Origin of the sequence: Embleya sp. NPDC050493 (assembly GCF_044458105.1) — a bacterium.
Taxonomy (GTDB): domain Bacteria; phylum Actinomycetota; class Actinomycetes; order Streptomycetales; family Streptomycetaceae; genus Embleya.
Window position 1 is genome coordinate 57,672 of record NZ_JBITHP010000006.1, and the last position, 56,128, is coordinate 113,799.

A 56,128-nucleotide genomic window follows, 5' to 3' on the forward strand; every position below is an offset into this window, starting at 1 on the left:
CGGAGCCTGGGTGTGCCGGTACTGGAGATCGAGGCCCAGTGCGCCGCCCTGGCGGCCTACGCGCCCGATGCCGAACTGCCGCCGGGCGCCGCCGACGAGGACGACCCCGCACTGATCCTGTACACCTCCGGCACCACCGGCCGGCCCAAGGGCGCCGTGCTCACCCACCGCAACGTGGTCGCGATGCAGAACCTCCAGGCGCTGCTCGCCGCCCGGGCGACCGCACACCTGCCCGCCGAGGTGCTCGCCCAGGCGCCGCCCGGGCGGTGGCTGGTGAACAGCCCGTTCTTCCACGTCTCGGGACTGCTCGCGGGCGCGGTGGCCGCGCTGGCCGGCGGACAGACCATGGTGCTCTACAGCGGCCGGTTCGAGGTGCCCCGACTGCTCGACCTGATCGAGCGCGAGCGCTGCACCACGTGGTCGCTGGTGCCCACGCTGGGCTGGCGGGTCGCCAACCACCCGGACACCCCGACGTACGACCTGTCCTCGATCACTCGGCTGGGCGGCGGCAGCGCGGCCTTCTCCCCCGAACTGGTGCGCCGGCTCCAGGAGGTGTTCCCGAACGCGAAGGGTGCGCTCGGCGTCGGATACGGGCTGACCGAGTCCGGCGGGGTGGCCACCACCGCGGGCGCCGCGCAACTCCAGGAGGAGCCGGGCGCGATCGGGGCGGCCGTGCCGACCGTGGAGGTGACCGTCCACGACCAGGACGGTCGGCCGCAGCCGGAGGGCGTGGAGGGCGAGCTGTGGATCCGCAGCCCGCTGGTGATGCTCGGCTACTGGGGCAACGACGAGGCCACCGCCAAGGCGCTCACGCCGGACCGCCGGCTGCGCACCGGCGACCTCGGCTACACCCGGAACGGCCGGTTCCACCTGGCCACCCGGCGCAGCGACCTGATCCTGCGCGGCGGGGAGAACGTCTACCCGGCGGAGATCGAACACTGCCTGGACGCGCACCCCGACGTGGCCGAGTCGGTGGTGGTCGGCGTGCCGCATCCGGAGTGGGGCGAGGAGGTCAAGGCGATCGTGGTGCCCGCGCCCGGCGCGGCGCTCACCGCCGAGCTGCTCGGCGCGTACGTCGCGGAACGCCTGGCGCACTTCAAGGTGCCCGCGCACTGGGAACTGCGCACCGACCCGCTGCCGCGCACGCCCACCGGCAAGGTGATCCGCGCCGTGGCCACCGGTGCCAAGCCGGCCGACCTGGTCGAGGAGTGAGCCGAGGAGTGGGCGGCTCCCGCCCCGATCGGGGAGTGGGCACCCGGGCAGCCCCGGACCCGACCGGGGAGTGAGCAACCCCGGGCGGGGCGGCGGAGATTCCGCCGGCCCGCCCGGGAGCGGGTCAGTCGTTCTTGTGCAGTTCCTCGTTCAGCGCGCCCCACGACTTGGTCCGGGCGATCGCCTCGATCGTGCCGGTGACCGAGTTGCGGCGGAAGAGCAGGCCGTCCCGGCCGGAGAGCTCGGCGGCCTTGACCACCTTGCCGTCCGGGGTGGTCACCCGGGTGCCGGCGGTGATGTAGCAGCCCGCCTCGACCACACAGTCGTCGCCGAGCGAGATGCCGATGCCCGCGTTGGCGCCCAGCAGGCAGCGCTCGCCGACCGAGATGGTCTCCTTGCCGCCGCCGGAGAGCGTGCCCATGATCGACGAGCCGCCGCCGATGTCGCTGTGGTCGCCCACCACGACGCCCGCGCTGATCCGGCCCTCGACCATCGACGCGCCCAGGGTGCCCGCGTTGAAGTTGCAGAAGCCCTCGTGCATCACGGTGGTGCCGGGCGCCAGGTGCGCGCCCAGGCGGACCCGGGTGGTGTCGGCGATGCGCACGCCACTGGGCACCACGAACTCGGTCATCCGGGGGAACTTGTCCACGCCGGCCACCTCGAACGGCACCCGCGCGGCCCGGGCCCGCAGCCGGGCGGCGTCCACGCCGTCGACCGGGACCGCGCCCAGGTTGGTCCACGCGACGTTCGGGAGCACGCCGAACAGTCCGTCCAGGCTCTGCCCGTGCGGGCGGACCAGGCGGTGGCTGAGCAGATGCAGACGCAGGTACGCGTCGTGGGTGTCCACCGGGCCGACGGCCAGGGACGCGATCACCGTACGCACGGCGACGACCTCGACCCCGCGCACCGCGTCGGTGCCCAGGCCGGCCGCGGCGTCGGCGCCGAGCGCCTCGATCGCCTCGTCGGCGGACAGGCGAACGGTCTCGGCCTTGCCGTCGACGTCGCCCGAGGTCAGCTCGGGTGCGGGGTACCAGGTGTCCAGGACGGTGCCGTCTGCGGCGATCGTCGCGAGACCAGCGGCGACGGCACCAACGGGGGAGGAAGCAGCAGTGTCGATCACCCCGCTACCGTACCGGGACCGCGCGCCGCCGCCGATCGCCGGTGCGTTCGCGTCCCGATCCGGTTTCCCCATCGCCGGTGCGCGGCCGGGTCCGGCGCGCGGCTACTCCGGCTCCGGCCGACGGGTCGGGCCCTCGCGGAACGGCCAGGTCTCGGAACGATCGCCGTCCGCGTCGGGGCGGGCCTCGTCGCGATGCGGGATTCCGAACGGGCTGTATCCGCCGGTGTACTCGTCCACCCACTCGTCCGCATCCGCGCGCTCGTGGTCGACCGGCGGCAGCGCGGTGGCACCGACCAGGGCCTCCACCATCGCCGCGGCCCGGGTCTGCACCGGGATCGCGCCACAGGCCATCGCGGTGTCCCGGGCCCGCTCCAACTCGCCGATGGCGTCCGGCTTGTGGCCGTCCTTGCGCAGCCGGTCGCCGTAGGCGAGCAGCGCCTTGGCGTATTCGTAGTTGGCGCCGACGCCCTCCAGGGCGACCGCCGCGTCCCACAGCGCCTGTTGGGCGTTGACGTTGTCCTCGATCATCCCGGCCACCCGTTTGGCCTGGCCGGCGGCCACCGGGGCGTAGAACGTGTCCGCCCGGGCGACGGCCTGCTTGGCCACCTCGCGGGCCAGCTTCTTGTTCTGCTGTGGTCCCTCGGCGTTCAACGCCTCGGCCAACAGCAGGCCCCACGGACACCACGCCGGGTTGTCCATGCCGCGGGCGCGCAGCCGGGCGCCGAGCTCGGTCAGCGGCCGGATCACCTCGTCGTGCCTGCCCTGGGCGATCCGCAGTTCGGCGAGCACGATGGCCGGGACCGGCAGGACGCGGGTGGCCTGTTCGGCCTTCGCCGGATCGTCGAAGCCGATCCGGTGCGCGATCTTCTCGGCCTCGTCGAGATCGCCCAGCGCGATCAGGGTCTGGATCAGCACACCGGCCGCGTACCACTGCGACGGCGTGCCCTCGCCCAGTTTGAGAGCCATGTCCAAGCCGGTCTCGGCCTGTTTGCGGGCCTCCTTGAGCTTGCCCTGTCGGTAGGACAACATCGCCCGAAAGGCGTGGCCGTAGGACAGGTGTGCGCGTTGGCGACCGTTGTCCCGGAGTTCGGCCATGCCACTCTCCAGGAGTTCGTGCGCCTCCTTGAACAGGTCGCAGTAGATGAACGTCAGGGTGAGCACCATCGGGATCTCGAAGCCCCAGCCGTCCTCGACCCAACTGAATCCGGGGCGCTCCTTGTTCGCCGCCTCCGGTCCCAGTGCCGCGCGGGCGAACTTGGTGGTCGTCTGCAACCGCCGTCCCGTGAGCACTCCGTACCAGGCGACCAGAGCGAACAGCGAGTAGTTCGTCCGGGTCGTGGCGCCCTCGGTGTTCAGGCGTACGGTCAAGCGCTGCAGGTTGTGCGCGCGTGAGGCGAAACCGGCGTCGTCCTCCCAGAACGCGGCCCACATGAACAGGTCGGCGTACAGCCTGGGTCGTTTCCCGACCGGGGTGATCTGGATCTCTCGCTCCAAGAGCGCGATGCTCTTGGGCAGTTGTCCGCTGAACGCGTACGAGCGGCCGAGTTCGACGACGATGTGGGTGCGCAACTCCGTGCCCGGTTCGTCGGCCTCCTGGAGCGCCTTGGTCAGCGGTTCGATGCTGGCGGTGGGGTCGTTGACGAAGAGCGCGCGGCCCATGTTGTAGTAGAGCCAGGCGCGCATGTGCGTCGGCGCGAGCTCCGCCAACGCGTGTTCGAGGTAGGTCACGCCGGCCTTCGGGACACCGGAGGCCAGACACTCGCGAGCCGCGTCCACCATCACGTTCGCGGCCCACTCGTCCCGGACGCCGAGCACCTTCAGCGCGTGTGTCGCCGCGGTCTGCGCGGAGAAGCGGTCCGCGCGCAACAGTCGGGCCGCCTCGTGGTGCATCGCACTGCGCTCGTTCGCCTCGAAGCAATGGCGGTAGACCGCGAGTCGGACCAGCGGGTGGGTGAAACCCCAGTTCGAGCGCGGGTCGTCGACCGACGTGAGAATCTCCTGCCGGTACAGGTCCTCGGCGGCGGCGATGATCGCTTCCGGGGTCAACCCGGTGAGCCGGGAAGCGCGATCGACCGTCACGTGCGGCGTCAGGATCGCGGCGGCCAGCGCCAGCCTGCGGGAGTCCGGCGCGAGCCGGGAGAATCGCTTCTTGAAGTGCTTGTCGACGTACGCGAGGGCCGCGTGCTGCTCCATCGCGACGCCGTGCCGCGGCAACGAGGACGCGAGCGGCTCGATCCGGGACGCCTCGACGAACCGCAGCAGTTCCCGCAAGATCTGCGGCTCTCCGCCGCAGCAGTGATGGCAGTGCTCGGCGAACGCGTCGTCGACCGGCCGGTCGGGGAAACGATGCCGGACCACCGCCGCGGTGCTCTCGAGGCCCAACGCCGTCAATTTGGTCGCCGTTCGACCGGCGACGTGGTCGAGCGTGCGCAGCGATGGCTCCAGAGCGGGGACGTACTCGTCCGGGCGGTAGGACACCACGATCAGGATCGGGAAATCGCGCACTTTGATGGCGAATTGGGCAAGCCACTCCATCGACGGGAGGTCGCCCCAATGCGCGTCGTCGATGACCATGATCAGCGGCGCACGCTCCCGCACGTAGCCGCGGACGACGGCGTCGAGGGCGGAGAGCACGTCCTCGGTGTCCGGTGCCTCCCCGGGTTGGCGCGGACCGCCGAAGATCGGCCCGAGGATGCCGTGCCACTCGCCGAGCCGTTCCTTCCGGGCCTCGGGGGCGAGCGCGGACAGGTCCTTGAACAGCCGCTTCACCAGGCCGTAGACCCGGACCTTCTCCAGGTCGTAGCCGATCACGTGGAGCGTGGTGAAGCCCTCGGACTCGGCTGTGTGCCGGGCCCATTCGAGTACGGCGGACTTGCCCATGCCCGCCTGGCCGGTGACCACCGCGACCCGGCCCTCGCGGGTGTCGCGGACCGCGGCCAGATGCTCGCGCAGTTCGCGTTGGATGAAATCGCGCTCGACGAGAGGCATGGGCTCCGTCCGGACAACGGGGTCGGGTGTGTTCTCGCGCCCCAGGTCACCCGGGCGCGGTGCCATGCGTGGTGCCCTCATCGCGCAACCTCTCTGCCGTGCGTCCCCACCCCGAGCCCGCGCGGAACGATTACGCGCCGTGGCGGATCACTTGCGCTACCCATCCTGCGCCAATCACGCAAGCCCTGTCCCCGACTTGGCCGAGAAGTCCTGTCGACGTCCTCCCCACGGGGGGTGCGATCGGCGAACGGGAACCGCGACGCGGCCGATTCGGCAACCGCGTGCTTGGTGCGCGAGCATGCAGCGACGCTCGTTTCGAACATCGACGGGCCGGAGCAAGTACGACCGAACGGAAAGGCCATGACACCCGTGTTGGGACCGCAGATCGGTGTACCCGTGACCCCCGCCGCCTCGATGCGGGTGCCCCCGGAATCGGGGGAGTTGCGCTATCAGCGCTGCAACGCGTGCGAGACGGCGAACTTCGCCCCCACCGAGATGTGCCGCGGCTGCTCGTCGCGCGCGTTGCAGTGGGCCACCAGCGCCGGGCGCGGCAGCGTGTACAGCTGGACCGTGGTGCGCCGGCCCGCCGCGCGCGAAGTCGGCGACCCGTACGCGGTGGCGATCGTGGACCTGGACGAGGGCTATCGCATGCTCACCAATCTGGTCGAGGTGGAACCGACCGAGATCCATTCGGGCATGCGGGTGCGGGTGGACCTGCGGCCGACCGGCGAGGAGCGGGTGTTGCCGTTCTTCACGCCCGATCGGAGCTGACACCGCGATCGCAGCCCGACCGTCGATCGCGGCCGAACCGCCGGCCGGGGTCGGAATCCCCGGCCGAGATCGAACTCCCGCCCGGATGCGAACACTTGGTCGGGGCCCGCCGCGGTGCGGCGGCCGGCCCACGGCGGCCGGCCGTTGTCGCCGGAGGCGATGCCGCCCGGAGCGGACCGCGCGGCCGCTTCCCGCTTTCGACGCGACCGTCACGGCGACATCACGCAGGGTGGCGGGGGCAGGTGCGGCGGCAGCGCTCGACGGCGAGCGTCACCCGAACGGTCGCGGCGCCCAGGCGCCTGAGCAGATCCAGCCGGGCGAGGCCCCCGCAGGGGGGTGCGGTAGGTGTCACGTCGCAGATCGTATACCCGGTGGGGGTAGGTGCCGGTTAGGATTCGATTCCGGTGGGATTGCGGCTTCGACGCGATCACCTGGGGTAATCGGTCGGACAGGGCCCGTCCGGGGTCGCAGGCAGCAGGACGAGGAGGCGCGATGACCACCACCGCTATCGCCGCATTGGTCACGCTGTGCGTCGGTCTGGTCGGTTGCCTGTGGCTGCTCACCCGGGGGCGCCGCGCCGAGCGGATGACCGCCGCGGTGCTGATGTGCATGTTCGCGGCGCTGTCGCTGGTGTTCTACTCGATCGGCCAGGGGGGCATGGGCGCGCTCGACGCGGCCCTGATGCTCGGCGTCGCGGCCCCGGCGGGCACGTTGATGGTCGCGGCACGCGGGCGCGGGCTCAGCCGGGTGACCGGCAGCCGCAACCACCGGGCCCGCCGACCGGCGCCGTGATCGGGGCCCGCGTCGAACGATGTGCGGTCAGGTCTTGCCGCCGCGTCGCAACAGGAAGGTCACGCACAGCCAGACCAGCGTGGTGGTGCAGCCCATGATGATCAGCGCGAACGCGATCACCAGCAGGTAGACGCCGGACGTGGTGGCCAGGGCCGCGAAGACCGCCGCGAACAGCACCACCACCAACAGCACGTGCCACGTGCCGGAGAGCGTCGGTCGACGCAGCCTGCGGCGGGCCCGCTTCGAGGCCGGCATCGAGCCCGCGCCCGGAACGACACGGCCGCGCGCGCCGGTCCGTCGGCGGTTGCGGGAGGGGCGCATGGTACGCAGCGCGAGATCCAGTTCCTGGTCCTTGCGCAGTTCGTACTCGATCTCCTCCAGCATCCGCCGCTCGCTCGGCGTCAGACGCACTTCCTCCATCATGTCGCTCGCCCCCTACTGCAGCCCCGGCCGCATCCCCTTGAGCACCGCCGAACGGTCGTTGCGCCGGGGCAGGGACAGCCGACGGCGCGGACCGTACTCAGAGGGTCCCCCGCAGGTGGCGATGTGACACCTGGCAGAACGAGAGATGACAGGTGGTGATATTTCCTCCGATCACGCGATGAGGCGACGACGGCGAGCGCCTCGGGGATCTCGCCCCCGGCTCCGGAACGCCGTCCGTTCACCGGTGTGACGTCGCCGGGTAGGGTCACCCGTTATGGCCAACGGAACCACTGACGAAACGTCGGGCGAGGCGCCCGGCAAGCCCGCCGAGCTGCTCGACCTGCGGGACAGCATCGACAACATCGACGCCGCCCTGATCCATTTGCTGGCCGAACGGTTCAAGTGCACCAAGCGGGTGGGCGTGCTCAAGGCCGAGCACAAGCTGCCGCCGGCCGATCCGGCCCGCGAGGCGGTGCAGATCCGCCGCCTGCGCGCACTGGCCGAGAGCGCCAAGCTGGACCCCGATTTCGCGGAGAAGTTCCTCAACTTCCTGGTCGCCGAGGTGATTCACCATCACGAGGCAATCGCCCGCGCGTGATCGAGTGACATCCGACTCGTTGAGCAGATTGCGTGCAGTGCCCGGATTCCCCCGTCGGTAGCGCGGTCTGACGTCTCGTCACGCGCGGGTTGCTACTTACGGGGGAAGTCCGCGCGCCCCCCGTCACCGGTCCGCCCCCTCGGGCGTTGGACGTCCCGGAACTTCGGTTCCACCGTCTATCGATCGATGGGAATAACTACCAGTGAACAAGCTCACCAAGGGTGCGGTCGTCACCGCCGCCATTCTCGGCGGTTCGGTTGCGATGGGGGGCCAGGCGTTCGCGTCGGCCGAGGCGGACGGCGCCGCCGTGGACTCGCCCGGCGTGCTCTCCGGCAACAACATCCAGGTGCCGGTGCACATTCCGGTCAACGTGTGCGGCAACAGCGTCAACATCATCGCGGCGCTGAACCCGACCTTCGGCAACACCTGCATCAACGCCGAGGGTAGCGACCACGTCACCCCGATGCCCACCGGGCACCCGGGCAACCACACGCCGCCGCACCACGCTCCCCCGGTCGACGACTGCCCGCCGCCGGCCCCGCCGGTCGACGACTGTCCGCCCGAGCTCCCGCCGCCGCCGCACCACGCGCCGAGCGACGACTGCGGCCCGGAGCAGCAGTCGCACCACGCCCGGGGCGGCGACTCCGCGGCGCCCGACTTCCTCGCCGGTGCGGCGAACATGGCCGGTGCGATGATGGGCTGAACGCCCACCACCGTTCGTGCCTCGGCCCCGGAACACCTCCCACGTGTTCCGGGGCCGAGGCCTGTCCGGGACCCGGGCCGGGCTGTGGGACCGGCATCCGGGCCGACCCCGGGAGCCGGGCGCCGGGCGGGTCAGGCGTGTACGCGATCGCGCAGCCTGCGCGGCGCGGGCTTGGGCTTGGGCGGCTTGCCGAAGGCCTCGAACACACCCACCACCGAGATCGCCAGGGAGATCGCGGTGATCGCGCCGAGTGCGCCGAAGAATCCGGTCAGCGCCTCGGTCCGCTCGGCGTCCCCGGTGATCAGGATCAGCAGGCCCAGCAGCGCACCGGCGATCGCCATCGCGCCCAGCGTGCGGGCGAACTCGATCGCCTCGTAGCGGACCCGGTCCATGCCGCGCCTCGGCGGCCGCCACGGCAGCGGTCCGCCGAGGAAGTGATAGCCCACCCGCTGGTCCACCCACCGGATCGCCCGGTGGCCGAACATCACGGTGGTCCCGATGTACAACGCGGCGATCCCGTGCCGCGCTCCGGCGGTGGCGCCGCCGCGCAGGTCCACCACGGCGACCACGAGCAGGATCACCTCCAGCAGCGGCGTGCCGTACAGGAACACGTTGCTCAGCCGGCGGCGACGCAGTGCGTAGCGGCTCAGCAGGCCCAGGGCGATCAACACCCAAAAGCCCACCTCGCAGGCCACGATCATGGCGACGACCACGGCGATCTCCTCCTCGGGAGTGGGAGCGGGAGTGGATGCCCGGCCGGTCGCCGCGGTGGGACGAGGGCGCCGGCGGGCGGACTCCACCAGCCTGTCCCGCGCGGGCCGCCGGGGGATCGTCGGCAGGTGGGATTCCGCCGTACAGACAACGATGTAGTGGGCCGGACAACGATGGGGCGGGCGTCGGCGCGGTATCGCGGACCCGTGACTCGCCCGCCGGATACTGTGCAGGCAATGCCGAACAGCAGGGAGAGCACATGGCGCAGGAGCAGCCGGACGGTCGGGTCATGGTCGAGTTGGTGGACCCACAAGGGAACACGATCGGCCTCGCGGAGAAACTGGAGGCTCATCAGCCGCCGGGCCAACTGCACCGCGCGTTCTCGGTCTTCCTCCTCGACGACGAGGGCCGGGTGTTGATGCAGCGTCGGGCGCTGACGAAGTATCACTCGCCGGGCCGATGGTCCAACACGTGTTGCAGCCACCCCTTCCCGGGCGAGGAGCCCAAGGAGGCGGTGCTGCGCAGACTGACCGAGGAGCTGGGCGTCAAGCCCACCGTGCTCGAATCGGCCGGCCTGGTGACCTACGACGTCACCGACGAGGTCTCCGGCCTGGTCGAGAAGGAGTTCAACCACCTCTTCGTCGGCCTGGCCGGTGACGACCTCGGGCTCAACCCGGAGGAGGTCGACGACGTCGCGTACGTGCCGCTGGCCGAGCTGGACGCGTGGCTGGCCGCGCACGAACACACCGCGTGGCTGAGCGCGGTGCTCGACCCGGTGCGGGAACCGCTCGCGGCGCTCGCCGCACGCTGAGCACACCGCGAAGGGCGGGTCCGGACCCCGGACCCGCCCTTCGCGCGTCGTGCCCGGCGCTCAGACCTGCGGCGGCTTCGTGCCCTGCTCCGGCCAACTCGGAGCGGGCACCGGGACCAGCGCGCTGCGATCCGGCCTGGGCGCCGGCGCACTGAAGAGGTACTCCGTGCGCAGATGCCGAACCGCGCCGGTGGCCACGCCCTTGTCCACCACGGTCGTGCTCACCTCCGAATACGCGGGCAGGTGCGTGGCCGGGTCGAGCCAGAACACCGCGCGCACCGGCGAACCGCTCTGTTGGCCGAAGTTCTCGATCCGGTAGGGCCCCTTGGTGAAGTCGGCGACGGTGGCGCGGAACGCCTTGAGGAGCAGATCGGTGTTCACACTCGAACCGGAGCCGCTCGGCTGCGGCTTGAGGTCCACGGTCAGCCGCAGGTAGGACTTGCCGTTCTGTTGCGCCGGTTCCACCGCCGAGGGAGTCAACCAGCCCGGCGTGGCGTCGAGTTGGCCGGCGAAGGTCTTGGCCTGCTCGGCGGTCAGCCCGGTCGGCAGGATGCCGTCACCGACGTACTTGCCCTCGCGGGCCATGTCCACGACGCACGGCCGCTTGGTGTCCGTCCACTGCTTGAGCGCGTTGTTGTAGCTCCACTCCCGGCCCGCCTCGCACGAGGCGCGCTTGACCGGCGCGTCCGCGGCGACCTGGTACGCGCGGTCGGTGAACGCCGCCTTGCCGGCGGCGTCGTACCAGGACCACAGGTCCTCGCGGACCGTCTGCTCCTTGGCGGTGTCACCGGTCGAGGTCCGCACGCCGCGGTACTCGACCACCTGCTGCGTGGTGGTCGCGGCCAGCAGCGCGGCCCAGACCGCCTTCGGGTCCTGGTCGCCCTTCCCGCCGGGCGCCGCGGCGCCGCCGGTCGGCGCCCCCGTGCCGCCCGCCTTCTTGTCGTCGCCCTTGTCGTTCTTGTCGCCCGAGTCGGACGAGCACCCCGTCAGGACGACGGCGACGGTCAGGCCCGCCGCCGCCCGGGTGCTCCACCGTCGTCCCATGCCCCCGTGACGCATGCACAGCTCCTCGAATCGTCGGACGCTCCGTCAGCAGGCATACCGTACGCGTGAGCGAGCCGGGGTGTGCCGGGCGGCCGCCGGCCCCCGGGTCGGCGGCCGGCGGCGGTTCGGTCGGGCGGGGGTCGGGCGGCGCTTCGGTCGGGTGAGGGTGCGGTCAGGCGAGCGAGAGCGCGGCCAGCGCCGCGTTGACGATCGAACCGGGCAGCAGGTCGTGCAGTTCGTACAGGTCCTCGATCCGGCCGGTCTGGCCGAACTGGTCCACGCCCAGCGGCACGCTCGGCACGCCGAGCGCCGAACCGAGCCAGGCGAGCGTGTGCGAGGACGAGTCGTGCACGGTGACCACCGGCGCCCGATGCGGGAACGCGGTGCGCAGCGCCCCCGGCGCGGACGGCGTGGTCGCGGTGCGCACCCCCTGACGCAGGGTGCGCTGCCAGGCGCCGTAGAGCCGGTCGGCCGAGGTGATGTCCACCACGTGCGCGGCGATGCCCTCGTCGCGCAGCTCGTGCGCGGCGGTCAGCACCTCGGGCAACACCGCGCCGGAGGCGGCCAGATACACGCTCGGCGCGCCCGGCAGGTCGGGCGCCTCCAGAAGCCGATACGCCCCCGCGAGCACCTGCCGGCGCAGCAGCGCGTCGCCGAGGCGGGTCCGGGCGGCCTCGAACGGCGCCTGGTCGATCGGCCGGGTGGTGAGCCGGAAGTAGTAGGCGCCGTTGTCCGGTTCGACGCCGTGGTCCGGGCCGCCGGCGATCCGGCCCACCGCGTCGCAGAGCAGCCAGTCCAGCGCGGTTCCGTACGCGGGCTCGATCAGCGTGGTGCCGGGCAGTTCGAGCCCGATCGACGCGGTGATCGTGGACTGGTGCGCGCCGCCCTCGGGGGCGAGCGTGACGCCGGAGGGGGTGCCGGCCACGATGAACCGCGAGCCGGAGTAGACGGCGTGGATGAACGCGTCCAGGCCGCGGCACACGAACGGGTCGTAGACCGTGCCGATCGGGATCAGCGGCTGCCCGGACAAGTCGCCCGCCAGGCCGAGCTGTTCGAGCAGCAGGAACAGGTTCATCTCGGAGATGCCCAGTTCGATGTGCTGCCCGCTCGGGCCCTCGATCCACTTCAGCGCGCCCTCGCCGGACCACGCGCGGCGATCGGTGGGCGCGAAGACGCCGGTGCGGTTGATGAAGCCGGCCAGGTTCGTGGAGGTGGCCACGTCGGGTGCGGTGGTCACCAGGTAGGGCGCCAACGCCGGGTCGCGGGAGAGGTCGACCAGGACCCGGCCGAAGGTCTCCTGGGTGGAGACCGGCTTGGTCATCCGCTGACCGGTGGCGGCGGCGACCGGGACGCCGAGCGGGCCCGGCTTGGGCGCGCGGGCCAGGTGTTCGCGGCGCTGTCCGGCCAGGATGCCCTCGGGGGTGGCGGCGTCGAAGCGGTCCCACTCGGTGCGCTCGGTCAGCCCGAACCCGGCGCGCAGCGTGGCGACCTGATCGGTGCTCAGCAGCGCCGAGTGGTTGCGCGGGTTGCCCGCGATCGGCAGGCCCCAGCCCTTGACGGTGTAGGCGAAGACCACGCTGGGCCGGTCGGTGACCTCGTCGCAGCGCCGGTAGGCGTCCAGCAGCGCGGCGATGTCGTGCCCGCCGAGGTCGGTGACCAGCGCGTGCAGTTCGGCGTCGGGCACGTCCGCGACGGTGTCCGCGACGTCGGCCGGGGCGCCGTCCAGGAAGTGTGCGCGCACGTCCTTGTCGGCGAGGCCGAACAGGGCCTGGTACTGCTCGTTGGGCATCGCGTCGATCCACGCCTTGAGCGCCGCGCCGCCGGGCCGCTCGAACGCGGCCTGGAGCCGGCGGCCGTACTTGACCTCGATCACGTGCCAGCCGGCCGCCTCGAACTGGCCGCGCCACTGGTCGATCCGTACCCCGGGCACCACCCGGTCCAGCGACTGCCGGTTGAAGTCGACCAGCCACATCACGTTGCCCAGGCCCTGGGTGGCCGGGTCCGCGATGGCCTCCCAGATGTTGCCCTCGTCCAGCTCGGCATCGCCGAGGAGGGCGACGAAGCGGGACGCGGGGCGGGCTCCGAAGTGCGCGTCCACGTAGCGTCGGGTGGCCGCGCCGAACAGCGGGGCCGCCGCGCCCAGGCCGACCGAGCCGGTGGAGAAGTCCACCCATTCGCGGTCCGGGTCCTTGGTCCGGGAGGGGTACGACTGGAGCCCGCCCTTGGCGCGCAGCGTGGTCAGGTAGGACCGGTCCAGATTGCCGAGCAGGTACTGGATCGCGTGGAAGACCGGCGACGCGTGCGGCTTGACGCTGATCCGGTCCGGGCCGTCGAGGTGCGCGAACCACAGCGCGGTCATCGCGGACACCAGCGACGCGGAGGACGCCTGGTGGCCGCCGACCTTGATGCCGTCCGCGTTCGGCCGGTCGTGGTTGGCGGAGTCGACGATGCGCGTGGCGAGCCACAGGATCCGGCGCTGGACCGCCTCCAGGACGGGCAGGTCGATGCCGAGCGCGGCCGCGGCGTGGTCCGTGTCGCTGCGATGCATGGTTACCTCAAGATCGGTTCGGGGTGGCCGAAGCATACGGCGATCGTCTCACCATGCGATACGAGCGGCCGATCGAGGTCGCTGTCGGTGGCGGTCCATTGACAGTGCGTCCGCGTGCTGTTGGTCTGTCCCGAGCGCCGGCAGCACGTACCCGATGGACCGCCACGACGCCTGCGGAGGCATGCCATGGCCCACTCGATCGCGATACCCGGCGGACCGCCGCCGTTCGCGACGCTCAAGTCGTACGTCACCGACCACCGATCCGACACGGTCACCGTCCTGGACGTGGTCACCGGCACGGCACTCGCGACCATCGACGTGCCCGGCGCACACGGGGTGGCCGCGGTCCCGGGCGGATCCGTGTACGTCACCTCCCCGGAGCACGGCGTGATCACCGTGATCGACACCGAGATGCCGGTGGTGCTGGGCCGGATCGCCGCGGATCGCCCGCACCTGCCGGTCGCGGCACCGGACGGGAGTGCCGTCTACTTCGTGTCCCGTCGGGCCGTCGACGACGAGGGCTCCGGGTCGAACACGGTCGAGCTGCTCAGTCCCACGTTGAACACGGTGGTGCGCAGTTATCCGTTGCCCGCTTCGGTGGTTCCCTCGGCTGCGTTGGCCCCGGTGGCTTGGGTGACGTCGGTGGCGGTGGCTCCCGGTGGGGGCAGGCTCTATCTGGGCATGTGCGACACGGATTCGATTGCCGGGCTGGATCTCGATACCGGCGCCATGGTCGTGGGCACGACCAAGGCGCCTCGGGGCGTGGCGTGCTCGCCGGACGGCGCGGCCGTGTACGTCGCCGGCGCCGCCGGTGTGCACATCCTGGACGCGGCCACGCTGGGCTCCCTCGGCACGATCGCGATCGACGGCGGCGCCACCGACGTCGCGGTCGCACCGGACGGCTCCCGGCTGTACGTGGTGCCCGGCGGTGCCCGCGACCTGCGGATCGTGGACCCGGTCGCGCGCGCGGTGATCGGCAGCGTGGACACGCCGAACGCCGGTGCGGTCGAGGTCACTTCGGGGGGAACCCGGGCGGTGGTGATCGGCACGGCGGCGGGGGATGGTGTGGTCGTGTCGATCGTCGATTCGGCGGGCGGGATGGCCGGTGATGTGGGCGGCGACATGACTGCGGATGCGGCCGGTGACATGACTGGGGATGCGGCCGGCGGCGGGGTCGTCGATGCCGCCGACGTTACGGCCGGCGACGGGACCGGGGTTGCGGCCGGTGGTGGGGCGGGCGACGCGGTTCCGTCCGTGGTGGCGCTCGGGCGGGGTGCGTTTCGGCAGGCGTTCGTCGGGTCGGCGGGGGCGCTGCCGGTGGCCCGGGCGGCGAGTTGGGCCGCGCCGACCGATCTCGGCGGCACGATCGTGGGGCTTCCCGGCATTGCGATCGATCGACACGGGCGGGCCTCGGTCTTCGTGCACGACGCCGGTGGGCACCACGTGTGGTCGCGCACCGAGCAGCCGGACGGGGAGTGGACGCCGTGGGTCGACCTGGGGGAGCCGATCGACGGCGCTCCGATCGCGGCCCGTTCCCTCGACGGACGGATCATGGTGTTCTTCCGCGCCGAGGAACACACGCTGCGCCTGCTGCGCCGGGCCGCCGACGACGTGACCTGGCTCGCGGGCCGGACCCTCGCGGACAATCTGGTCGGCGATCCGATCGTCGGTTTCGGTGCGTCGGGTCGGCCGGAGGTCTTCTACGAGGGCACCGACGGCGCGTTGTGGCACGTGTGGTCGGACACCGCCGACCCGGAAGGCCGCTGGTCCGGTGCCGAACGCCTCGGTGGCGGCTCGATCGCCGGGATGGCCGGCGTCCGGGACGGCGAGGGGCGGCAGGTGGTCGTGCACGTGACCACGTCGGGCCGGGTGTGGTCGATCCGGCAACACGGGCCGGACGGCTACTGGGAGGACTTCGAGCACGCCTTCGGCGGCGCGATGGGGGACCGCGCGCCGACCCTCGCGGTGCGTGCGGACGGGCGCGTGCAGGTCGTGGTCCTCGGCAACGACGGAGCGCTGTGGGCCTCGACTCGGGGCAAGGACGGCTGGAGCGAGCCCGAGCCGCTGCCCGGCGGGGTCGGTGGGACCGATGGGGACGTCGGCGGCGTCGGCGGGGTGCGGGCGATCGGCGCGGGTGACGGTCGGGTCGTGGTCGTCGTCGGCGGCGCGGACGGCCGGTTGTGGGTCAGGGATCAGACCGGGCCGGACGGCGACGAGTGGAACGAGTTCGTCTCGCTCGCCGCGGACTCGGCGAGCGGCCCGGTGCGGGTGCCGGTGCCGGTGCCGGTGCCGGTGCTCGACGAAAGCGGATGCCTGCGGATCGCCTGGCGTGCGGCGGACGAGGGGGTGCGGGTGGTGGGCCAGGCTCGGATGTGACGCCTGCTCGGGCGCTCCCCACTTTCGGGTCGGGGCGCCCGAGGGGGTCGTCCCGGGCGGGTTCGGGCGGGCCCGGGCGCCGGGGCCGCCGGGAATCACCGGGGCGGGACGAGGCAGGGCGGGACGAGGCAGGGCGGGACGAGGCGGGGCGGGGCGGAGCAAGGCGGGGTGGGACGGGCCTGGTCCGAGGGACCCCGGTGGGCCGGCCGGGACCAGGGCGGGAGCTGCCGGGAGCTGCGTCGGCCGGAGCGGGGTCGCATCCGCCGGGAGGCGGGCCCGCCGGGACGGGCCCGCCATCCACCGGGACATGGGCCCGTCCGGACTTGCCGGACGTGGACCCGCCGGGATGCGCCGGGGCAGGCCCTACGCGAAGCGCTCCTGCAGGGCGGTCAGGCCCGCGCCGTAGGTGCCGTCGGCGAACACCGCGTCGATGGTCTCCACCAGGTCGTCGCCGGCCTCGTAGGTGGCCGACCAGATCACTTCGCTGCCGTCCGGGTGCGGGTGCACCACCAGGGAGCCGACGTAGTCGCTCACCGCCAACGGCGCCTGGATCAGGCGATATGTCATCCGGTGCGCATCCGCGTCGTGGCTGAGCAGCTCCTCGCGCGAGACCACGTCACCGTCGATTGCGAACGCCCGCACCGCGCCCGGGGTGTTGGCGTCGCCGCCGCCCTCGATCGTGCTGGGCGGCACCACCGGGTGCCAGTCGCCCAGGGCGCCGAAGTCGCCGATTACCGCCCAGACCTTGTCCGGTGTGGCAGCGATCACAGCAGAACGTGAGATCTCGTGCATGAAGGCACTCCCAAGGGTTCGAAATTACGCGCGTGGAGATGGGACGATGCAATTCGATTCGGTTTCCACACCGATTCGATCCGGGTTCGCATCGGGTCCGCAATACCACCGGGTGGTTGGTATCCGCCGAATAAATCACCCGCCCGATGTGGCCTGTCTCCTGGACGCGGAAACCACTTGGCGCCTAGAACCGTTGCAGGGCCGAACGGGCACGGCGGTGACGAGGCCAGAAAGGGGCGGCGAGGACGTGTTGTACGGACTTGTGCTGACGGCTTTCGCGGCGGCCATCCTGGTGACCGCCCCTCGCGTCCTGCGCCGGGCCGAACGCAGCGGCTTCAGCCCGCGCCACGTGCAACGCGCCTGGCGGGCCGCCGCCGGCGGCGTACTCGCCTCGTTCGCGCTGGCCGTGCCGGTCTACACGCCCGACCTGTGGACCGCTCCGATGCGGGCGGCCGGCTTCGACCCGCGCATCGGCATGCCGCACGTGCCGCTGGTCGTGCAGATCGTGGTCGCCGTGCTGGCGCTGGTGGTCCTCGCGCTCGGCTGGCGCCGGGGGGCGGGCGCCACCCGCGACTACCGACGGGCGCTGCGCGTGCAGTTGGACCGGCTGGAGAACTGCGCACCGCTCCTGGACGAGGAGGCCGGCGGTCGACCGCGTCTGGTGATCGTCGAGGACGAGGCGCCGCGCCTGGTGCTGCTGCCGTCCCGACCGCCGCGCGTGGAGGCCACCACGCGGGCCTTGGACCTGCTTCGCCCGGAGGAGCTGAACGCGGTGCTCACCCACATGGCGGGGCACCTGCGCCGGCGCGACGCACAGTGGATGGTCTGTGCCGAGACGCTGGCCGACGCCTACCCGACACTGCGGTTCTTCGGCGAGTGGGCCGACCACGCGGCGGAACTGTCGGAGAAGGCGGCGGACGCGGACGTGCGCGGCTCGATCGCCCGGGTCAATCTGCGCCGGGCGATCGTCAAGCTGTCCGGGCCCGGGCAGGCGGGCGGGCCGTTCTGTCCGTGCTTCGCGTGGCCGAAACAGCGCCAGGAGGAGCTCACGGTGCATCAGGTGCAGGCGACCGCACACCCCGAGGTGGCCGTCGCCGGCGTCCGGGTGGGCGCACCGGTTGCCTCCGCCGGGCTGCGGCTGCTGACCGCGGCGGCGCTTCTGGTGCCTTCGGCGATCGTGGTTTCGCCGCATTTTCTGTACTTGTGAGACCTGTGCGGCCTGCGGGCCTGCGGGCCTGCGGGCCTGTGAGACCTGCGCAGCCTGTGTGACTTGTGCGACCTACCCGATGTGTGTGATCCATGAGGCCTGTGAGGCCCGTGCGACTATCCGTCTCGGCCAGGGAAACCGTGAGCGGTCGAACCGGTGTGCGCGTCGGACCGATGCGCGGGTTGGTGCGCGGGTCGGGGTGCGGGCCGGGCCCGGGCCCGGTGTCGGTGCTCTGTCGGGTCGCGACCGTTCCTGATAGGTATTCGGGACGGGCGGGGCGAGGAGGGCACGACGGTGACACATACGAGCCTCTGGGCGGCCATCGAGGCGCGGGCGGCCCGGTCGCCCGACGGTGAGCTGCTGGTCGACGAGCGCGGCCGACGGTTGACCCACCGCGAGTTCCGCGACGCGGCCGAGGCCACCGCGGCGTTCCTGCACACCCAGGGCCTCGGCGCGGGCGACACGGTCACCTGGCAGTTGCCCACCCGGCTCGAATCCGTCGTCCTGGTCGGAGCGCTGTCCCGGCTCGGCGTGATCCAGAACCCGGTGATGCCCGTCCAGCGCGAACGCGAACTCGTCTTCGTCACCCGGCAGACCGGCGCCTCGATGCTGATCGTGCCGCCGGTGTGGCGCGGCTACGACTACCCGGAACTGGCCCGTCGGGTGCGCGACCGGGTCCCGGGCCTGGAACTGCTGGTCCTGGACGAACCGCTGCCCACCGGCGACCCGGCCGTACTGCCGCCTCCGCCGGCCGTGCCCGGCACGCCCGAGGACGCCCCGGTGCGCTGGTACTTCTACACGTCCGGAACCACCGCCGACCCCAAGGGCGCCCGGCACACCGACGCGACGATCATGGCAGCGGGCGTCGGCATGGCGGACCGGATCGGCGCGAACGAGCGGGACCGGGTCGCCCTGGTCTTCCCGTTCGCGCACATCGGCGGTTGTACGACGTGGCTGACCGCGGCGCTCACCCACGGCGTCACGATGATCCTGACCGAGGCATTCCACCCCGAGGAAACGCCCGAACTGCTGCGCCGCGAGCGGGTCACGCTGGCCGGCGCGGGCACCGTCTTCCACCAGGCCTGGCTGGCCGCGCAGCGCCGTCGGCCGGCCGGCGACCCGCTGTTTCCGGAACTGCGCAGTTGCCCGGGCGGCGGCGCGCCCAAGCCGCCGGGGCTGCACCACGAGATCAAGAACGAACTGGGCGGCGTGGGCATCCTGGCCGGATGGGGGATGACCGAGGCGCCGATCCTGACCATGGCGGGCCCGGACGACCCGGACGACGCGCTGGCCCGGGCCGAGGGCCGGCCCACCCGGGGGGTGGAGGTCACCGTGGTCGGACCGGACGGCGCGGCGGTGCCGGTGGGCGCGGAGGGCGAGTTGCGGGTGCGCGGGCCGCAGGTGATGCGCGGCTATGTGAACAAGAGGCTGGACGCCGAGGCGTTCGACGAGGTCGGGCGGGTGCGCACGGGCGACCTGGGCCGGGTGGACGAGCAGGGCAACGTGTACATCACCGGGCGGCTCAAGGACGTCATCCTGCGCAAGGGCGAGACGATCAGCGCCAAGGAGGTCGAGGACCTGCTCGACGCACACCCGGCCATTGCGGAGGTCACCGTGATCGGCCTGCCCGACGCGGAACGGGGTGAATTGGTGTGCGCGGTGATCGTGCCGACGGATCCGGCGATTTTGCCGGATGTGGGTACGGTGCGGGATTTCCTGGACACCCGGGAAGTGATGCGGCAGAAGTTTCCGGAGCGTATCGAGATCGTCTCCGAGCTGCCGCGGAATCCGTCCGGAAAGGTGCTCAAGAAGCAGCTTCGGGAACGCTACGCGTAATCTGCGACCATGATCGACGGCGAAGTGTGGTTGCGTTCCGAGGGTGCCGAGGCGCGGATTCTGCCGGACGCCGGGTGCCGGCTCGGCTCGCTGCGGGTGCATGGGCTGGAACTGTTGCGGACCGAGGGCGAGCGGCCGGCCGAGTGGGGCAGTTACCCGATGGTGCCGTGGGTGGGGCGGATGGGTGGCGCCCGGTTCGAATTCGACGGCACGGTCCACGAGTTCCCGGCCGACGCGGCGCCGCACGCGCTGCACGGGCTCGGCTATCGGGGGTCCTGGAAGCAGGTGGACGGGGACGCGACTTCGGCGGCTTTCGAGTTCGTGCTGACCGACCCGTGGCCGTTCGCGGGGCGAGTCGAGCAGACCTTCACCTTGATACCCGACGGGCTGATCACGGTGTTGCGGATCGAGTCGGAGGACGCGACCTTTCCCGCGCAGGCCGGGTGGCACCCGTGGTTCCGGCGGCAGTTGGCGGTCGGTGGTGAGCTGGAGCTGTCCTTCACACCCGCGTGGCAGGAGGAGCGCGGCGCCGACTACCTGCCGACGGGACGCCGGATACCTCCGCTGCCGGGGCCTCGGGACGACTGCTACGGGACCCCCGGCGGGGTGGACGCGACGCTGGTGTGGCCGGGTGCGTTGCGGCTGCGGATGACCTCGGACTGCGACTACACGGTGGTATACGACCTGCCCCCCGAGCACGTGTGCGTGGAGCCACAAACCGGCCCACCGAACGGCCTCGTCGGCCCGACGCAGCAACTGGTGCGGCCGGGGGATCCGTTGGTGGCGACGACGAGGTGGACGTGGGTGGGAGCGGGGACAGGGACGGAGACGGCGTAGGTCGCCGGGGAAGGGCGGGTTTCGTTCGCGGTCTGGCTTCCGGCCTCCGGTATCTGCCGTCTGGCAACTGCGACTGCCCGCGACCCGCGCGCATCACCTGCCCCTGCCCGATTGGCAAACTGCCTGCTCAGGGCGCACCAGCCCGGCAGGCCACCCGTGCAAGGGCCGCCCGTCCGGCGTTGGCCCGCCCGGCGTTGATTCACCCTCAGCCCTGCCCCGGGCGTTGACCCGTCCGGCAGTCCACCCGGCCGGGCGCTGACTCGACAGACCCGCCCGTCCCGGGTGCTCACCCGCTCACCGGCCGGCCCGTCCGTCCGGGCGTGCATCCGCTCGGCAGCCCGCCCGCCTGCCCGGACGGACGCCGACCTGCGGGATTTCCCGGGTTTCGCTCGGGAGCATCAGGGGGGCGTCAACAACGGGGTGCGGATGGTCAAGGGCGCGGTAGGGGCGGGGGCGCCCGGTATGGGGCGTCGTAGCGTCTGAAGTGGGGCTCGCGGTTGGCTGCGGAGCCGGACTTCGGAGGCTGTCGTGTCGGATGTGTTGATGACCGATGAGGAACCCGCCACTACGACCACCGCCCGGCGCGTGTTGATCGTGCCGGTGCGGTCGGTGGACGGGGCTCGGGTGGTCCGGCTGTGCCGGGATCCCCTGGGCGCCCGGGTCGTGGTCGCGTTCACGTCGGTGGCGCGGTTGCGCGCGGTGCTCGGCGTCGAGCAGGAGTGGATCCGACTCGGGGCGGGCGCGGTGCGCACGCTCGTGGACGAGGTGGGCGGCGAACGCATGCTGGTCGACCCGGGGCTCTCGGCGCCGCCGGTGCGGCGGGAGGCGTCGGTGGGTGCGGTGTGCGGGGCCGCTGTGCCGGGGGGATCGGGTGCGTCGGATGTGCCGGGGGTAGCGGTGGTATCGGTGGTCTCGGTCGCGGTCGGAGGCACGCTCGCCGAGGCCGCGCGGCCGGCGGCCCGTCTCGGGGCGGTGCGTTCGCCGGCGGATGTGCCTGCGGACGCCTCTGCGGGTGCGCATCGAGGGGGTACGGACGGTGCCGGCGGTGACACCGGCGGCCTTGTGGCGAGTGCCGGGGCTTCCGGGGATTGCCGGGTTGCCGGGGTGCTCGGTGCCTCCGCGGCTTCCGGGCCTTCCAGGGCGTTCGACCTGCCCCGGGCAGCCGAGTCGCCCGGGGCGCCCGGGTCCTCGAGGGACCCGCACTTGCTCGGCGCGTTGCGGATCGCCGCCGGAGTTGCGGTGCTTCTCGTGGTGCTGTTCCTTTTCGGCTGATCTGTCGTCACCCATGCTCATGCACAAGGGAGTTGCCATGTTCGTCACGTTTGCCGAGCCGGTTGTGGACGTGGCCGTCTGGCCGCGTTCGACCCGGGCGCACGGCGCCGATCTTGCAGTCGGTGGCCTGCCCATGGCCGAACTCGCAGAGCGGTTCGGGACGCCGCTCTACGTACTGGACGAACAGCACGTAAGGGACACCTGTCGGGCCTACCGCCGCGCGCTGCCTGGCGTCGAAATCGCCTACGCCGCAAAGGCGTTCCTGTGTCGCGGCCTGGTCGGCCCGCTGCGCGAGGAGGGCTTCGGGCTCGATGTGTGCTCGGCCGGCGAATTGGCGCTCGCCGCGCTTGCCGGGATGCCCGGCGAGCGGATCATCCTGCACGGCAACGCCAAGTCGCCGGACGAACTGCGCGCGGCGCTGCGCCTGGGTGTGGGCCGGATCGTGCTGGACAACCCGGCCGAGGTCGCCCGATTGGCCGCGTTGGTGGCGCCGAGGGAGCGGCAGCGGGTGATGGTGCGGGTGGTGCCCGGGATCGAGGCCGGCGCGCACCACGCGATCCGTACCGGCGGCGAGGACCAGAAGTTCGGCCTCTCCATCGCCCGGGGCGACGCGGAGGACGCGGTGCTGCGCACCGTCGCCCAGCCGCACCTGGAACTGACCGGTCTGCACTGCCACTTGGGCTCGCAGATCGGCTCGGTGCGGCCGTGGTCGGCGGCGATCGCCACGCTTGTGAGATTCCTGGCCGGGCTGCGCGACCGGCACGGGATGGTGCTGCCCGAACTGAACCTGGGCGGCGGTCACGGGATTGCCTACCGGACCGGCGAGCACGCTTTGGACATCGAGTCGTTCGGGATCGACGTGCGCCGGCAACTGGCCCGCCAGTGTGCGCTGTACCGACTGCCCGTGCCGCGCCTGATCATCGAGCCGGGCCGGGCGATCACCGGTCCCGCCGGCGTGGCGCTGTACCGGGTACTCGTGGTCAAGCGCACCGCACGCCGGGTGTTCGTGGCGGTGGACGGCGGCATGGCGGACAACCCGAGGCCGGCCCTGTACGGCGCGCGTACCACCGTGCGCCTGGTCGGCCGACGGGGAGCGGCGCGCACCCGGCGGGTCACCGTCGTGGGCCGCTACTGCGAGTCCGGCGACGTACTGGCCGCCGACGTCGACCTACCCGAGGACATCCACCCCGGCGACCTCGTCGCGATGCCTGCCGCCGGCGCCTACCAGCAGTCGATGGCCTCCACGTACAACCTGGTCGGCCGCCCCCCGGTGGTGGCGGTACGGGACGGCGGTACGCGCGTTCTGCTCCGCCGCGAGACCTTCGAGGACCTGCTCGCAAGGGACCGGGGCGCGGAGGGCTGACGGAGGGCGCCGGCGCGGCGGGTTTCGGCTGGGTGGGTCGCGAGCGCGGCGAGTCGCATTGCCTGAGGAGCGAGTGCGGGGGAGAGGAAAAAGCGGCCCCTCGCTCGTGACTTGGTGGCCCGGAGCGAAGCGCAGGGACACGAAGTCCTGGTTTTGCGGCTCCGCCGCTCTCCGCGGGTCGATCACTGTGGGCGGCGCGGGTCGGGGGCGCTGACGCGCCGGGGTGGGGCGGGGTGGTGGTGTCAGGGGTTGCGGATTGTTTCGATGGTGGCGGTGAAGCCGTTGGTTCCGTGGCCTCGGGCGATGGTGCGGGTGGTGAGGTGTCGGACCGCTTCCAGGACGCCGACGTCGAGGCCGCGGGTCTTGGCGGCGGTGAGGATGTGGTCGATGCCCGCGGCTTCCATGGTCAGGTTGCCCTGGTCGCCGGGGTGGGTGCCGGCGTCGATGGCGGCGGCCATGCCGGTCGTGATGTTCGGCAGGATGCCGAAGATGATGTCGGCGAACGGCAGGAACTCGCGTGCGGATACACCGTCCGCGCCGACCAGGCCGAATGCGTGGGTCAGGCCCGCCATCGCGGTGTAGAAGAAGTCCAGCATGCCGAGGTCGTAGACCGCGGCCAGGCCGTGATCCTCGCCCAGGAACGGCGTGTTGGGGCCGAACGCGCGCAGCGTCGCCTCGTGCGCCTCGAATGCGGCGCGGGAACCGCTGTAGAGCACAAGGCCGTTGGTGGTGCCCACGAGCGAAGTGGGCACCATGACCGCGCCGTCGAGGTAGGCGATGTCCCGCTTCGCGGCCCAGGCGGCGGCCTCCCGGGCGCGCTCGGGGGTGTCCGAGGTGAGGTTGACCAGGGTGCGGCCCGCCCACCGGTCGGCGTCGCCGGTGGTGCTCGCGGCGGTCAGGATCGTGTTCGCGATGTCGTAGTCGGTGACGCATACGATCACCAGCGCACTCGCGGCGACCGCCCGGGCAGCCGAGTCGGCACGTACGGCGCCGCGCGCGACCAGGTCGTCCGCGCGGGCCGGGGATCGGTTCCAGACCGTGACGGGATGGCCGGCGGAAAGGAGCGCGTCGGCCAGTGCGGTACCCATCGCACCCAGGCCGAGGACGGTCACGGAGGTGTCGGGCCGGTGAGAGGAAGCAGGCATGTCGAACTCGTTCCGTGGCAGGGGTGGGAGCGCGAGCCGGGCACGTTCGGGCCTCGCCGGGATGGTCCGGAACGCGGACGCGCCGCGATGCGACGTGCTGCGACGCGATGTGGCCACGGTGTGGCACGACACGAGACGACGCGACATGACGCGACGCGTGCGGTGTATCCGGACACCGGGAGCCTGGGGGTGCCTAGGCCCGGAGGGGGCCTCGGCGGGTGATCGGCTCGCGGTATCGATGCTGCTCCAACGCTGCATTCCGCTCAAGTACCTACCTGGAATTCAGGTACCGGAACAATGGTGAGTATCCAGGTCACAGCCTGGTCATCGGCAGAGGGAACTCGCGTACGCCGTCCATGTCGCACTCGACCCGGTACGCCTGCGCCTCGGCCCGCTCGGCGACGAAGCCGTGTACCTCGCCGTCGACGAGGTGGATCGCGGCGCCGTCGTCCAGCGCGTAGCCGGGCGGCAGAATGCCTGCCGCGAGGGCCGCGTGATACGCCGGGCGGCGACCCGCCTCGCCGTCGTAGTGCGGACAAACGCTGCCCGCGGCCCAGCCCAGGCCGTCCGCGAGCGGGCGTAGGTCCGGGCCGAACGAGTCGGTGATGCCGCCCTCGAACCAGCACAGCGCACCCGCGCTCAGGCCGCAGACCACCAGGTCGCCAGCGGCGGCCCGGGCCGCGAGCGCGACGTCGAGACCGTGCAGGCGCCAGAGCGCGAGCAGGTTCGCGGTGGAGCCGCCGCCCACGTAGATCACGTCCTGATCGGCGAGCGCGTCCGCGAGATCGACGCCGGTGCGCTGAAACAGGCTCAATTCGCCCGCCGTACAGTCGAGTTCGCCCAACGAGCGGAGGAAGCGGTCCACGTAGGCGGCCGAGTCGCCGGAGGCGGTGGGTATGAAGCACACACGGGGGTGGGCCCGACCGGCGAGGCCGAGCACGTATCGGTCGAGGGCGGAGGGGCCCTCGTTCATCGAGAAACCGCCGCCGCCCATGGCCACCAGATGAGTCGTCATCGGCACATCCTGCCCTGCCGCCCACTCCGGCCGGCGCGGATCAACCGGCCGCCCGCAACCGGTCCGCGTCGGCGGCGGGGAGCCGGCGGACCGCCTCGCGGAAGGTCACCCCGGACATCCGGGCCCGATGTGCGGTGGTCCAGGCGATCACGTAGGCCGGGTCGCGCCTGGAGATCTCCCGGAGCAGCCAGCCGATCGCCTTGCGGATGAAGAACTCCCGTTCGTCCAGCATCGCGTCCGCGTAGCGGTCGAACCGGACCAGGTCGGGATCGCCCGCCCGGATGCCCGGGAGCAGGCTGAGCAGGGCCGCACGGCGGACCCAGAAGTCCCGGTCGCCGGCCCATGCGTCGGCGGTGCCGAAGTCCGCGGGCGTCCGGCGCATGAGTATCCCGGCGATCTTCTCCGCGAGGGTGTCCACGTACACCCAGCCGGCCGCGTCCCGAATCAGCCGCTCGACGAGCGGCAGGTCCGCGCGGGTGAGCACGCGCACGTGGATCCGCATCAACTCGATCGCGGCGAACCGGCTCTCGTGTACCGGTCGGGACCACAACGCGTCGATCCAGGCGAGCAGTTCGACCCGGGACGGCTCCGGACGGGCGCGGGCCGCCGAGGTCACCGCCTTGCGCAGCACCGGCACGGTGACGCCGAGGAAGGTCAGGTCGCTCTTCAGGTACGCCTTCTCCGCCTCGGCGCGCTCAGGTGTGCCCAGTGCGGTGAGCGCGGCGACGAGTGTGGCGGCGGCTTCCTCGGCATCGAACATTGGTCCACGGTACGGCGGTGCGGCGGTGCGGCGGTGCGGCGGTGCGGCGGTATGGCGAGCCGGCGGTACGGGGCCGGGTGGGGCCGGAGCCGTACGGGGCCTTGGCGGGAGATGGTTCGAGTCGACGTGGCCGGCGTGGGGCCGGTTGGTCGGCGTGTTGCCGGGCGGGATGCTTGACATCAAGTGGGCTTGAGGTTTGAGACTGTTCGCATGTGACGAGGCGGGGGTAGGGGCGCGGGGCGGGATGGGGTGCGGGCGGGGCGGGGGCTCGGCTTGCGGGTTCGATCGGAGGGTGCGGTGGCGGTCCTTCGCTCGTGCCGCCGTTCCCTCGTTCGCCCCGTTTCCGGCTTTTTGTTTCGTTTGTTCTTCCACTCTCTCGCCCTTGTCGTGTTCCTTCGTTCTCCCGTTGTTCTGTGACCAAGTCCCGGAGTGTTTCGATGCGCGCGATTCGTTTGAACGAGTTCGGTCCGGCCGAGAACCTGCGATACGAGGAGGTGGCAACCCCGCAACCCGGGCCCGGAGAGGTGCGGATCGCGGTGGCCGCGGCGGGAGTTCACCTTGTCGACGTGATGTTGCGCTCGGGTGAGGTGATGGGCCCCTTCCCACAGCCGGACTTGCCCGCGACGCTCGGCCGTGAGGTGGCCGGGACCGTGGACGCGGTCGGCGCCGGCGTGGATCCGACCCTGGTCGGCCGGCGGGTGGTGGCACATCTGGGCAACGGGAACGGCGGGTACGCGGAGTTCGCGATCATCGACGACCAGGCGTTGCTGGAGCTGCCGCACGCCCTTTCCGCGGAGGTCGCGGTGGCGATGGTGGGCACCGGGCGGACCGCGCTCGGCATCCTGGAAGTGGCCGCGATCACCGCCGAGGACATCGTGCTGATCACCGCCGCGGCGGGCGGCCTGGGCACGCTGTTGGTCCAGGCGGCCCGGCGGGTCGGCGCGGTGGTGGTGGGGGCGGCCGGCGGCGCGGCCAAGGTCGAGGCGGTGCGTGGGTCGGGCGCCGACCTCGCGGTGGACTACACCGCCGCCGACTGGGCCGGACGGGTCCGCGAGGAACTCGCCGGACGGTCGGTCACGGTGGTCCTGGAGAGCGTCGGCGGCGAGATCGGCCGGGACGCGCTGGACCTGCTCGGCCGGGGTGGGCGGTTGGTCACGTTCGGCTGGTCCTCGGGCACGCCCATCGCCGACCTCGCGGAGGTCGCGGCCGCCGCCGACGTGACCGTGGAGAACCCGCTGGGCCCGCGGATGACGAACCGGCCGGGCGGCATCAAGGCCCTCGCCGAAACCGCACTCGCCGCTGCCGCGGCGGGGGAACTCCGCCCGGCCGTGACGACGTTCGCCCTGTCCGACGCAGCCGACGCCCACACGGCCCTGACCGCCCGGAAGACGGTGGGAAAGGTCGTTTTGTTGCCGTGACGGGTGGTGGGCGGCCGGTGGGATGATTTGCCGGTTTGTCCGGTGGGCACCGGGGCGGGTTCGGCTGTGGTGGCCGGTGCCGAAGTCAGGGGGTGGTTGTCGAGTAGGACGCTCGGTTGTTCAGGGAGTTCGCGTCCGTGTCGGGCGTGGGGGATGGGGTCGTCGTTGCCGGGCGCCGGACTTCCTCGTAGTGGGCGAGGGCGTCGAGGGGGTCGGGGTGGGTGGCCAGAGCGTGGGCCAGGACGCGGGCGTCCAGGATGGCTCGGGAGGCGCCTTCGGTGCCGGTCGGGAAGGTGGCGTGGGCGGCGTCGCCGAGGAGGGTCACGCGGCCGTCGGACCAGCTCGGCAGGGGGGCGCGGTGGACCACCGGGTACTCGTACGCGACGTCGGCGTTTGCGATCAGCGCCGGGACGTCCAGCCAGTCGAACTCCCAGTCGGCGAAGTGGGCCAGGATCGTGTCGAGTTCGGCCGGTCGTTGCCAGTCGCGGGGTTCGGTGGGCGGGCCCGGGTGGGGGCGTTCGGCGAGCCAGTTCAGGAGCGCGGGGCGTTCGCCCTCGGCTGCTCGCAGGGGGTGGGCGACGAACGTCTGGTCGCCGTCTCCCGCCACGATCCTGGTGTGGCCGGTGAGCAGGGCCGGTGCGGGCGACACGCCGCGCCACAGGACTCGGGCGTGCGGGGTGGGCGGGCCCTCGCTCGGGTACATCAGGGCGCGGCCCGCCGAGTCGATGCCGTCGGCGGCGATCAGTACGTCGGCCTCGTCGGTGACGGTGTTGCCCGCAGGGTCGGTGAACTCGACGGTGACTCCGTCGGCGGTCTGCGCGTATCCGCTCAGCCGCAGGCCCGTGCGCAGCGACTCGGCGCCCAGCCAGGCCAGTTGGGCGCGCAGGAGAAGCATTTGCAACTCGCCCCGATGCACCGAGAATTGCGGCCACGCGTAGCCGGCGGCCAGCCCGCGTGGTTCGGACCGCACGCGTTTGCCGAAGCGGTCGTGGTGGACCGACTCGGTCGTCGCCACCGAGATCTCGGCGACGTCGTCGTACAGGCCCAGTTCGGTCAGTTCGCGTACCGCGTACGGCAGCAGGTCGATGCCGACGCCGAGCGGGCGGATTTCCTCGACCGCCTCGTACACGGTCACGTCGGTGATACCCGCCGCGTGCAGACTCAGGGCTGTGGCCAGCCCGCCGATGCCGGCTCCACCGACGACAATGCGCACGAGGGCCCCTGTACAGGTGGTTGGGATGTTGTCGCACGCAGGGTACGCGCCGGCTGCGCTCACCCGTTCGGGGGGTGGTAGGCAATCGCCCGGGCCGGCTCGGACGGCGGAGCAAAACGGGGCGGATGGGGTCTCGGGAGGGGAGAATCGGCGCATGGGCATCCCTTCGAGCAATCGGGCGCGGGCCGCCGAGCCGGCCGAGCCGCCTGCGCTTCCCGAACTCCCTTACGACGCGTGGGTGGACACTCTCGACACGCTGCACCTGTTCGCGCAGATCGTCGGCAAGGTCAAGCTCGCCGCGAGTCATCCGCAGAACCACTGGTGGAACATCACCTTCACGGTGGACGCCCGAGGCTTCACCACACGTCGGATGGCCGTGGCGGGCGTCGCGTTCGACATCGCGTTCGACTTCCTCGACCACCGCGTGGTCTTTCGCACCGACCGCGGCGACGTGCGCGAGATCGCCCTCGTGGACGGGCTGAGCGTGACCGAGTTCGACGTCGCGGTGCACGGGGTGCTGGCCGAGCTGGGCATCGACGTGCCGTTGCTGGAGCAGCCGTTCGGTATTCCGCACCTGAGCACGCCGTTCCGTGAGGACACCGAGCACGCGAGCTACCAGGCCGAGTACGCGCAGCGCTTCTGGCGGATCCTGACCTGGTCGGCGGACGTGTTCGAGGAGTTCATGGGCTGGTTCGACGGCAAGTCCTCGCCCGTGCAGCTGTTCTGGCACTCGTTCGACCTCGCGCTGACCCGGTTCTCCGGCAAGCGGGTCGAGCCGCCGATGAGCGGCGTGGATCCGGTGACCGCCGAGGCGTACTCGCACGAGGTGATCTCGTTCGGCTTCTGGGCCGGCGACCCGAACGTCACCTATCCGGCCTACTACTCCTATGCCGCGCCCAAGCCGGACGGCGTCGAGAAGCAGCCGCTGTCGCCGCGCGAGGCGGTCTGGCTGCCGGACGGCTCGCGGTCGACGCTGCCCTACGACGCGGTCCGGCTGGCCGAGGACCCGCGCCGCACCCTGCTGGGCTACCTCCAGTCCAACTTCGCCGCGAGCGCGACCCTGGCGGGCTGGCCGACCGACGAGATGCGGTCCAACTGGTGTCCGACCAGTGAGCAGCTCCAGGCCCTGGCCCGCGCCGGGCTGTGAGCGCCGGAGCCGGCCGGGCGCGACATCGGGTCAGAACCGACCGCCGGCCCGCCTGCGCAGGTCGCGCCGGCGGGCCTCGCGGACCAGGGCGAAGCCCAACACGACGGCCACCACGACGACCGAGGAGAGCAACTGGGGGCGGGCGGTGGCGTCGAACACCATCAGGATCGACACCGCCGCGAGGGCGAGCATCACGAACCAGGTCAGGTACGGGAAGCCCCACATCCGCACCAGCAGGCGGTCCGGGTCCTCGCGCTCGATCCGGCGGCGCAGCACCAGCTGCGACGCGGCGATCGCGAACCAGACGAACAGCAGCATCGCGCCGACCGAGTTCAGCAGGTGCTTGAACACCTGCTCGGGCCACCACACGTTGAGCAGCGCGGCCAGGAAGCCGAATGCCGAGGACGCCAGTACGGCGGTCCGCGGGACGCCGTTGCCCGCCACCCGGGACAGCTGCCGAGGGCCCTCGCCGCGCCGGGACAGCGAGAACGCCATCCGGGACGCGCCGTACAACATCGAGTTCAGCGCGGAGAGCAGCGCGGTGAAGACGACCACGTCCATCACGTGTGCGGCGCCCGGGATGCCGATGTCCTCCAGGACCGAGACGTACGGGCTGCCGAGTCGGTCGGAATCCCACGGCAGCAGGGTCGCGACGATCGCGACCGAGCCGATGTAGAAGAGCAGGATCCGCCATACCGCGGTGCGCACCGCGCGGGCCACGTTGCGGGCCGGGTCGTTCGACTCGGCGGCGGCGATGGTGACGATCTCCAGGCCGCCGAAGGAGAAGGCGACCGCGAGCAGGCCGGTGATCACCCCGTCCCACCCGTTGGGCAGGAAACCGCCGTTGCCGGTGAGGTTGCTCAGCCCGGGTGCGTCGACGTCCGGCAGCCATCCCACGATCGCCAGCACGCCGAGCACCAGGAACCCGACGATGGCCAGGATCTTGACGGTGGCGAACCAGAACTCGGACTCGCCGAACGAGCGCACGGTGAGCAGGTTCGCGCCGGTGAACACGAGCATGATCACCAGCGAGAACACCCAGATCGGGATGCCCGGGGCCCACCCGTGCGCGATGGCCGCGGCGCCGGAGGCCTCGACGGCCAGCACGATGGTGACCATCCACCAGTACAGCCAGCCCACGGTGAAGCCGGCCCACCGCCCGAAGGCGACCCCCGCGTACTCCGAGAACGAACCGCTGCGCGGTACGGCCGCCGCCATCTCGCCGAGCATCCGCATCACCAGGAGCACCAGCACCGAGGCGAGCGCGTAGGAGATCAGGATGCCCGGCCCGGCGGTGTGGATGCCGGCGCCGGTGCCGACGAACAGCCCCGCGCCGATCGCGCCGCCGAGCGCGAGCATGGTCATGTGCCGGGGCTTGAGGGTGTGCCCGAGGTGGTGGGTGCCCTCGGGGCCGGGGTGGGCCCGGCCGGAATCAGGGCCGGAGCCGGGACCTGGACCGGTGTCTCCGTCGTGGTCGGCGGTGCTGTCTGGGGTCTGTGGGCTGTTCATGGGTGGCGCTGATCCTGGGGACTGGGACGGTCGTGCGGAGCAGACAGTATTCCGCAGTCACGGAGGCATCCGGCAAACCCGGACAACCCGTGGATGTTCGAGCCGGCCGGGCCGGGCCGGGCCGGCCCGGCCCGGCCCGGCCCGGCCCGGCCCGGCCCGACCCGCCCCGGTCGCGTCCTTCCCGGGCCCGCCCGTCCCGCCCGCGCCTCACCCCTCGCGGGCGTCGATCGCCGCGAAGTCGGGTTCGCGCCGTTCGGCGAACGCGGTCAGGGCCTCGATGTTGGCGGGTTTGCCGAGCAGTCGGCCGAAGGCCGCGTCCTCGCGCCGGCGGGCCCGGGCGACCTGGTCGCCGAGTCCCTCCAGGACCGCCCGCTTGGACTCGATCAGCGACGGGATCGATTTGGCGGCCAGGATCCGGGCGTGCCGCATCGTCACGTCGAGCAGTTCGTCCGCCGGGCACACCTTGAACACCAGGCCCATCTCCAGGCACTCGGCGGCGCCGAGCCACTCGCTGCTCAGCAGCGCCCACATCGCGTTCTGTCGGCCGAGCAACTGCGGGAAGGTCACGCTGCTGGCCGCCTCCGGCGCCACCGCGAGCGAGGTGAACGGGCACTTCAGCCGCGCGGTGTCGGCCATGAAGGCGAGGTCGGCGAAACCCAGGATGGTCGCGCCGATGCCCAGGCCGAGCCCGTTGACCGCGATCAACAGCGGCTTGGGGAACTCCTGGAGCCGGTCGACCATGCCGCCGAAGCCGTGTTCGCCGCGGATCTTGGTCCCGCTGTTGAGCTGGGCCATCTCGATCAGGTCGGTACCCGCCGAGAACGCCCGCCCGGCCCCGGTCAGCACCACCACGGCCACCGTCGGGTCGGCCGCCGCGTCGATCAGCGCCTCGGTGGTCGCGTCGTACAGCGCCTCGTTGAACGCGTTGAGCGCTTCGGGGCGGTCGAGGGTGATGGTCCTGACGCGGTCGACGTCCTCGATCCGGATCACGGCTGCTCCTGGGGGTGCGGACGCGGGGAGCGCGGCTCGGGCGCGCCCGCAAGGCGGGAGTGGGTCGATGGACAGGAAACCTTACTTAGTTGACCGAGTCAAGGGTCGAGGCGATCGGGTGGTCGCGGGGGGTCGATGGTCCGGTTGTCCCGTGCTTCACGTGCGTAACGGCCCGGTGACGTGGGAAAGTCCTCGACGGTACGTCAGGAATACGGAATGCCGCGCATATCGGGTCTTGATCCATAGGCCGTTAAGGAGCCGTCGTGGAGTTCGACGTCGTCGTGGAAATTCCCGCGGGCAGTCGGAACAAGTACGAGATGGACCGCCGCACGGGACGCATCAGGCTCGACCGCATGTTGTTCACGTCCACCGCCTATCCCGCCGACTACGGATTCGTGCATCGCACCCTGGGCGGCGACGGCGGCCCGCTCGATGTGCTCGTGTTGCTGGACGAGCCGACCTTTCCCGGCTGCCTGATTCGTTGTCGCACCGTCGGGATGTTCGTGATGAGCGACGAGAAGGGGCCGGACGAGAAGGTCCTGTGCGTGCCCGCCCGCGATCCGCGCAAGCAGCCGATCCAGGACATCGGCGATGTCCCGGCGTTCCAACTCAACGAGATCGCGCACTTCTTCGAGGTCTACAAGGACCTGGAACGCGGCAAGTCGGTGGACGGCTCGCACTGGGAGGGTCGGGACGCCGCCGAGAAGGAGATCGTGGCGGCTTACGAGCGGCGCGAACTCGACGCCGGCGATTGGCCGTTCGAGGGCCGATGAGCATCCGGGCGAGGCGCTGAACGCGCCGCGGCCGGGTGGGTTCGGGCCGTGGGGTCGCCCGCCGCGCGGGTGACCCGACCGCCCAGCGCACGCAGGTGCTCGCGCAGCTCGGGCGGTTCGTGCACGTCGAACTCGCAGCCGAGCACGGACAGCCGGAAGGCGAGCCACTCGAGCGTGTCGGCGTAGCCGGTCAGCCGGCAACTGCCCGCGTCGAGCGCACGCAACCGGGGGCCGTCCGGCTCCGCGTCGTCGCCGCCCAGTGCGTCGCCGAGCCGGACGGCGACGTGCTCGGCCGGCGCGTACAGGGTGACGTCGGCCCGGTACACCGGCGCCGAGGTGTGCAACGTGCGCTCGACGTAGGCGGCGGCGTCCGGGTCGGGCAGGACCCGCTCCGCACACCGGGCCCCGGTCGGGCGCAGCTCGTGCATGCGATCCACCCGGAAGGTGCGCCAGTCGGCGCGGTCGACGTCCCAGGCGACGAAGTACCAGCGGCGCCCGGCCGGCACCAACCGGTTCGGCTCGACCAGCCGCCGACTGTGCGCACCACCGGCCGCGCGGTGTACGAAGCGCACCTTCTCGCGGTTGGCGATCGCCCCCGCGAGCACGGCCAGCGCCTCGGGATCCACCGTCGGACCGGACGGCACCAGCGGCACGGTGGCGCCGGAGACGGCCCGCACCCGTGCGCGCAGCCGGGACGGCAGCACCTGTTCGAGCTTGGCCAGCGCCCGTACGGACGCCTCCTCGATCCCGGCCACGGCACCCCCGGCCGCCGTCCGCAGGCCGACCGCGATCGCCACCGCCTCCTCGTCGTCGAGCAGCAGCGGCGGCATCGCCGTGCCCGCGACCAGCCGGTAGCCGCCGTCGGTGCCCCGGGTGGCCTCGACCGGATAGCCGAGTTCGCGCAGCCGCTCGATGTCGCGCCGGATGGTGCGCGCGCTGACCCCCAGGCGGGCGGACAACTCGCTCCCGGGCCACTCGCGCGGGGTCTGGAGCAGGGACAGCAGGCCGAGCAGGCGGCCGGGCGTGGCGGCGGTCATGGTTCGAGGATGCCGGCCCTTGCGGACAGGATCCGACCTATATGGCGTCTACCGTCGAAGACACCGGGACGGCGCGGCCGGTGCCGGCCGGCTCCCACTTCGGTGGGCCCGGCTTCGGCACGGCCGTCCGTCCGGTGCGGCCCCCCGGGGTCCCGCTTCGTACCCGCTCGTCCTTCGGAGGCATCGAGATGACCGTCCAGACCGTTCCCGACGGCTACACCACCGTGACCCCGTGGGTCCTGTCGCACGACACGGCGGCCCTGATCGACTACCTCACGGACGCATTCGGCGCCCTGGAGCTGCCGGGCTCGCGGTTCGTCGGCGCGGACGGTCGGATCGGACACGCCGAGGTCCGGATCGGTGACGCGATCGTGATGATGTTCGACATCGACCCCACGATCCCCGCGCCGCCCGCGTTCCTGCGGCTGTACGTCGAGGACGCCGACGAGGTGCACCGCCGCGCGGTGGCGGCCGGCGGTACCTCGGTCACCGAGGTCACCCATCTGTTCTTCGGCGACCGGGTCGGGCGGGTCCGGGACCCGTTCGGCAACCTGTGGTGGATCCAGTCCCGGGTCGAGGAGGTCACTCCGGAGGAGATGGAACGGCGGCTGGTGGACCCCGAGTTCGTTGCGGCGATGGCCTACGTCCAGAGCGCGCGGTTCTTTCCGGAGCAGCCGTCGGCCGAGTAGCGGAGGGCGGGCCCGCCAACCGCCCGCCCGCGCTCGGTGGTCGGTCCTCGTAGGCTGCCGGGTATGACGCTGACCGGGTTCGATTTGGTGATCTTCGATTGTGACGGTGTGCTCGTGGACAGCGAGCGGATCGCGGTTCGGGTGGACGCGCAGGTGTTGAGCGAGTTGGGCTGCACGTTCACCGAGGCCGAGATCGTCGAGCAGTTCGTCGGGTGTTCGCGCGAGCAGCACACGGCGCTGGTCGAGGCGCGCCTGGGTCGCCCCCTGGCCCCGGACTGGCACGACGAGTTCCGACCTCGGTACCTGGCCGCCTTCGACGCCGAACTGACCGCCGTGGACGGCATCGTGGCGGCTCTGGAGCAGATACCCGGGCCCTGGTGTGTCGCCTCGAACAGCTCGCGCGAGGGCGTCGAGCGCAATCTGAAACTGGTCGGGCTGCACGATCACTTCGCGGGCCGGGTGTTCAGCGCGAACGATGTCGCCGAGGGCAAGCCCGCACCGGATCTGTTCCTGCACGCGGCCCGGGAGATGGGAGCCGACCCGGCCCGGTGCGCGGTGGTCGAGGACAGCGCCTACGGCGTGCGGGCGGCGCGGGCGGCCGGGATGCGGGCGTTCGGCTACATCGGCGGGCTGACCACGGCGGAGCGGCTGGCGGATTCGGGTGCGGTGCTCTTCGACGACATGCGTGCCCTGCCGGAACTGCTGCGCACGGGTGGGGCCTGAGCCCGCGCCGGGACGACACGGGGAGATCGCATCGGTACGGGAGGGCATCCGGACCGTGCCGGTTCCGCGCAGGCCCCGCATCGGGAACACCACCGGTCCGGCACCGCCGCCCTCTCGGGACCGCGCCGGGTCGACGCGGTCCCGTTCGTGCGGTCAGGCCCGATGCACCACCCGTCCCGCCACCACCGTCGCGGTGACCGGGAGTTGCGGCAGGTCGTCCGGCGGGCAGGTGAGCGGGTCGCCGCCGAACACGGCCAGGTCGGCGTGGCAGCCCACCGCGATCCGACCGGCCACGGTCTCCTCGCCCACCGAGTACGCCGCCTCCGTGGTGTACCCGGCCAGGGCGCGTCGGGCCGAGATGCCGGCCGAGGCGCCGTACGCCGTGCGGCCGATCTCGCCTGCCGGGCGCCGCAGTTGCGCGCCGGCCAGGGTGCGCCTGGGGTCGAACGCGGCGACCGGCCAGTCCGAACCGAGTGCGACGTGGCCACCGGCGGCCAGGATGTCGGCGTAGCGCCAGGCCCGTTCGGCACGCTCCGGGCCGACCCGCCGCGACCAGTTGTCCGAGCCGTCGGGCAGCGACCAGTCCATGTGGGTCGGCTGCATCGAGGCGACCACGTCGAGCGCGGCGAAGCGCGGTACGTCGACGTCGCTCAGCAACTCGGCGTGCTCGACCCGGTGTCGGGTGCCGGACGGTGCGCCGTGCTCGGCGTACACGTCCAGGGCCCGGGCCACCGCCCGGTCGCCGATCGCGTGCGTCCAGGCGGGCAACCCGGCGCGGCCGGCGATCGCGACCGCCTCGGCGTACCGGTCGAAGTCCTTCCACTGTGAGCTGTGCGACTGGCCGCAGCAGTCCGGCTCGTGCAGCCACGCGCCGCCGCCGTCTATCGCGCCGTCCACGAAGAACTTGACCGCGGTGAGCCGGACCAGCCCGTCCAGGGAGCGCAGTTCGCCGATCCGCTGGGCGAGGTCGTCCACGTCGCCGGGCGGGCACCACGGTGCGAGGTGTACCCGCATGCTCAGCCGCCGCTCCTCGGCCAACCCGGTCAGGGTGTCGACCGTGCGCGGCGCGTTGTCCGGGATGTGTACGCCGGTGACCCCGTGCCGGTTCTGTTCGGCGAACAACGCCTCGACCCGGGACAGGAGTTCGGCGCGCGGCATTGGCGGGACCGCGCGATAGCCCAGGAGGCACGCGGTCATCTCGTGCAACTCGCCGGTGGGGCCGCGCTCGTCGCAGACGATCTCGCTGCGGTCGGCGAACTCGCGCGGCCCGGTGAGTCCGGCGAGCCGCAAGGCCGCCGTGCTCAGCAGCGCGGTGTGGCTGTCCGACATCCACACGAACGCCGGTCGTCCGTCCACGGCGGCGTCGATCAGGTCGCGGTGCATGGTGCGGCCGGCGAACGCCGCGTACTCGCCGCCGAATCCGATCACCCAGTCGTTCGGCCCGCACGGTGCGGCGTGTTCGGCCAGTCGGCGCAGCATCTCGTCCAGGGTGACCGCGCCGACCAGGTTCGCGCCGCGCGTGGTGTCCGCGCCCATCACCGGGTGCTGGTGGCAGTCGGTGAGCCCGGGCGTGAGGGTGTCCCCGTTCGCCTCGATCACCTCGGTGCGCGGCCCGATCAGCGCCCGCGCGTCGGCGCCGAGGGCGACGATCCGCCCGTCCCGCGCGGCGACCGCGTCGGTGTGGGGTCGGTCCCGATCCATCGTCAGCACGTGTGCGTCCAGCACGACGAGGTCGGCGGTGTTCATACCTTGCTCCTTACCGGAACGGAGGTCTGCGCTTCGATGCCGCGGTCGCCGAAGCTCTCGCTCACCCGCACCTTGTCCTGCGGGCGCGCGAGCAGCAGGTACAGCACGCCACTGGCGACCACGACGGCGATGCCGAGCACCGCGGCCCAGACCTGGTAGACGGGTGCGCCGGGCGGGGCGAGGATCTTGCGCGGCCAGGCGATGTCGACGAACTCGAAGGCCAGCCAGGCCACCGCGAGCACGTTCAGCGGGGTGCCCCAGCGGCCGAAGCGCACCAGGCCGGCGGGCGTCCAGGTGCCGCGCAGCCGGGCGATCAGCGCGGCGAGCGCGATCAGCAGGAACTGGAGGTACATCGCGGCGCTGCCGAAGGTGATCAGGCTGCCGATCGCGGCGCTGTTCAGGGCGAGCAGCAGGGCCAGGCAGCTGATCGCGGCGGTGATCACCAGGGCGCCGATGGGTGCCTGCCGGCGGCTCACCCTGCGCAACGCGCGGGAACCGGGCAGTACGTCGTCCCGGGAGACCGAGTAGACCGAGCGGGCGGCGGCGGCCTGGGAGGCGAGCGCGCAGGCGACGAACGCGATGATCACCACGACCACGAAGGGTTTGGCCGACCACGAGCCGAACGAGTTCACCACGGCGGTGGTGACCGGGTCGAGGTCCTCGCCGGCGACGACCTTCGCCGGGTCGGGGTGGGCCAGTTCGGCGGCGACCGCGTTCAGCACGACCAGCCCGCCGACGCTGATCAACGTCCACCAGATCGCCTTGGGCACGTGCCGGGCGGCGTCCCTGGTCTCCTCGGAGGAGGACACGCACGCGTCGAAGCCGAAGAACGCCCAACCACCGACCGCGAGCGCGGCAAGCATGGCGGAGAAGGTCGAGCCGCCGGAGAGCGCCTCGGCGCCCATCGTGTCGGTGAGGATGCCGAAGCCGTTCTCCCGGAAGAGCAGCAGCAGCGCCAGGCCCACCCCGAGCGAGGCGAGCGCCTCGGCCGCGATGCCGGCCGCGAGCACCCAGCGCAGCACGTCGATGCCGAACGCGTTGATCGCGGTGCAACAGATCAGGAAGAGCGCGGCCACCACGACGATCCGGCCCGGGGTGGGCCGGGCGTCGAACAGGGCGAAGAACCACGGTGCGCCCAGGTAGACGATCGTGGTGTTGGCGAACACGACCGCGCACATGCCCACCCAGCCGGCGAGCCACGCGTAGGTGGGGCCGACCAGGCGGCGGGCCCACTGGTAGGCGCCGCCGGCGATCGGGTACTGCGAGGCCAGCTCGGAGTACACGCACATCAGCAGCGCCTGGCCGAGCAGGCAGATCGGCAGGACCCACACCCACGCCGGGCCGGCGATGGTGGTGCCCACCTGCGCGACGGCGTACAGGCCCACGACGGGCGAGACGGTCGCGAAGCCGATGGCGAGGTTGCCCAGCACGCCGAGACTGCGCTTGAGCTCCTGCTCGTAGCCCAGTTCGCCGAGTTGTTCGGCGTCGTGATCGACCACCGGGGTCGATCCGGGCGGCACCGACGCGGGCGGCGTCGGTGGGCGAGAAGTGCCGTGGTTCATCGGGACCTCGCAACGGGAACGTTAAACTTACTTAGTTAGTTTGAGGACCTTAACCGTCGACCGGGTGTAGGGGAAGAGGCGACTTCGGGCTAGGTTGGCGACGCAGAGTGACCGACGGCGGTGCTCGCGAACGGCACAGAGGTGAACGCACGATGGGTCGACCCAGCCGCCCCAAACTCGACCGCGAACTGATCGCCAGGGCCGCGGTCGAGCTGGTGGACGAGAAGGGTATGGGTGCGCTGACCATGCGGGCGCTGGCCACCCGGCTGGACGTCCGGGGGCCCTCGCTCTACAACCACGTGGCGTCCAAGGACGAGCTGCTCGACGCGATCACCGTGGTGATAACCCGGGAGATCGATCGTGCGCCGCTGGAGGACCCGGACTGGCGGGTCGGCATCGCCGCGTTCGCCCGCGGCTACCGGGCGGCCTACCTGCGCCACCCCGAGGCGCTGCCGGTGATCGCCCGCCGGCCGGTGTCCACCGAGCAGGCGCTGGCCGCGTACGACGCCACCGCGCGCACCCTGGTCCGGATCGGACTGAGCCCCGCCGAGGCGGCCGAGGTCTCCGCGGCACTGGACTACCTCGTGGTCGGCTCGGTGATCGAGACGTACGTGGAGGGCTTTGCCCGCCCGGTCGAGGACTACCGGGCCGACTATCCCTCGCTTGCCGAATCGCTGGCCGCGAGCGACCCCGAGACGCTCGACGAGCGCGGTTTCGAGGCCGGCCTGCGGCTGCTGCTGGACGGGTTGGCGGCGCGCCTGGCCCGCTGAGCCGCCGGACACGCCCCGGCTTCGACGGGTCTCGTCGCGGCCGGGGGACGGGCCGGCCGACACCTCGCGCGAGCGTTGACAGGTGCTATTGAATGGCGTTCAATGCGATTTGAACGCCATTCAATACGGAGGTACGCATGCGGCTGACGCCCACCGAGCGGGACCGGTTGCTGATCTTCACAGCCGCCGAGTTGGCCCGCGCGCGGCGCGCCCGGGGGCTGCTCCTGAACGTGCCCGAGGCCGCCGCGCTGATCGCGGACACCGTGTGCGAGGCGGCACGGGACGGGGCCCGGCTGGCCGACGCGATCGACGCCGGGCGCTCCGTGCTCGGGGTGACCGACGTGCTGCCCGGGGTCGTGGACGTACTGGCCGACGTCAAGGTCGAGGCGGTGTTCGACGACGCGACCCGGTTGGCGGTGGTGACCGACCCGTTCCGCTCCGGCGAGGGGCTGCCGGCGGGTGCGGGCGAGGTGCACTGCCACGGGCACGGTTCGCGCTCCGGCGCGGTCGCGGCGCCCGTGTCCGGCCCCGGCTCGCTGGGCGATGACGCGCCGGGCGCGGTGATCCCCGGCGGACCGGCGATGGATCCGTACGCGCACGCCGACCTGGCCCGGATCCCGGTCACCAACACCTCCGAGGTGCCGATCAGCGTCACGTCGCACTTCCACTTCTTCGAGACCAACCCGAGGCTGCGCTTCGACCGGGCGATCGGGTACGGGCGCCGACTGGCCATCCCGGCCGGCTCCACGGTGCGCTTCGATCCGGGTGCGACGGTCGAGGTGCGGCTGGTGCCGATCGGCGGTGCGCGCGTGGCGATCGGCTTCGCGGGGCTCGTGGACGGGCCGCTGGACGCGCCGGGCGCGCTGGAGGAGGCGCTGCGCAAGGCACATGCGTGCGGATACCTGGGCGCGGAGCCGGGCGGGTCGGCGCTCGCCGCCGACGCGGCGACGACCGCGACCGACGGGGCGTCGGATTCGGGGAACGGCAAGGAAGGTGGCGCCCGGTGAGCGGCGGCAGTGGTGATGTGATGGACCCGCGCGACTACGCGTCCACGTACGGCCCCAGGGCCGGCGACCGGATGCGGCTCGGCGACTCGGGGCTGGTGATCGAGATCGAGCACGACTCGGCGCTGCCCGGCGACGAGTTCCTCGCGGGCTTCGGCAAGACCGCCCGGGACGGGCTGCACCTGAAGGCGATCCCGGTCCGCGACACGTGCGATGTGGTGATCTCGAACGTCGTGGTGATCGACGCGATCCAGGGCATCCGCAAGGTCTCGATCGGCATCCGCGAGGGCCGGATCGCCTCGATCGGCCGCGCGGGCAACCCCGACACGCAGGACGGCGTCGAGGTGGTGGTCGGCACCGGGACCACGATCGTCAGCGGCGAGGGGCTGATCGCCACCGCCGGTGCCATCGACACCCACGTGCACCTGCTGTCGCCGCGGATCATGGAGGCGTCGCTGGCCTCCGGGGTGACCACGATCGTCGGCCAGGAGTTCGGACCGGTGTGGGGCGTCGGGGTGAACTCGCCCTGGGCGCTGCGGCACGCGTTCTCCGCGTTCGACGCGTGGCCGGTCAACATCGCCTTCCTGGCCCGGGGTTCGTCCTCGGGCCGCGGGCCGCTGGACGAGGCGCTGATCGAGGGCGGCGCGTCCGGCTTCAAGGTGCACGAGGACATGGGCGCGCACGCCCGGGCCCTGGACACCGCACTGCGGGTGGCCGAAGACCACGACGTCCAGGTCGCGTTGCACACCGACGGCCTCAACGAATGCCTGTCCGTGGACGACACGCTGTCCGTGCTGGACGGGCGGACCATCCACGCGTACCACATCGAGGGGTGCGGCGGCGGGCACGTGCCGAACGTGATGCGGATGGCCGGGGTGGCCAACGTGATCGGCTCCTCGACCAATCCCACGCTGCCGTTCGGCCGCGACGCCCTGGGCGAGCACTTCGGCATGATCGTGTCCGCACACGGCCTCAAGACCGACCTGCCGGGCGACGCCGCGATGGCGCGCGACCGGATCCGGGCGGGCACGATGGGAGCCGAGGACGTGCTGCACGACCTCGGGGTCATCCCGATCACGTCCTCCGACGCGCAGGGCATGGGCCGCGCGGGCGAGACCGTGCGACGCACCTTCGCGATGGCCGGGAAGATGAAGCTCGAACGCGGCGCCGAGCACGAACGGCACGACAACGAACGGGTCAAGCGCTACATCGCCAAGCTCACCATCAACCCGGCGATCGCGCACGGTCTGGCGCACGAGGTCGGTTCGATCGAGGTCGGCAAGATGGCCGACCTGGTGTTGTGGCACCCGCAGTGGTTCGGCGCCAAGCCGCAACTCGTGCTCAAGAGCGGGTTCCCGGCCTACGGCGTGGTCGGCGACCCGAACGCATCCACCGACAACTGTGAACCGCTGGTCCTGGGCCCGCAGTTCGGCGCCCACGGCGCGGCGCCGGCGGAACTGTCGGTGGCCTTCACCTCGCAGGCGGCGGCAGCCGCCGGCGGCGACCTGATGCCGACCCGCCGGCGCCGGGTGGGCGTTCGCGGCACCCGGGGGATCGGCCCGGCGGCGATGATCCACAACAACCGCCTGGCGGAGGTCCGGGTCGCCGCGGACACCGGAATGGTGACGATGGACGGCGAACCGGTCATGTCGCAGGCCGCCGAATCGGTGTCGCTGAACCGCCTGTACTTCCTCTGACGCTCGCGAACTCTCGTGGTACTCAGGAATTTTCGTGGCACCTGCGAATTTTCGTGATACCTGCGAATCTTTGCGACATCCGTAATCTTCGTGAGATTAGAGCACTCTCGTGAGGTTTGCGAACCTCCGCTGATACCGGTCCATTTCCCGCTGTGCCCGCGCGCCCACGGTGCGCCCGGGCACGTCCCGTAGTCCGCGCGGCGGGTCTCCCGCACTCCCCGGTCGGCCCCCGGTCGCCCGACGGCAGGCCCGCCGCGGATTCGAGTCCGAAGGATTTCCGAGATGACGAACACCCCGGCCGCAGACGGCTTTTCGATGCCGGCGGAGTGGGTTCCGCACGAGCGCACCTGGATGGCCTGGCCCAGCCGCAACGAGACCTTCGGCGAGGAGGACCTGCACACCGCGCGGACCGCGTGGGGCCGGGTGGCCGAGACGATCGCCCGCTACGAGCCGGTGACGCTGGTCACCGACATCGGTGAGTCGGACACCGTGGCGCGGTACGTCGGCCGGCCGCTCACCGTGCTGGAACGCCCGCTCGACGACGCCTGGATGCGCGACATCGGCCCGACGTTCCTGACCGGCGGGCCCGGCGAACTGGCCGCCGCCGACTGGATCTTCAACGGCTGGGGCGCCCAGGAGTGGGCGTCCTGGGAGCACGACCGAAACATCGCCGAGCAGGTGATCGAGGCGGCCGGCGCCCGGCGCTACGCGTCGCGGATGGTCAACGAGGGCGGCGGCATCCATGTCGACGGCGAGGGCACGGTGTTGATCACCGAGACCGTGCAACTCGATCAGGGCCGCAACCCCGGCTGGACCAGGGAGCAGGTCGAGGACGAACTGAAGGCGTTCCTCGGCGTGCGGAAGGTGATCTGGCTGCCGCGCGGACTGACCCGCGACTACGGGCTGTACGGCACCCGGGGGCACATCGACATCGTCGCGTCCTTCGCCCGCCCGGGTCTGGTCCTGGCCCACGTACAGCCCGACCCGGCGCACCCGGACCACGAGGTCGGCAAGGAGAACGTGGCGCTGCTGCGCGCCTCCACCGACGCCCACGGCCGGGCGCTCGAAGTGGTCGAGATCCCGGCGCCGACCGTGCTCGAAGCGCACGACGACTGGGTCGACTTCAGCTACATCAACCACTACGTCGCCAACGGCGCGGTGATCCTGTGCGCGTTCGACGACCCGCGCGACGAGGAGAACGCCGCGACCTTCGGCAAGCTCTTCCCCGGCCGCACGATCGAACTCGTGGACGCCCGCGACATCTTCGCCAACGGCGGCGGCATCCACTGCATCACCCAGCAGCAGCCGAAGGTGTGAGGGCGGGCTGGGCGACCGGCCCGACACCGCCTGCGCCGACGGGTGTTCGGGCCACGTCCGCCGGTCGGGCGCGCGGGCCGTACGCCCGTGGTCGGTCGGGTATCCGGCCGGAGCCGCGGCGCGGCTCCGGCGCACCGGCGCCGCATGGTCAGCGGCGCTCGGCGGGGGCGTCGGCCTCGGCGCCGGGGTGGCCGGCGCGGAGCGGAGCGGTCGGCTGTGCGGTGTCGGTGGTGTTCGGGGCGGGGCCCGGGGCCGGTCCGCGTTCGCTCGTGCCGAAGGCGGCGAGCGTGAGCAGCAGGGCGACGAGCGCGACGGCCGTCGCGGTCGGGACGTACCAACCGGCGTCGACGATGGGTTCGGTGAACGCGGCCAGCACGGCTGTGGCGCCCGCGAACAGCAGGGCGCCGGCGAACGCGGGTATGCCGCGCCGACCGGCGATGGTCGCAACCGCGCCGGCGACCAGGACGAGCAGCAGCACCAGGCCGGCCAGGCCGATCAGGGACGGACCGAAGTCGTCCCCCGTGCAGCCGCGTTGCCCGAAGTCGTCGCACGAACCCCGGGCGGCGGCGCGGATCGCGTACGTCCCGATCAGCCAACCGGCCGAGCCGGCGCCGGCGATCGGGAGAAGCCGGCCGCGGACGGTGGCCGAGACGGGGTGGGACGCCGATGCGTCGGTGCTCATGGTCGGAGGCTAGGCGGCGCGCGGGTCGCCCGGATGAACGGCCAGGAAGCGCCGAGTGAAGGCTGTGTGGCCCGGCGGGCGGGCCGGCGCGGGCTCGGTCGGGCCCGGGCGGCCGACGACGGTCGGCGCGCTTGCGTCCCGGCCGCGTCGCCGCCGCTCCCGGATGCTCGGATCGGCGGCGGGGTGCGGACGGGTTCGACTCAGCCCTGGGCGGTGACGCTCTGTGCGTCGTGGGCGGCGGCGAAGGACGCCACCCGGGCGGCGAACTCGACGTCGGTGGCGGTGATCCGGTCGCCCGCGTCGTGGGTGGTCAGGGCGAATGTCAGGGTGCCGTACAGGATGGTGATCCGGGCGTGGTGGTTCGCCTGGTCCTCGGCGGCGGCCACGGTCGCGTAGAACGCGGGCACGTCGGCCCGGGCGCACTTGTAGGTCGCGGTCAGTTCGCCGTCGACGACCTGCCAGCCCGGCAGGTCGGCGAGGGCCTCGGTCAATTCGGCGTCGGTGAGCGGTTGGGGTGCCACGGTGGGTCCTCTCGTCGGGTGGACGGGCCTCTGGCAAGTATGGCGGCGCCGGTTCGCCGGGCGCGGTATTGAACGACGTTCTAACATGGCGGCAGGCGAGGTCCGCCGTCGAACGAACCAGGGGTGCTGAGCATGGCGGGGACACGGCGCAAGCGGCTGGAACAGCCCAGGGAGGTGGTGCTCCAGGCGGCCATGGACGCGATCGCCGAGCATGGCCTGGCTCAGCTGACCATGGCCGGCCTGGGCAAGCGGATCGGGATCAGCGGCGGCCACGTGGCGTACTACTTCGGGTCCAAGGAGCAACTCCTCGTGGAGACACTGCGCTGGAGCGAGCAGGGCTTCGCCGAGCGCCGCCGGGCACTGCTCGCCGCCGTGGACGTCCCGATCGCCGAGCGGCTCGCCGGCTACATCGACCTCTACCTGCCCGACGAGCGGGCCGACTCGCGGTGGACGTTGTGGCTGGAGGTGTGGACACGCGCACTGGCCGACCCGGAGGTACTGGCCGCGAGCGCGGAGATCGAGGGCCCGTGGATGGCGGACCTGCGCGCGATGATCGGGCCGCACCCGGACCCGGACGGGTACGTGCTGCGGCTGCATGCGTTGCTGGACGGGCTGGCCACGCGGATCGTGATCGGCTCGCCCGGTCCGTCCCGGGCCGAGATGTTGCGGCAGGCGACCGAGTTCGCGCTGCGGGAGGTGTTCCTGGCGGAGGACCCGGCGGGGTGCGCGGGGCCGGTTCCGAGCGGCCCGGGTGGCCTGGAGGGCGCGGACGAGTCTGCGGATTCGGGCACGGATGCGGGCATGGATGCGGGCACCGACGCGACCGCCGATTCGGACCCGGATTCGGGTGCGGTCGCGGATTCGGGCGCGAACCACACGAACCGGTGATCACGGGGTGAATCGTCCCCCTTTCACGGCAGTCGGCTGCATCGTGGGGGCATGAAGTGGTGGCGGAACCCGCGGCAGCGGCTCGGGGTGATCTGCGCGGTCGTCGCGGTGCTGGTGATCGTGGGGCTGGTGCACCGGGGCCGCACGGACGACAGCGGATCGGCGGCGGCCGACGGGGTACGGGTGGCGGCCACCGCGGCGGCACCCGCCGGGCCGGCGTCGGCGGCACCGCCGACCCGGCGGGCCAAGCCGTCACCGGTGCCGAAGAACGTGCTGCCGGACGTGGTCGGTGTCGATCTGCAACAGGCGTGGGACGGCGCTCGTCGGGCCGGCTATCGATTCGTCACGTCGCACGACGTGAGCGGGCGCGGCCGACGGCAGTTCGTGTACAGCAACTGGAAGGTGTGCGACCAGACCCCCGAGCCGGGGCCGCTGGCCAAGGAACTCCCGGTCGAGCTGGGCGTGGTCCGGCACGACGAGAAATGCCCGGCCGGCACCGTGCCGACCGACGCCCCCAAGGTGGTCGACGGTCGGATGCCCGAGCTGGTCGGCCGCAGCGTCACCGTCGTGCGCCGGGCGCTGCGTGGTGACGCACACGTCAAGACGGAGGACCTGGGCGGGAGTCGGCTCGTACTGATCGAGACGCACTGGGTCGTCTGCACCCAGCGCCCGCCCGAGGGGCAACCCGTCGCGGACACGGTGACCGTGGGCGTGGTCAAGTACGGCGAGCGCTGTCCGTGATCCCGCCCGGCTCGCCACATGCGTGCCGGATGGTGGTCAGTGGCCGAGCGCCTCGCGGGCCGGGTCCACCAGCTTGCGCACGGTGCGGCCGTCGGCGAAGCGGCCCAGTGCCGTCATCGACCAGGCCGAGCCCTCCCGGACCAGCTTGCACATCAGCACGCCCGTGCGCGGCTCGGTGGCGGACAGGTCGAAGCGCACCAGTTCGGTGTCGGTGGTGTCGTCGACCAGGCGGCAGAAGGCTCGGGAGACCTCGGTGAACTTCTGTCCCAGGAACGAGTTCACGGTGAACACGAGTCCGGTGACCTGCGGCGGCAGCGCGTCCAGCCGGACCACGATCGACTCGTCGTCGCCCTCGCCCTCGCCGGTCAGGTTGTCGCCGGAGTGCACGATCGCGCCGTCCAGACCGGACAGCTTCATGAACCAGACGGTGACGACCTTCTTGCCCTGGGCGTCGAACGCGATACAGGACGCGTCGAGGTCGATGCTGCTCCCGGCCTTGGCCGGGTCCCAGCCCAGGCCCATCCGGATCCGGGTCAACGGCGGTGCGCCGGTCTTGACCAGCGAGACCGACTGGTCCTTGCGCAGGCTGACCCGGCCCTTGTCGAGGTTGATCGGCCCACCGGTGTGGGTGCCGCCGACCGGGAGCGGGACGGTGGCCGCCACCGTCGGGGCAGGGGCAGGGGCAGGGGCGGCGGCAGGCGTCGGCGGTGTCTGCGGCGGTGGGACCGGAGTCGGCGTGGGCGGCGGCGGGGTGGGCTGCACGGTCACCGGGCGGCGCGGCACCGGCGGTGGGATCGGCGCGGGCCTGGGCGGTTCGTGCGGGAGCAGCGGGGCATCGGGCGTCGGGGTCTGCGGACGCGTCGAGGCCTGGGTCGGTGCCGCGGCTGCCGGCGCGGTCTGCGGCCGGTCCTGCGGTTGCGGTTGCGGCTGCGTGGGGCGACCGGGGGGCGGGGTCGGCTCGTCGTCGACCGCGACGCCGAAGTCGGTCGCGATGCCCGCGAGTCCGTTGGCGTAGCCCTGGCCGACCGCGCGCACCTTCCACGCGCCGCCGCGTCGGTACAACTCCAGCATCACCAGCGCGGTTTCCCGGCCCAGGCCGTGCGGGGTGAAGGTGACCAGTGCCTCGCCGGAGGCGTCGCGCACGGTCGCGGTGGGCGCTGCCGTCCCGCCGAAGGTGACCGGCATGCCGGGGCCGTCGTCCAGGCTCAGCGTCACCACGATGATCTGTACGTCCGCGGGCACCGCCGCGGTGTCCACCTGCACCGCCGCCGGTCGGCCCGGTGCGCCCTCGCGAAGCCGCACGCCGGGGCCGGTCGGCTGGTTGTAGAAGACGAAGTCGGCGTCCGAGCGCACTTTTCCGGAACCGGCGAGCAGCAGCGCCGAGACGTCCACCGGCGCCTCGGAGGCGACCTCCACCAGCACGGCGGCCACCGCCAACGGGCAGTTGCCGCCCTTCGTGAGCGTCACCGACATGCGCACCCCTTCGGTTCACGGATCCGACCGGGGCCGGACGCCTCCGAGGTTACCGAGCACGCGGCCCCTGCCGCACCGATCCGGCCCGGCCCCGACCGCCTGCCGGCCCGGGTGCTTCGGTCAGCGGCGGATCAAGCCCGCGTCGTAGGCCAGCAGGCCCGCCTGGGTGCGGTTCGCGCAGTCCAGTTTGGTGAGCATGCGGGAGACGTAGCTCTTGACGGTGGTCTCGCTCAGGAACAACCGGTCGGCGGTCTGGGCGTTGGACAACCCCTCGCCGATGCAGGTGAGCACCTCGATCTCGCGCTCGGTCAACGACGCGACGGCCAGCGCCGCGCGCTCGCGGGCCGCGTTGCGCCCCGAGGACGCGGTCACCAGGTCGCGCGTCACCGCCGGCGAGAGCACGGTGTGCCCGTCCATCGCGACCCGGACCAGGCCGATCAGATCCTCCGGCGGGGTGTCCTTGAGCAGGAACCCGGCCGCGCCCGCGTGCAACACGCGCAGGATGTACTGCTCCAGGCCGAACGTGGTCAACACGATCACCCGGGGTGCGTTCGGCAGGTCGACGATCTGCTCGATCGCGGTCAGCCCGTCCACGCCCGGCATGTGCAGGTCCATCAGCACCAGGTCGGGTCGATGGCGCAGCACCGACTCGACCGCCTCCGCGCCGTCGTATGCCTCGCCGATCACCTCGATGTCGTCGGCCACGCCGAGAATCGTGCGCAGGTGCGCACACACCATGCGTTCGTCGTCGACGAGCAGGACGCGGATCATGCGGGCTCTCCGGTGGTCGTGGGCGATGCGCCGGCCGGTAGTACGGCGAGCAGTTCGTAGCCGCCGTCGGGCAGCGGGCCGGTGTGCAGCGTGCCGGCCACCAGCTCGACCCGCTTGCGCAGGCCGAGCAGACCGCTGCCCCCGGTGCCCAGGGCGATGTCGGCGGCCCGGGTGGGAGCCGAGTTTCGCACGGTGATCTGCACCTCGTCGCCCACGTAGTGCAGGCGTACGTCCACCACCGCGCCCGGCGCGTGTTTGTGCACGTTGGTCAGCGCCTCCTGGACGACCCGATAGGCGGCCCGACCGATCACCGGCGAGGTGGCGTGCGGCTCGCCGAGGGTGATCACGTCCACGGACACGCCCGCCGAGCGCGAGTCGGCCACCAGATCGGACACGTCGAGCACCGCGCGCGGCGCGGCCACGACCGAACCCACCTGCTGCTCCGACCGGGTCATCGCGACCAGGCCGCGCAACTCCTCCAGCGCCTTGCAGCCCACCAGGCGCAGTTCCTCCGCCGTCGCGCGCACGTCGTCCTCCCGGGCCCGGGTGCGCAGGGCGCCCGCCTGGAGCACCATCAGGCTGACCCGGTGGGTGATCACGTCGTGCATCTCGCCGGCGATCCGGGCCCGTTCCTCCATCCGCACCCGCTCGAAGAGCAACTCGCGTTCGCGCTCCGCCCGGGCGGCTCGATCCAGGCGCAACCGGCGGCGGGCGGCGACATGGAGGCCGAGCAGCGCCGGCACCAGTGCGACGCTCATGCCGCCGACGATGTCCGACGGGGCCGGGTGGTTCCACGGCTGGGCGGTCGTCGACACCAGAGCGGCGATCAGCGCGAGCGCACGCCGTCGGTCCTCGACGTACGCCCCGACGGCGTAGGCCGCGAAGAAGAGCGCGTGCGTCGGATGCACCAGGGACACCGCACAGACGGCCATCCCCGAGCCGAACGCCGCGCGCCGGCGGTTCAGGAGCAGTGCGCCGGCCACCACCGCGCTCGCCTGGTGCAGGTACGGCCCGTCGAGCAGGCCCGGGTGAGGTCCCATCCGCAGGGCCAGTCCCAGCGCGATGGCGATTGCCGAGACCAGTACGTCGAACCCGAACGAACGGCGGGACGCCGACCAGGCACGCGAGCTCACTCGCTCACGGTAGCCCGGCCCGGCCGCCGATCGCGGTACCACCGCCGACGGTGCGCCGGCGAGGAGGGCCGGCGGACCGTCGGCGGTCGCGGTGGTGTCGATCATCGAAGGGTGGTCATTCCGTGGAGATCGCGGCCAGCACGTTCATCCGCGAGGCCCGCAGGGCCGGCAGCAGGGCGGCGAGCAGGCCCACGACGCCCGCGCCGATGACCACCTCGGCGATGGTCGGCCACGGGATGGTCAGCACGTCCAGGCCCTGCGAGGCCAGCATGCGCTGCGCCGAGACGCCCCAGCCCACCCCCAGGGCGAGCCCGAGCACCGCGCCGAACACCGCGATCACCGCCGATTCCAGCCGGATCATCCGCCGCAGTTGCACGCGAGACATGCCGATCGCCCGGAGCAGACCGATCTCGCGCGTGCGCTCGATCACCGACAGGGCCAGCGTGTTCACCACGCCCAGGATCGCGATGACGATCGCGAGCCCGAGCAGGCCGTAGACCATCTGCAGCAGCAGGTTGGTCTGGTCCTGCACGGTCTGCTTGTAGTCGGCCTGATCGCGCAGGCGCACCTGCGGGAAGGGCTTGAGGGCGGCGTCCAGGGCCGCGCGCACCTGGGAACTCTTCGATCCGTCGGCGGTGTTGGCCATGATCACCGAGTCGAGCAGCTCCGGGACCAGCTTGCTCAGAGTGTCCAGGCCGACCATGCCGGCGCCCGCGTTGCCCAGGCCGATGCCTTCGTCGTCGATCACCGCGCCGACCCGCAACTCGGCACTCTTCCCGTTGGGCGTGCGCAGCGTCACCGTGCCGCCGATGCCGAGGTGACGACCCTTCACGTACGACCGGGGCAGGGCGATCCTGCCCGCGGCCAGTGCGTCGGCGGCGCTGCCCGCGGTGTACTTCTGCTTCATCATCGCGTCGATGCCCGGGTCGGCCCCGGTCACCGAGATGGTCTCGGTCGACCCATCGAAGACGACCTTGGCCTCGGTCTCGCGCTGGCGCACCACGTCGCTCACGCCCGGCACCTTGCGCACCGTCTCCGCCACGTCCGGGGCGAAGTTGAGGCCGCCGCTGCTCTCCAGGGTGAAGTCGGCGCCCAGGCGCTGGTCGATCTGCTTGCCCACCGAGTCCTTCATCGACGTGGCCACCACCGACAGCGAGGCGACCAGCGCGACGCCGATCATCAGCGCGGCGGCCGTGGCACCGGTGCGGCGCGGATTGCGCAGTGCGTTCTCCCGGCTCAGTCGGCCGACCGTGCCGAACAGGCGCGGGAACGTGCCCGTCAGCCCCGGGATCACCAGGCGGGCCAGCACCGGTCCGAGCACGATGAAGCCGACCAGGGTGCCGATCAGGCCGCCTCCCAGGGCCAGCCCGTGGGCCGGGTCCAGCTTGGTCGCGGAGGCGCCGATCGCCAGCGCGATCGCGCCGAGCACGGTGACCACGGTGCCCCCGATCGCCCGTGGGCGCAGCGACTTCGCCGGCGGGGCGCCGGCCTCGCGCAGTGCGGCCATCGGGCTCACCCGGGCCGCCCGGCGAGCGGGCAGGTAGGCGGCGACCACGGTGACCAGGACGCCCACCGTGTACGCGATGATCGGTGTCGCGGGCTTGATCTCCAGCGGGGTGCCCTTGAGGTCGACGCCGACCGCGCTCATCAGCGTCAGCAGTCCCTGCCCGAGTGCGAAGCCGGCGAGCAGGCCCAACGTGGATCCGACCACCGCGAGCAGCAGCGCTTCCACGAGCACCGAGCGGTTCACATCCGCCCGACCGGCTCCGATCGCGCGCAACAGGCCCAGTTCGCGGGTGCGTTGGGCGACGAGCATGGAGAAGGTGTTGAAGATCAGGAACGTGCCGACCAGGAGCGAGACGCCCGCGAAGCCGAGCAGCGCGTACTTGACCACGTCGAGCGCCTGGCCCAGGTCGGCGGAGGCGGCGTCGGCCTCCTCCTCCCGGGTCCTGATGTCAAAGCCCGTGCCGAGCTTGGCGGCGACCCGAGCCTTGAGCTCCTTCTGGTCGACGCCGGACTGCGCGGTGAGCGACACCGAGGTGGCCACGCCGGGCTTGCCCAGGAGTCGGTCGCGGGCGGCGGTGCCGTCCAGGAAGAGCAGGGTCACGCCCGGGTTGATGGTCTTGTAGTCGGCCAGCCCGACCACTGTCGGGTCGAACGCGCCCGGCGCGGCGATCACGTGCACCCTGTCGCCGATCCGGACCTTGTTGTGGCCGGCCGCGTCGCTGTCCAGCACGACCTCGTTCGGGCCCTGTGGCGCGCGGCCCTTTTCGAGCCGGACCGGGGACTGTTTGTCGGGGAACCAATCGGCGGCCTGCACCTGGGGCTCCGAGGTCAGGCCGACCTTCCTGCCCTTGCCGTCGACGATGATCACGTTGGTGACCGTGACGTCGGGATGCGCGTCGGCGACCCCGGGCACCGTGCGCACGGCGGCCACCGTGCTCTCGGGCACCGTCGGCTGCTGGCCGGTGCGACCGAGTCGGTCCTCGCGGAAGTCCGATTTGGGCTTGACCGTGACGTCGGCCGCGGCCGTGCGGGAGAGCTCGTGGAAGGTCTTGCCGATCGTGTCGGTGAACATCAGGGTGCCTGCCACGAACGCGACCGACAGCAGGATCGCGAGTGCGGACAGGACCATTCGCGCCTTGTGCGCGAGGAAACTGCGGAACGTTGCCTTGAGCATGGCGGCGCCTCAGTTCGCGGAACGGGCGAAGCGCTGCATGCGCGCGAGCACCGTGTCCGCGGTCGGCGACAACATCTCGTCCACGACCCGGCCGTCGGCCAGGAACAACACCCGGTCGGCGTAGGACGCCGCGTTCGGGTCGTGGGTGACCATCACGATGGTCTGCCCCAGGTCGTAGACACTGCTGCGGAGGAAGCCGAGCACCTCGGCGCCGGAGCGCGAGTCGAGGTTGCCGGTCGGTTCGTCGCCGAAGATGATCTGCGGCTTGCTCGCCAACGCGCGGGCGCACGCCACGCGCTGCTGCTGACCGCCGGAGAGCTCGCTGGGCCGGTGCTTGAGCCGATCGCGCAGACCGACCGTGTCGATCACGGTGTCCAGCCAGGCCGGGTCCGGCTTGACGCCCGCGATGTCCATCGGGAGCGTGATGTTCTCCAGCGCGGTCAGCGTCGGCAGCAGATTGAACGCCTGGAAGATGAAACCGATCTTGTCCCGGCGCAGCCGGGTCAGGTCCTTGTCCTTGAGCCCGGTGATCTCGGTGTCGCCGATCCAGCTGTGCCCGGAGGTGACCGAGTCCAGCCCCGCGAGGCAGTGCATGAGGGTGGACTTGCCGGACCCGGACGGACCCATGATCGCGGTGAACCGACCGCGGCCGATCTCCACGTCGACCTCGTCCAGCGCGACCACTCGGGTCTCGCCCTCGCCGTAGCACTTGGTCAGGGCCCGGGAACTCGCCGCGCTGCCCTTGGCCCGATCGTCGTGATCGATGCGCTCGTACGCGTCCGGCCCGGCGAGCGGGTTCGCCGGGGGAGTCGTGGTCGGGGGGCGCCGGCGGTTTCCGGGAGACATGCGGGGGTGCTCCTTGACTGGGGATCCTGACACCTCCTCAGCCTCCGGCTCGGGCGGGTGCGCTCGATAGCCGCGAACGTGCCGAGCACTGTCACTAAAGTTGCATCCTGTTCCTCCTTTGGTGTTGGGCCGGGGGCTCACGCCGTCGAGGTCAGCCGGGCCAGCACCAGCCCGCCCACGATCAGCGCGAGCGCCGCGATCCGGCCCGCGCTCAGTGTGTCGTGCTGGAGCGTGATGCCCAGCGTGATCGCGCCGACCGTGCCGATGCCGGTGAACGCCGCATACGCCGTCCCCACCGGCAGGTCGCGCATGGCGACCGAGAGCAGGTATACGGCCGTCGCGCCGAGCAGGACGCAGATCACCGTCGGCAGCGGTTTGGTGAAGCCCTCGGTGGGCTTGATGCTCTGCGACCACACGACCTCGACGAGGCCCGCGCCGAGCAGGATCAACCAGGCCATCAGTACGCCTCCACGAGTGAGCGCCCCAGTTCCGCGGCGCGGCCGAGCGCGTCCGCGTGCGAGGACAGGTGCTGGTCCCGGCGCTCGGCGAGCCCGGGGTCCACGAGCGAGTTGGTCAGTTCGGTACCGAGCACGATCGCGTCCGAGATCGCGTAGTGCCCGGTGAAGAAGTCGACGAGGTAGCGCGTCTGGTGGTCGAACGGCGCCCGCGGCGTGCCCGGCAGGTACGAGCCGCCGCGCGCGGAGGCGACCACGAAGCGGCGCGGCGCCAGCGACATCTTGGGAAAGGTGACCTGGTCGATCCAGCTCTTGAGCTGGGCGGGCACGCCGAAGTTGTACATCGGCGCACCGATCAACACGACGTCCGCGGCGACCAGTTCGGCCAACAGCGGCTCGACCGTGTCCCACGCCTTGCGCTGCTCGGGCGTGCGGACCGCCTGCGGGTAGTCCGCGATCGCGGTGATCCCCTCGCGCAGCATCGTGTCGCAGATCTCGGTCCAGGCCTGGTCGATCGGCGGCACGGGACGGGCGGTGAGGTCGCGGTGGGTGTATTCGGCGTCCGGTCGCGCGGCGCGCCACGCGTCGGCGAAGGCCGCGCCCAGGGTCCGGGAGAAGGAGTCGGCGCGGGCGCTGGAGTCGAGGTGCAGGAGGTGCGGCATGAGTGCTCCCGAGAGAATAAGTGGACGCGGTGTCCGCTTGTGCGCTCGACTGTAACGGCTAAGTGGACGATGTGTCCACTTGCTGGTTAGGGTGGGGACATGACGAAACGCACCGACTTGCTCACCGGCCTTCCGGTCGCCGCGGACGGGGCCGGGCCGCCGCGGGAACGGGCGGACGCCGCGCGCAATCGGGCTCGCGTGCTGGCCGCGGCCGAGGCACTGTTCGCGGCCGGCGACCCGGCCGAGGTCACCATGGAGGACATCGCCAAGGCCGCGGGCATCGGCCGCGGCACGCTGTATCGGCGCTACCCCGACCGCGCCTCCATCGCGCGCGCCCTGCTGGACGAGCACGAGCGCGCGCTGCAACACGAAATCCTGCGCGGCGCGCCGCCGTTGGGCCCGGACGAGCACGATCCGGCGGAGCGCCTGGCGGCCTTCTACGCGGCGATGGTCGACCTGCTGGAGCGGCACGTACACCTGCTCCTGGGCGCGGAGACGGGCAGCGCGCGCTACCGCACCGGCGCGTACGGCTTCTGGAGCACGCACGTGCGCGTCCTGGCGGCGGACCGCCTGGACCCCGAGGTACTCGCCGACACCCTGCTCGCGCCACTGGCACCGGAGGTCTACCGACGCCAGCGCGACCAGGGCATCTCTCCCGACCGCATCAAGAACGCCTTGGCGGCCCTGGCGCGAGGCGTCCTGGCCGGCAGCGAGCCGAAGGCACCCGAATGATCGGGTGAGTCGGACGACGCCCCGTCACCGCGCCGTCGACGAAGAGGCCGTCGATCCGGCCGTCCGGCGGGTGCTCGTGCCGGGCCGGGGTTGCCGTCTCGGCCCGACGAGGGCCGTGGAGGATTCGGGATCCGGCCCCGATCGCCGGCGATCGGGCCATACTCGAAGTTCCGGCCGACCGGGGAATCGGGGCGTGGGGTGGATCCGGTACAGGGACGCCTGTTGGCGACGGCGATCGCGAGCACACTGCGCCGGTTGACCTCGGCGCCGCCGGGCGCGCGGTTGGTCGACGCGCCGGTGCGGATGGGCGCTCGGGTGGCGCGTCGGCGGGTCCGGCGCGAGGTCGGCGCGCACGATGTGGAGCGGCTGACCCGGGTCCTGACCCGGCGACTGGCGGACGCACAACGGGACTTCGCCCGCTTGGAACCGGCCGAGGGCGAACGCGTCGTCGCGGCCGTGGTGGCCACGCTCGGCGACGCGGTGACGATGGACGACGTACAGGCGGCGGGCCTGGATCCGGCCGTCCTGCGACTGCGACTGGCCGCGCGGGCGGAGCAGCCGGCGGAGGCCGGGACCCCGCTGTACGGCGCGCTCCTGGACGAGTGTTGTACGCACATCGTGGACT

General features: G+C 72.1%; 50 protein-coding genes (2 of these 50 only partly in view). 25 read left to right on the forward strand and 25 right to left on the reverse strand.

The genetic code is table 11. From position 1 onward, the window contains the following. Nucleotides 1-1,212, forward strand: partial view of a class I adenylate-forming enzyme family protein gene (locus ACIBM5_RS14460; protein ID WP_396007146.1) — the 3' portion only. 489 nt of this gene lie to the left of the window's left edge; only the last 1,212 of its 1,701 coding nucleotides appear in the window; its start codon lies off the left edge, out of view; it ends in the stop codon at nt 1,210-1,212. Between the two features lie 124 nt (nt 1,213-1,336). Here ACIBM5_RS14460 and dapD read toward each other — a convergent pair whose 3' ends face one another. Continuing rightward, nucleotides 1,337-2,332: a 2,3,4,5-tetrahydropyridine-2,6-dicarboxylate N-succinyltransferase gene (gene dapD, locus ACIBM5_RS14465; RefSeq protein WP_396007147.1), complete on the reverse strand. Its 996-nt coding sequence runs from the start codon at nt 2,330-2,332 to the stop codon at nt 1,337-1,339. Between the two features lie 102 nt (nt 2,333-2,434). Further along, the gene (locus ACIBM5_RS14470) at nt 2,435-5,320 is read right to left on the reverse strand and encodes an ATP-binding protein (protein ID WP_396007148.1); all 2,886 of its coding nucleotides are present in this window, start codon (nt 5,318-5,320) and stop codon (nt 2,435-2,437) included. Between the two features lie 360 nt (nt 5,321-5,680). Between ACIBM5_RS14470 and ACIBM5_RS14475 the strand changes: the two genes are divergently transcribed. Next, nucleotides 5,681-6,091 carry a Zn-ribbon domain-containing OB-fold protein gene (locus ACIBM5_RS14475; protein ID WP_396007149.1) on the forward strand — a complete coding sequence of 137 codons (411 nt, stop codon included), beginning with the start codon at nt 5,681-5,683 and terminating at the stop codon, nt 6,089-6,091. A 492-nt stretch (nt 6,092-6,583) separates the two neighbouring features. Beyond that, on the forward strand, nt 6,584-6,883 hold the full coding sequence (locus tag ACIBM5_RS14480; RefSeq protein WP_396007150.1) for a hypothetical protein: 300 nt from the start codon (nt 6,584-6,586) through the stop codon (nt 6,881-6,883). 27 nt (nt 6,884-6,910) lie between these two features. Here ACIBM5_RS14480 and ACIBM5_RS14485 read toward each other — a convergent pair whose 3' ends face one another. Beyond that, entirely contained in the window at nt 6,911-7,306 is a 396-nt protein-coding gene (locus ACIBM5_RS14485) for a hypothetical protein (protein ID WP_391586975.1), read from the reverse strand. A gap of 274 nt (nt 7,307-7,580) precedes the next feature. Between ACIBM5_RS14485 and ACIBM5_RS14490 the strand changes: the two genes are divergently transcribed. Both ACIBM5_RS14490 and ACIBM5_RS14495 read left to right on the forward strand, forming a co-directional pair. Further along, nucleotides 7,581-7,904: a chorismate mutase gene (locus ACIBM5_RS14490; RefSeq protein ID WP_355542352.1), complete on the forward strand. Its 324-nt coding sequence runs from the start codon at nt 7,581-7,583 to the stop codon at nt 7,902-7,904. 202 nt (nt 7,905-8,106) lie between these two features. Continuing rightward, nucleotides 8,107-8,607 (forward strand): chaplin, encoded by a 501-nt coding sequence (locus tag ACIBM5_RS14495; RefSeq protein WP_396007151.1) that lies wholly within the window; start codon nt 8,107-8,109, stop codon nt 8,605-8,607. Between the two features lie 131 nt (nt 8,608-8,738). Here ACIBM5_RS14495 and ACIBM5_RS14500 read toward each other — a convergent pair whose 3' ends face one another. Further along, nucleotides 8,739-9,320: a hypothetical protein gene (locus ACIBM5_RS14500; RefSeq protein ID WP_396007152.1), complete on the reverse strand. Its 582-nt coding sequence runs from the start codon at nt 9,318-9,320 to the stop codon at nt 8,739-8,741. 257 nt (nt 9,321-9,577) lie between these two features. Between ACIBM5_RS14500 and idi the strand changes: the two genes are divergently transcribed. Beyond that, nucleotides 9,578-10,129 (forward strand): isopentenyl-diphosphate Delta-isomerase, encoded by a 552-nt coding sequence (idi, locus tag ACIBM5_RS14505; protein WP_396007153.1) that lies wholly within the window; start codon nt 9,578-9,580, stop codon nt 10,127-10,129. 60 nt (nt 10,130-10,189) lie between these two features. On the opposite strand, the gene ACIBM5_RS14510 is transcribed toward idi, so the two are convergent. Continuing rightward, nucleotides 10,190-11,188: a hypothetical protein gene (locus tag ACIBM5_RS14510; protein ID WP_396007154.1), complete on the reverse strand. Its 999-nt coding sequence runs from the start codon at nt 11,186-11,188 to the stop codon at nt 10,190-10,192. Nucleotides 11,189-11,345: 157 nt separating this feature from the next. Further along, on the reverse strand, nt 11,346-13,721 hold the full coding sequence (locus tag ACIBM5_RS14515; protein ID WP_396007155.1) for a transketolase-like TK C-terminal-containing protein: 2,376 nt from the start codon (nt 13,719-13,721) through the stop codon (nt 11,346-11,348). 186 nt (nt 13,722-13,907) lie between these two features. On the opposite strand from ACIBM5_RS14515, the gene ACIBM5_RS14520 reads away from it, so the two are divergent. Next, entirely contained in the window at nt 13,908-16,097 is a 2,190-nt protein-coding gene (locus ACIBM5_RS14520; RefSeq protein ID WP_396007156.1) for a hypothetical protein, read from the forward strand. Between the two features lie 363 nt (nt 16,098-16,460). Here the strand turns inward: ACIBM5_RS14520 and ACIBM5_RS14525 are convergent, their stop codons facing one another. Beyond that, on the reverse strand, nt 16,461-16,889 hold the full coding sequence (locus tag ACIBM5_RS14525; RefSeq protein WP_396007157.1) for an SRPBCC family protein: 429 nt from the start codon (nt 16,887-16,889) through the stop codon (nt 16,461-16,463). Nucleotides 16,890-17,136: 247 nt separating this feature from the next. Between ACIBM5_RS14525 and ACIBM5_RS14530 the strand changes: the two genes are divergently transcribed. From ACIBM5_RS14530 to lysA, 5 genes are all read left to right on the forward strand, one after another. After that, the gene (locus ACIBM5_RS14530; RefSeq protein ID WP_396007158.1) at nt 17,137-18,096 is read left to right on the forward strand and encodes a hypothetical protein; all 960 of its coding nucleotides are present in this window, start codon (nt 17,137-17,139) and stop codon (nt 18,094-18,096) included. 294 nt (nt 18,097-18,390) lie between these two features. Beyond that, complete coding sequence (locus tag ACIBM5_RS14535) at nt 18,391-19,932, forward strand: class I adenylate-forming enzyme family protein (protein WP_396007159.1); 1,542 nt, start codon at nt 18,391-18,393, stop codon at nt 19,930-19,932. Nucleotides 19,933-19,941: 9 nt separating this feature from the next. Next, complete coding sequence (locus tag ACIBM5_RS14540) at nt 19,942-20,769, forward strand: aldose 1-epimerase (RefSeq protein ID WP_396007160.1); 828 nt, start codon at nt 19,942-19,944, stop codon at nt 20,767-20,769. A 543-nt stretch (nt 20,770-21,312) separates the two neighbouring features. After that, a complete protein-coding gene (locus ACIBM5_RS14545; protein WP_396007161.1) occupies nt 21,313-22,041 on the forward strand; it encodes an SAV_915 family protein in 729 nt (242 codons plus the stop codon). Between the two features lie 37 nt (nt 22,042-22,078). Beyond that, nucleotides 22,079-23,404, forward strand: a complete 1,326-nt coding sequence (lysA, locus tag ACIBM5_RS14550; protein ID WP_396007162.1) for a diaminopimelate decarboxylase — start codon at nt 22,079-22,081, stop codon at nt 23,402-23,404. Between the two features lie 242 nt (nt 23,405-23,646). Here the strand turns inward: lysA and ACIBM5_RS14555 are convergent, their stop codons facing one another. From ACIBM5_RS14555 to ACIBM5_RS14565, 3 genes are all read right to left on the reverse strand, one after another. Continuing rightward, a complete protein-coding gene (locus tag ACIBM5_RS14555; protein WP_396007163.1) occupies nt 23,647-24,549 on the reverse strand; it encodes an NAD(P)-dependent oxidoreductase in 903 nt (300 codons plus the stop codon). Between the two features lie 313 nt (nt 24,550-24,862). After that, complete coding sequence (locus tag ACIBM5_RS14560; RefSeq protein ID WP_396007164.1) at nt 24,863-25,564, reverse strand: Type 1 glutamine amidotransferase-like domain-containing protein; 702 nt, start codon at nt 25,562-25,564, stop codon at nt 24,863-24,865. Nucleotides 25,565-25,604: 40 nt separating this feature from the next. Further along, entirely contained in the window at nt 25,605-26,324 is a 720-nt protein-coding gene (locus tag ACIBM5_RS14565) for a DNA alkylation repair protein (RefSeq protein ID WP_396007165.1), read from the reverse strand. A gap of 437 nt (nt 26,325-26,761) precedes the next feature. Between ACIBM5_RS14565 and ACIBM5_RS14570 the strand changes: the two genes are divergently transcribed. Then, the gene (locus ACIBM5_RS14570) at nt 26,762-27,742 is read left to right on the forward strand and encodes a zinc-binding dehydrogenase (protein WP_396007166.1); all 981 of its coding nucleotides are present in this window, start codon (nt 26,762-26,764) and stop codon (nt 27,740-27,742) included. Between the two features lie 85 nt (nt 27,743-27,827). Here ACIBM5_RS14570 and ACIBM5_RS14575 read toward each other — a convergent pair whose 3' ends face one another. Then, entirely contained in the window at nt 27,828-28,955 is a 1,128-nt protein-coding gene (locus tag ACIBM5_RS14575; protein WP_396007167.1) for an FAD-dependent monooxygenase, read from the reverse strand. Between the two features lie 154 nt (nt 28,956-29,109). Between ACIBM5_RS14575 and ACIBM5_RS14580 the strand changes: the two genes are divergently transcribed. Then, nucleotides 29,110-30,102 (forward strand): DUF5996 family protein, encoded by a 993-nt coding sequence (locus tag ACIBM5_RS14580; protein WP_396007168.1) that lies wholly within the window; start codon nt 29,110-29,112, stop codon nt 30,100-30,102. Between the two features lie 30 nt (nt 30,103-30,132). Here the strand turns inward: ACIBM5_RS14580 and ACIBM5_RS14585 are convergent, their stop codons facing one another. Beyond that, entirely contained in the window at nt 30,133-31,611 is a 1,479-nt protein-coding gene (locus tag ACIBM5_RS14585) for an amino acid permease (protein ID WP_396007169.1), read from the reverse strand. 207 nt (nt 31,612-31,818) lie between these two features. Continuing rightward, nucleotides 31,819-32,601 carry an enoyl-CoA hydratase/isomerase family protein gene (locus ACIBM5_RS14590; RefSeq protein ID WP_396007170.1) on the reverse strand — a complete coding sequence of 261 codons (783 nt, stop codon included), beginning with the start codon at nt 32,599-32,601 and terminating at the stop codon, nt 31,819-31,821. Nucleotides 32,602-32,864: 263 nt separating this feature from the next. On the opposite strand from ACIBM5_RS14590, the gene ACIBM5_RS14595 reads away from it, so the two are divergent. After that, the gene (locus tag ACIBM5_RS14595) at nt 32,865-33,374 is read left to right on the forward strand and encodes an inorganic diphosphatase (RefSeq protein WP_396007171.1); all 510 of its coding nucleotides are present in this window, start codon (nt 32,865-32,867) and stop codon (nt 33,372-33,374) included. Here the strand turns inward: ACIBM5_RS14595 and ACIBM5_RS14600 are convergent. Further along, nucleotides 33,323-34,411 (reverse strand): helix-turn-helix transcriptional regulator, encoded by a 1,089-nt coding sequence (locus tag ACIBM5_RS14600; protein ID WP_396007172.1) that lies wholly within the window; start codon nt 34,409-34,411, stop codon nt 33,323-33,325. The genes ACIBM5_RS14595 and ACIBM5_RS14600 overlap by 52 nt on opposite strands. Before the next feature lie 188 nt (nt 34,412-34,599). Here ACIBM5_RS14600 and ACIBM5_RS14605 point away from each other — a divergent pair, with 188 nt between their 5' ends. Together ACIBM5_RS14605 and ACIBM5_RS14610 are read left to right on the forward strand one after the other, a co-directional pair. Further along, complete coding sequence (locus ACIBM5_RS14605; RefSeq protein ID WP_396007173.1) at nt 34,600-35,100, forward strand: VOC family protein; 501 nt, start codon at nt 34,600-34,602, stop codon at nt 35,098-35,100. 63 nt (nt 35,101-35,163) lie between these two features. Beyond that, on the forward strand, nt 35,164-35,823 hold the full coding sequence (locus tag ACIBM5_RS14610) for an HAD family hydrolase (protein ID WP_391586998.1): 660 nt from the start codon (nt 35,164-35,166) through the stop codon (nt 35,821-35,823). A 153-nt stretch (nt 35,824-35,976) separates the two neighbouring features. On the opposite strand, the gene ACIBM5_RS14615 is transcribed toward ACIBM5_RS14610, so the two are convergent. Both ACIBM5_RS14615 and ACIBM5_RS14620 read right to left on the reverse strand, forming a co-directional pair. Next, nucleotides 35,977-37,569, reverse strand: a complete 1,593-nt coding sequence (locus ACIBM5_RS14615) for an amidohydrolase (RefSeq protein ID WP_396007174.1) — start codon at nt 37,567-37,569, stop codon at nt 35,977-35,979. Further along, nucleotides 37,566-39,068 (reverse strand): APC family permease, encoded by a 1,503-nt coding sequence (locus tag ACIBM5_RS14620; RefSeq protein WP_396007175.1) that lies wholly within the window; start codon nt 39,066-39,068, stop codon nt 37,566-37,568. Before ACIBM5_RS14620 ends, ACIBM5_RS14615 begins: the two co-directional genes overlap by 4 nt. Before the next feature lie 215 nt (nt 39,069-39,283). Here ACIBM5_RS14620 and ACIBM5_RS14625 point away from each other — a divergent pair, with 215 nt between their 5' ends. From ACIBM5_RS14625 to ACIBM5_RS14640, 4 genes are all read left to right on the forward strand, one after another. Then, nucleotides 39,284-39,901 (forward strand): TetR/AcrR family transcriptional regulator C-terminal domain-containing protein, encoded by a 618-nt coding sequence (locus ACIBM5_RS14625; protein WP_391587001.1) that lies wholly within the window; start codon nt 39,284-39,286, stop codon nt 39,899-39,901. Nucleotides 39,902-40,038: 137 nt separating this feature from the next. Then, complete coding sequence (ureA, locus tag ACIBM5_RS14630; protein ID WP_396007176.1) at nt 40,039-40,908, forward strand: urease subunit gamma; 870 nt, start codon at nt 40,039-40,041, stop codon at nt 40,906-40,908. Nucleotides 40,909-40,928: 20 nt separating this feature from the next. Continuing rightward, a complete protein-coding gene (locus ACIBM5_RS14635; protein ID WP_396007370.1) occupies nt 40,929-42,602 on the forward strand; it encodes an urease subunit alpha in 1,674 nt (557 codons plus the stop codon). Nucleotides 42,603-42,884: 282 nt separating this feature from the next. Then, nucleotides 42,885-43,919 carry an agmatine/peptidylarginine deiminase gene (locus tag ACIBM5_RS14640; protein ID WP_396007177.1) on the forward strand — a complete coding sequence of 345 codons (1,035 nt, stop codon included), beginning with the start codon at nt 42,885-42,887 and terminating at the stop codon, nt 43,917-43,919. A gap of 148 nt (nt 43,920-44,067) precedes the next feature. Here the strand turns inward: ACIBM5_RS14640 and ACIBM5_RS14645 are convergent, their stop codons facing one another. Both ACIBM5_RS14645 and ACIBM5_RS14650 read right to left on the reverse strand, forming a co-directional pair. After that, nucleotides 44,068-44,601: a hypothetical protein gene (locus ACIBM5_RS14645; protein ID WP_396007178.1), complete on the reverse strand. Its 534-nt coding sequence runs from the start codon at nt 44,599-44,601 to the stop codon at nt 44,068-44,070. Nucleotides 44,602-44,801: 200 nt separating this feature from the next. After that, complete coding sequence (locus ACIBM5_RS14650) at nt 44,802-45,122, reverse strand: 4a-hydroxytetrahydrobiopterin dehydratase (RefSeq protein ID WP_396007179.1); 321 nt, start codon at nt 45,120-45,122, stop codon at nt 44,802-44,804. A gap of 132 nt (nt 45,123-45,254) precedes the next feature. On the opposite strand from ACIBM5_RS14650, the gene ACIBM5_RS14655 reads away from it, so the two are divergent. Both ACIBM5_RS14655 and ACIBM5_RS14660 read left to right on the forward strand, forming a co-directional pair. Further along, on the forward strand, nt 45,255-46,010 hold the full coding sequence (locus tag ACIBM5_RS14655; RefSeq protein ID WP_396007180.1) for a TetR family transcriptional regulator C-terminal domain-containing protein: 756 nt from the start codon (nt 45,255-45,257) through the stop codon (nt 46,008-46,010). A 51-nt stretch (nt 46,011-46,061) separates the two neighbouring features. After that, complete coding sequence (locus tag ACIBM5_RS14660) at nt 46,062-46,751, forward strand: hypothetical protein (RefSeq protein WP_396007181.1); 690 nt, start codon at nt 46,062-46,064, stop codon at nt 46,749-46,751. A gap of 36 nt (nt 46,752-46,787) precedes the next feature. On the opposite strand, the gene ACIBM5_RS14665 is transcribed toward ACIBM5_RS14660, so the two are convergent. The 7 genes from ACIBM5_RS14665 to ACIBM5_RS14695 all read right to left on the reverse strand — a co-directional run bounded on the left by ACIBM5_RS14665 (nt 46,788) and on the right by ACIBM5_RS14695 (nt 54,771). Next, nucleotides 46,788-48,224 carry a TerD family protein gene (locus ACIBM5_RS14665; RefSeq protein ID WP_396007182.1) on the reverse strand — a complete coding sequence of 479 codons (1,437 nt, stop codon included), beginning with the start codon at nt 48,222-48,224 and terminating at the stop codon, nt 46,788-46,790. Nucleotides 48,225-48,344: 120 nt separating this feature from the next. Continuing rightward, nucleotides 48,345-48,995 carry a response regulator gene (locus ACIBM5_RS14670; protein WP_396007183.1) on the reverse strand — a complete coding sequence of 217 codons (651 nt, stop codon included), beginning with the start codon at nt 48,993-48,995 and terminating at the stop codon, nt 48,345-48,347. Beyond that, on the reverse strand, nt 48,992-50,128 hold the full coding sequence (locus tag ACIBM5_RS14675) for a sensor histidine kinase (protein WP_396007184.1): 1,137 nt from the start codon (nt 50,126-50,128) through the stop codon (nt 48,992-48,994). The genes ACIBM5_RS14670 and ACIBM5_RS14675 overlap by 4 nt, the downstream gene beginning before the upstream one ends. A 115-nt stretch (nt 50,129-50,243) precedes the next feature. Further along, complete coding sequence (locus ACIBM5_RS14680) at nt 50,244-52,808, reverse strand: ABC transporter permease (RefSeq protein ID WP_396007185.1); 2,565 nt, start codon at nt 52,806-52,808, stop codon at nt 50,244-50,246. A 9-nt stretch (nt 52,809-52,817) separates the two neighbouring features. Next, complete coding sequence (locus ACIBM5_RS14685) at nt 52,818-53,654, reverse strand: ABC transporter ATP-binding protein (protein ID WP_391587012.1); 837 nt, start codon at nt 53,652-53,654, stop codon at nt 52,818-52,820. A 137-nt stretch (nt 53,655-53,791) separates the two neighbouring features. Continuing rightward, nucleotides 53,792-54,112 carry a DMT family transporter gene (locus ACIBM5_RS14690; protein ID WP_396007186.1) on the reverse strand — a complete coding sequence of 107 codons (321 nt, stop codon included), beginning with the start codon at nt 54,110-54,112 and terminating at the stop codon, nt 53,792-53,794. Then, nucleotides 54,112-54,771: an FMN-dependent NADH-azoreductase gene (locus tag ACIBM5_RS14695; protein ID WP_391587014.1), complete on the reverse strand. Its 660-nt coding sequence runs from the start codon at nt 54,769-54,771 to the stop codon at nt 54,112-54,114. Before ACIBM5_RS14695 ends, ACIBM5_RS14690 begins: the two co-directional genes overlap by 1 nt. A gap of 99 nt (nt 54,772-54,870) precedes the next feature. Here ACIBM5_RS14695 and ACIBM5_RS14700 point away from each other — a divergent pair, with 99 nt between their 5' ends. Next, nucleotides 54,871-55,503, forward strand: a complete 633-nt coding sequence (locus ACIBM5_RS14700; protein ID WP_396007187.1) for a TetR/AcrR family transcriptional regulator — start codon at nt 54,871-54,873, stop codon at nt 55,501-55,503. A gap of 198 nt (nt 55,504-55,701) precedes the next feature. After that, nucleotides 55,702-56,128: the 5' portion of an NACHT domain-containing protein gene (locus ACIBM5_RS14705; RefSeq protein ID WP_396007188.1), read on the forward strand. Its footprint extends 2,594 nt past the window's final position; the window shows 427 of its 3,021 coding nt (coding positions 1-427); it begins with the start codon at nt 55,702-55,704; its stop codon lies beyond the right edge, outside the window.

What these genes read in the sequence shown, in the direction of transcription:
- ACIBM5_RS14655 (WP_396007180.1), top strand. Translation starts at nt 45,255, where the DNA reads ATGGCGGGGACACGGCGCAAGCGGCTGGAACAGCCCAGGGAGGTGGTG.
- ACIBM5_RS14555 (WP_396007163.1), bottom strand. Translation starts at nt 24,549, where the DNA reads ATGCCTGCTTCCTCTCACCGGCCCGACACCTCCGTGACCGTCCTCGGC.
- ACIBM5_RS14685 (WP_391587012.1), bottom strand. Translation starts at nt 53,654, where the DNA reads ATGTCTCCCGGAAACCGCCGGCGCCCCCCGACCACGACTCCCCCGGCG.
- ACIBM5_RS14560 (WP_396007164.1), bottom strand. Translation starts at nt 25,564, where the DNA reads ATGACGACTCATCTGGTGGCCATGGGCGGCGGCGGTTTCTCGATGAAC.
- ACIBM5_RS14600 (WP_396007172.1), bottom strand. Translation starts at nt 34,411, where the DNA reads ATGACCGCCGCCACGCCCGGCCGCCTGCTCGGCCTGCTGTCCCTGCTC.
- ACIBM5_RS14605 (WP_396007173.1), top strand. Translation starts at nt 34,600, where the DNA reads ATGACCGTCCAGACCGTTCCCGACGGCTACACCACCGTGACCCCGTGG.
- ACIBM5_RS14670 (WP_396007183.1), bottom strand. Translation starts at nt 48,995, where the DNA reads ATGATCCGCGTCCTGCTCGTCGACGACGAACGCATGGTGTGTGCGCAC.
- ACIBM5_RS14665 (WP_396007182.1), bottom strand. Translation starts at nt 48,224, where the DNA reads ATGTCGGTGACGCTCACGAAGGGCGGCAACTGCCCGTTGGCGGTGGCC.
- ACIBM5_RS14490 (WP_355542352.1), top strand. Translation starts at nt 7,581, where the DNA reads ATGGCCAACGGAACCACTGACGAAACGTCGGGCGAGGCGCCCGGCAAG.
- ACIBM5_RS14510 (WP_396007154.1), bottom strand. Translation starts at nt 11,188, where the DNA reads ATGCGTCACGGGGGCATGGGACGACGGTGGAGCACCCGGGCGGCGGCG.
- ACIBM5_RS14515 (WP_396007155.1), bottom strand. Translation starts at nt 13,721, where the DNA reads ATGCATCGCAGCGACACGGACCACGCCGCGGCCGCGCTCGGCATCGAC.
- ACIBM5_RS14520 (WP_396007156.1), top strand. Translation starts at nt 13,908, where the DNA reads ATGGCCCACTCGATCGCGATACCCGGCGGACCGCCGCCGTTCGCGACG.
- ACIBM5_RS14660 (WP_396007181.1), top strand. Translation starts at nt 46,062, where the DNA reads ATGAAGTGGTGGCGGAACCCGCGGCAGCGGCTCGGGGTGATCTGCGCG.
- ACIBM5_RS14690 (WP_396007186.1), bottom strand. Translation starts at nt 54,112, where the DNA reads ATGGCCTGGTTGATCCTGCTCGGCGCGGGCCTCGTCGAGGTCGTGTGG.
- ureA (WP_396007176.1), top strand. Translation starts at nt 40,039, where the DNA reads ATGCGGCTGACGCCCACCGAGCGGGACCGGTTGCTGATCTTCACAGCC.
- ACIBM5_RS14640 (WP_396007177.1), top strand. Translation starts at nt 42,885, where the DNA reads ATGACGAACACCCCGGCCGCAGACGGCTTTTCGATGCCGGCGGAGTGG.
- ACIBM5_RS14525 (WP_396007157.1), bottom strand. Translation starts at nt 16,889, where the DNA reads ATGCACGAGATCTCACGTTCTGCTGTGATCGCTGCCACACCGGACAAG.
- ACIBM5_RS14570 (WP_396007166.1), top strand. Translation starts at nt 26,762, where the DNA reads ATGCGCGCGATTCGTTTGAACGAGTTCGGTCCGGCCGAGAACCTGCGA.
- ACIBM5_RS14485 (WP_391586975.1), bottom strand. Translation starts at nt 7,306, where the DNA reads ATGATGGAGGAAGTGCGTCTGACGCCGAGCGAGCGGCGGATGCTGGAG.
- ACIBM5_RS14680 (WP_396007185.1), bottom strand. Translation starts at nt 52,808, where the DNA reads ATGCTCAAGGCAACGTTCCGCAGTTTCCTCGCGCACAAGGCGCGAATG.
- idi (WP_396007153.1), top strand. Translation starts at nt 9,578, where the DNA reads ATGGCGCAGGAGCAGCCGGACGGTCGGGTCATGGTCGAGTTGGTGGAC.
- lysA (WP_396007162.1), top strand. Translation starts at nt 22,079, where the DNA reads ATGTTCGTCACGTTTGCCGAGCCGGTTGTGGACGTGGCCGTCTGGCCG.
- ACIBM5_RS14580 (WP_396007168.1), top strand. Translation starts at nt 29,110, where the DNA reads ATGGGCATCCCTTCGAGCAATCGGGCGCGGGCCGCCGAGCCGGCCGAG.
- ACIBM5_RS14645 (WP_396007178.1), bottom strand. Translation starts at nt 44,601, where the DNA reads ATGAGCACCGACGCATCGGCGTCCCACCCCGTCTCGGCCACCGTCCGC.
- ACIBM5_RS14565 (WP_396007165.1), bottom strand. Translation starts at nt 26,324, where the DNA reads ATGTTCGATGCCGAGGAAGCCGCCGCCACACTCGTCGCCGCGCTCACC.
- ACIBM5_RS14545 (WP_396007161.1), top strand. Translation starts at nt 21,313, where the DNA reads ATGACCGATGAGGAACCCGCCACTACGACCACCGCCCGGCGCGTGTTG.
- ACIBM5_RS14635 (WP_396007370.1), top strand. Translation starts at nt 40,929, where the DNA reads ATGGACCCGCGCGACTACGCGTCCACGTACGGCCCCAGGGCCGGCGAC.
- ACIBM5_RS14615 (WP_396007174.1), bottom strand. Translation starts at nt 37,569, where the DNA reads ATGAACACCGCCGACCTCGTCGTGCTGGACGCACACGTGCTGACGATG.
- ACIBM5_RS14480 (WP_396007150.1), top strand. Translation starts at nt 6,584, where the DNA reads ATGACCACCACCGCTATCGCCGCATTGGTCACGCTGTGCGTCGGTCTG.
- ACIBM5_RS14585 (WP_396007169.1), bottom strand. Translation starts at nt 31,611, where the DNA reads ATGAACAGCCCACAGACCCCAGACAGCACCGCCGACCACGACGGAGAC.
- ACIBM5_RS14625 (WP_391587001.1), top strand. Translation starts at nt 39,284, where the DNA reads ATGGGTCGACCCAGCCGCCCCAAACTCGACCGCGAACTGATCGCCAGG.
- ACIBM5_RS14695 (WP_391587014.1), bottom strand. Translation starts at nt 54,771, where the DNA reads ATGCCGCACCTCCTGCACCTCGACTCCAGCGCCCGCGCCGACTCCTTC.
- ACIBM5_RS14470 (WP_396007148.1), bottom strand. Translation starts at nt 5,320, where the DNA reads ATGCCTCTCGTCGAGCGCGATTTCATCCAACGCGAACTGCGCGAGCAT.
- ACIBM5_RS14475 (WP_396007149.1), top strand. Translation starts at nt 5,681, where the DNA reads ATGACACCCGTGTTGGGACCGCAGATCGGTGTACCCGTGACCCCCGCC.
- ACIBM5_RS14540 (WP_396007160.1), top strand. Translation starts at nt 19,942, where the DNA reads ATGATCGACGGCGAAGTGTGGTTGCGTTCCGAGGGTGCCGAGGCGCGG.
- ACIBM5_RS14700 (WP_396007187.1), top strand. Translation starts at nt 54,871, where the DNA reads ATGACGAAACGCACCGACTTGCTCACCGGCCTTCCGGTCGCCGCGGAC.
- ACIBM5_RS14610 (WP_391586998.1), top strand. Translation starts at nt 35,164, where the DNA reads ATGACGCTGACCGGGTTCGATTTGGTGATCTTCGATTGTGACGGTGTG.